The organism is Mameliella sp. AT18, assembly GCF_028807275.1.
GTDB lineage: Bacteria > Pseudomonadota > Alphaproteobacteria > Rhodobacterales > Rhodobacteraceae > Antarctobacter > Antarctobacter albus.
This window is the reverse complement of record NZ_JARAMO010000017.1, coordinates 1-55,910: the sequence shown is the minus strand read 5'-3', so window position 1 is coordinate 55,910 and position 55,910 is coordinate 1. Positions and strand designations below refer to the sequence as shown.

Genomic DNA, 55,910 nt, shown 5'->3' with positions numbered 1-55,910 from the left:
CTGACCGATCAGCCCCATGCCGCCACCCGTGCGTGAAACTCGGCCTCCGTCATGTGGTACTTGGGCGCGATGAACTCCTCGGCGCGCTTGATCCAGCCACCTTTGCCGCCGGCGCGGGTCCGCGCGTACTTGCGCGACGCCGGGCGATTGTCGGCGATGCGGAAGTAATAGTTGCGCCGCGCGATCCCGTAGGCGTCCGCCATGTGATGTGGCGCCTTTGCATAGGCGCGCGCCGCGGCGGCAATGGTCTGCGGGCCGATGGCGCCATCCACAGACACCTGTTCGCCCATCTGGTTCAGCAGGCGCTGCAGGATCTTCACCGCGTTGCCACCCGCATTAACATACATGTCAAAGACCGTGGCGTGCAGCGGCTCTGGCAATTCGGCGATGCGCGGTTTCAGGAAGTAATGTGTCAGGAAGATCGTTACCGCCTGTTCGCGGGTGATCTGGCGCACATCGGCGGCATCGACGCGCCCGTTGCCATCCAGGTCCAGCCCAAGACGGCGCATTGTATGTATCGTGACACCATATTTCGTGGCACCGCCCGGATCGTCCGGATCGTTGACATATCCGCCCTCGCGGGCAACGATTTCCTCGGCCATCCTGCGGACGCGGGGGGTCAGAGTCGACATCCAGTCTCTCCTGCTCGGTTCACTCTCGATGGCCTGAGGGTGCGCCGCAGCTCTTAACCAATCCTCACGGGACCGTACGTTGCATGACCGCTGACGAGATCATCGCCCTTCTGGGCCTGTCACCACACCCCGAAGGCGGGCATTACAAGCAGACATGGGAGGCCGACACCGGCAGCGGCGAGCGCGCGCCGGGAACCTCCATCTATTTCCTGCTGAAAGGGGAAGAGCGCAGCCATTGGCACCGCGTCGATGCCGGCGAGATCTGGCACTACTACGCCGGCAGCCCGCTGCGCCTGATGCGGTCCGCAACCGACAATGGCCCACGCAACGACATGGTTCTGGGACCGGACCTGGCCCGGGGTCAGCGCCCGCAGGGCATCGTCGAAGCCGGTCACTGGCAGGCCGCGCAGTCCCTTGGCGACTGGACCCTTGTGGGCTGCACCGTCTCACCTGGCTTCCGCTTCGAAGGTTTCGAACTCGCCGCGCCGGGGTTCGACATTCCCGGATGACGCGCACGAAAACGCCCGGGGCACTGGGCCCCGGGCGCAATTGCTTTGCCCTTGCAGCGAGTTACTCCACCCGTTCCATTTCGGACAGCTGATCGCTGGTGAACGGCGTGACGACGGCGTAATCGGCCTCGCTCACCATGATCATCTTGGTTTCATCCATCGGCAGCATGACGAACTTGTCACCCACCCCCAGGAAACCGCCGACCTCGGCCACGAGGCCCATGATCTCGCCGTTCTCGTCGACGATGAAATCGTCGATCGAGCCGATGCGCGTCCATTCGTCGGCCACGGTGTCATAGCTCACGTTCACGTCCCAATCGACGCTTTCCGAGGCGGACAGGGTGTAGATCGGCGCACCGACGATCACCGAGGCCTTGACCGGCGCGGTCAGCCCGGTGTCCGCCCTTGCCGTATCCGTGGCATCCGCTTTTGGTGCGGCCGGATCGTCGCTCTCGGCCATGTCCTTGTCGGTCACCTCCGGATCATCGGATTTGGCGACGTCCGGGTCAGCGGCCATCGGATCCGCGGTGTCGGCCTGCTCCATCGGCATCGGCATCGGGTCAGCGGCCGGGTCCATCGCATCACCGGTTTCGTGGCTTTCCGCCAGAGCGACAGCGGGGATGAGAGCGGTTGCAGCGACGGTCATCATGAATCGTTTCATGTTGAACTCCTTCCGTTTTTTCCGTTCGATCTGCCTGAAGAACGTGCCTCTTTTCGCTCCTGTTCCCCACTATATTTTTTATGCCTGCCGGAACTTCAGCCGCGTCCGTGCGTATGCACGAACTTCAAAAGCTGGGCGGTCGACGCGTCCTTTCCCTCGACCGGCGCAGCCCCCGTCACCATCGGCCCAAGGGCGGTCGCAAGCTCCTTGCCCAGCTCCACCCCCCATTGGTCGAAGGAGTTGATGCCCAGAATCACCCCCTCGACAAAAACCCGGTGTTCATAAAGCGCGATGATCTTGCCCAGGGTCTCGGGATCGAGCTGCGGATAGATCAACGTGGTCGATGGACGGTTGCCCGGGAACACCCGGTGCCGCGCCTGCCGTTCCAACTCGTCGCCTTCGAACTTGTCCGCCACCTTGCCGCGCGCCTCGTTCAGCGACCGGCCGCGCATCAGTGCCTCGGACTGGGCAAGGCAGTTGGCCACCAGCAGGTCGTGGTGATGTTTCAGATCAGCTTCATGGCCTTTTGCCGCGACAAGAAATTCCGCCGGGATCACCCGCGTGCCCTGGTGAATCAGTTGGTAAAAGGCGTGCTGACCGTTCGTGCCCGGCTCTCCCCAGACCACCGGACCGGAGTGATAGGGCAGATCGGCGCCGTCCATGCTGACGCCCTTGCCATTCGATTCCATTTCCAGCTGTTGCAGGTAGGCGGGCAGGCGCAGCAATCGGTTGTCATAGGGCAGCACCGCGCGCGTGGCATGGCCCAGCACCTGGTTGTGCCAGATGCCCACCAGCGCCAGCAGCACCGGCAGGTTCTCGGCCAGCGGCGCCGCCTGGAAATGGCAGTCCATCTTCATGCCGCCGGTCAGGAAGGCGCGAAACCCCTCCGGCCCCACTGCCAGCATCAGCGACAGACCGATCGGCCCCCAGACCGAGTAGCGCCCACCGACCCAGTCCTCGAAGCCGAACACGCGGTCCGCCGGGATGCCGAATTCCGCTGCCTTTTCCTGGTTCGACGACAAGGCGATGAAACGCCCTTCGTCCGAGACGCCCTTATCGGCCAGCCAGGCCTTGGCCGTGCGCGCATTGGTCATCGTCTCGATGGTGGTGAAGGTCTTGGAAGCGACGATGAACATCGTCGTGTCCGGGTCACACACGGCGAGCTTGTCCGCGATGTCCGCGCCATCGACATTCGACACGAAATGCGTACGCGGCCCGTCGTGATAAGGCGCCAGCGCCAGCGTCGCCATGACCGGGCCAAGGTCTGAGCCGCCGATGCCGATATTGACCACATCGGTTATGCCGGAGGCCCGCACCTCGCGCGCCAGGGACTCCATCCGGCCCAGCGTCTCCAGCACCGGCGGCATCACGTCCACGCCATCCACCCGCACTTCGGCCCCGTCCAGGTTGCGCAGCGCTGTGTGCAGCACCGCGCGCCCCTCGGTCTCGTTGATCTTTTCCCCGGCGAACATCGCGTCCCGACGGGCCGCCACACCGCGCGCCTTGGCCAGGGCCAGCAGGCCTGTGCGCACCTCGGCGTCGATCTGCGTCTTGGAATAGTCGAAGAGCATACCCTCCGCCAACAAAGAGAACGCCCCTGCCCGGCCCTCATCCGCGAACAGCGTTTCGATCCGGCGCTCGCCGATGCCTGTGGCCAGTGTTTTCAGTTCTTCGAACATTCCATCCCCCTCGCCGCCCGTGATGCGACCCTTTGAACATGTGCCCACCCCATAACAGGCGGAAAATGACAGATTTGCGACCCCGGCGCGCAGCTTACGGCGCCCAGTGCACCCGCGCCTCGGACAGGACCGCGTTGATCGGCGCCTCTGCGACCGGTTTGCCGCGCGCGCTTTCCAGCGCGGCACGCTTGTCCTCGCCAAAGATCAGGACGTGTTTGGACAGCGCCCCGTTCAGCACCGGGGCGCTCAACGTGATGCGCGGCTCGGGCGCGCCCGGCGCCCGCATCGGCAGCAGGACGGGCGCCTTGGCGGACAGGGCTTCTTCCAGCCGGTCTGCCCCCGGAAAGATCGAAGCCGTGTGCAGATCGGCCCCCATGCCCAGAAGAACCACCGCTAAAGGCAGTTCCTCGGCAATTGGCGCCTGCAGCGCCTCTAGCGCCCCTTCCGGCTGTTCCGCCGGGGCATAGAGCGGCAGGTACCGCGCCGCTTGCGCCCGATTGATCAGCAGCCGCTCACGCAGAAGGCCGGTATTCGACCGCGGGTTGTCCTCTGGCACCCAGCGTTCATCGGTCAGCAGCACGTCGACACGCGACCAGTCAAGGTCGACGGTGTTCAGATCGTCGAAGACCGGCCCGGGCGAGGTCCCGCCCGGCACCGCGAAACCGACCCGGTCGCGTTGGGACAGGGCCTGCCGCAAATCGCCGGCCAGTTGGTTGGCCAGATCGATGACCAGCATCTCCCGGTCCTGGTACTCGATGAATTCGTAACTCATGCTCCCGGCCTCCCTTGCCTTGCCAGGCTCATACGCGGATGTCGCGCCAGCGGCGCCCGTCGCGATGCATCAGCATCAACGCATCATCCGGCCCGGCCGAGCCCGGGTCATAGGGTTTCGGCACCTCGCCCCGGCTCTGCCATCCGGCGATGATCGGATCGGTCCAGGCCCAGGCGGCCTCGACCTCGTCACCGCGCATGAACAGGGTCTGATTGCCCCGGATCACGTCCATGATCAACCGCTCGTAGGCATCGGGGACCTCTTCCGCTTCCGGCCCCAGTGCCTCGGCAAAGCTCATGTCCAGCGGCACATCCACCAGCCGCATGCCGCCCGGCCCCGGTTCCTTGATGGTCACGCCCAGTGTCATGCCCTCATTGGGCTGCAACCGGATCGACAACACGTTGCGATGCGTGCCTGCCTCGGGGCCAAAGATCGAATGCGGTGCATCCTTGAAGACCACGGCGATCTCGCTGGCCCGGGCCCGCAGCTTCTTGCCCGTGCGCAGGTAGAAGGGCGTTCCGGCCCAACGCCAGTTCGAGATATGACATTTCATCGCGACGAAACTCTCGGTGGTCGACCGCGGGTTCTCCACATGGGCGCGATAACCGGGTTGGTCTTCATCCGCGTCGTATTGGCCGCGCACGATATGATGATAGTCCACCGGGTCCAGCGCCCGGATCACCTTGAGCTTTTCGTCCCGCACCGAATCCGGCTCGAACCGCGCGGGCGGTTCCATCGCGATCAGGCACAGCAACTGCATCAGGTGGTTCTGCACCATGTCCCGCATGGCACCGGACTTGTCGTAATAGCCACCACGCCCGCCCACGTCGACGGTCTCGGCGACAGTGATCTGGATGTGATCGACGTATTGCGCGTTCCACAGCGGTTCGAACAGCATGTTGCCGAACCGTACCGCCATCAGGTTCTGGACCGTTTCCTTGCCCAGGTAATGGTCGATCCGATAGATCTGATCCTCGTGAAAGTGCTGGCGCAGGGTCGCGTTCAGCGCCTTGGCGCTGTCGAGGTCATGTCCAAAGGGTTTCTCGACCACCACGCGGCTTTCGTCATCCGCCAGCCCGAAATGCCGCAGCCGTTCCGCCAGCGCACCGAACAGCGCCGGCCCAACCGAGAAATAAAACGCCCGCACCGTCCCCGGCCGCAGATGTGTCTTCAGCGCCTCCCAGCCACCTTCCCCCATCGCGTCGACCGCCTCGTAGTCGATACGTTCGAGGAATTGTTCCAGCGTGCCATCCTCGCAATGACGGCCACCGCCGAACTCGCGCGTGGCCTCGGCCACCATGCGCCGAAACCCTTCGGTGTCCATGTCGCTGCGAGCGGCACCGATGATCCGTGCGTCCTCGGGCATCTGGCCGCTGCAAAAGCGCCTGAACAGCCCAGGCAGGATCTTGCGCCGGGCCAGATCGCCCGTCGCCCCGAAAATCACCAGATCGAAAGGGTCGACCGGAATTACGCGTGAAACCATGAGTCCCTGCCTTTCCTGTTGGGCGGCGCGGGCCGCCTCTTGCCTTCGGCAATGTTCCGTTAGCGCTAACGCATCCTGTTCGCGCTTCGAATACCCCATGTTCATTTCAAAGTCTAACACCCAATTGATGCATCACAATGGCGTCAGGCGGAATCTTGTGACTGGCACAGGCTTTGCCTACTGCGTACGCCTTGGGTGACGAATTGAAGGACTGGAAATGAAAGACGCTTCCACCGCCAATATCGACAAGTTCAAGGACCCGGCCCACACCGCCAAGGGTGAGCCGCGCGCGCATGTGGCCCTGTCCGATCCCCAGACGCTGTGGTTCAACACCGGCACGCTCTGCAATATCGAATGCCTGAACTGCTACATCGAAAGCTCGCCCGATAACGACAGGCTGGTCTATATCACCGCGGACGAAGTCACCGAGTATCTCGACCAGCTTGAGGCGCGAAACTGGGGTGTGGCTGAGATCGGATTCACCGGGGGCGAGCCCTTCATGAATCCCCAGATGATCGAAATGACTCGCCGCAGTCTCGCCCGGGGGTACCAGGTCCTGATTCTGACCAATGCCATGCGGCCGATGATGCGCCCCATCGTGCGCGAAGGACTGCAGGCACTACAGGCGGAATATGGCGACCGGCTCACGCTGCGCATCTCGCTTGATCACTGGTCGGCGCGCCAACACGATGCCGAACGTGGCGCGGGCACATTCGAGAAAACACTCGAAGGGATGCGCTGGCTGCGCGATACCGGCATCCGCATGGCGGTCGCCGGCCGCACCATGTGGGACGAGACCGAAGCGCAGTCGCGCGATGGCTTCGCCCGCCTGTTCCGGACCGAGGGGTTCGACATCGACGCACATGATCCGGGCATGACCGTCCTCTTCCCGGAAATGGATCTCAGCGTCGAGGTGCCAGAGATCACCACCGCCTGCTGGGGCATTCTCGACAAGCATCCGACACAGGTGATGTGTTCCTCCTCGCGCATGGTGGTCAAGCGCAAGGGCGCCGCACGCCCCTCTGTCGTGGCCTGCACCCTCCTGCCCTACGAGCCGGAATTCGACCTGGGCGAAACCCTTGAGGCGGCAGAACGCGACGTCTCGCTGAACCATCCCCATTGCGCCAAGTTCTGCGTCCTTGGCGGGGCCAGCTGTTCCGCCTAGCGGCTGGACACGACGTCCCGGCAAGCCCCCGCCGAACCGCCGATCCAGCTTGCGCCGCCCCCTGCCCCGTGTCACTCCTCCGGCACCGAGCAGGAGAGACAGATGGCAGCGCGCAAGATCATCATCGACACCGACCCCGGCCAGGACGACGCCGTGGCCATCCTCCTGGCCCTTGCATCACCCGCCGAGCTCGAGGTCCTGGGAATCACCGCCGTCGCCGGCAACGTGCCGTTGGAACTCACCGCGCGGAACGCCCGCATGGTCTGCGCGTTGGCGGGCAAGCCCGAGACCCCTGTCTTTGCCGGATGCGACAGGCCCCTTGCGCATGACCTCGTCACCGCCGAACATGTCCACGGCAAGACTGGCCTCGACGGCCCCGACCTGCCCGAGCCGACCATGCCGCTGCAGGACGGCGATGCCGTCGACTTCATCATCGACACCCTGCGCGCCCAGCCGGAAAAGACTGTCACGCTCTGCCCCCTGGGTCCGCTGACCAACATCGCCGCGGCCCTGCAACGCGCGCCCGACATCGCGACGCGCATCCAGGAAATCGTCCTGATGGGCGGCGCCTACTTCGAGGTGGGCAACATCACGCCCGCTGCCGAGTTCAACATCTACGTCGACCCGGAAGCCGCTGAAATCGTGTTCAAATGCGGCGCACCGATCACCGTCATGCCGCTGGACGTGACGCACAAGGCGCTGGTCACATCCGCCCGGAACGAGGCCTTTCGCGCCCTTGAAACCCCGGTCGGCATCGCCGTCGCCCAGATGACCGATTTCTTCGAACGCTTCGACAAGGAAAAGTACGGATCGGACGGTGCCCCGCTGCACGACCCCTGTGTCACCGCCTACCTGCTGCAACCCGATCTCTTTTCAGGACGGTTCATCAACGTCGAGATCGAGACCCGCTCCGACCTGACGCGCGGCATGACGGTGGCTGACTGGTGGGGCGTCACCGACCGCGCACCCAACGCCATGTTCATGGGCGATGTCGATGCAGACGGCTTTTTCGCCCTGCTGACCGAAAGGCTGGCGCGGCTATGAAATCCCTCCACCTCGCTGGCGAAGCGGATGCCGACAAGCTGCTGCCGCTCGTCGCAGCCTTCCATACCGAAATGGGCTATGGCACCGACGACGAGCATCGCGCCGCCGCCATCTCGCCGTTGCTGCAGGGCTCGCCCCACGGCGCCGCCTGGCTGATCGGCCCGCGCCGCGCACCGGTAGGCTATATCGTGCTGACCTTCGGATGGTCGGTCGAGTTCGGTGGGCTGGATGCCATCGTTGATGAGCTATACGTCCGCCCCGCCGTGCGCGGGCGTGGCATGGGGATCGAGGCGCTGGACGGCATCGCCAAGGCCATGCGCGAGGCGGGCGTGCGTGCCCTCCACCTGGAAGTTGACCGCGAAGACGAACGCGCGCAGCGCTTCTATGGCCGCGCGCGTTTCAAGCCCCGTGATCGCTACATCTTCATGAGCCGGGTGCTCTGAGCCCGGCTTACATCGCGCTCACGACGATCACCATGAGGATCGAGTAGAGCATGATGCCCCCGCCGATCAGCCAGATCGGATAGTTGCGCCCGACGCTTGCCTTGGCCAGCTCCTTGGCCTGGTAGATCAGGTCGGGCCATGTGTAGCTGACAAAATCGCCCTGGGTGAAGACCGCCTTGATGCGCTCGTGCTCGTCCACCACCGGCAGGCGGCGGAAGCGCTCGTTCGACATGATGCGCAGCCAGTCGATGACCTCGTCGGTTTCCCGCGCCACGCGTGGATCGCGGGTCATGATCTCCTCCAGCGTCAGGCTGGCAGCGTCGGCATTCCGGGCCACGACCTTGCGAAGGATGTCCCGTTCCGTTGCCACACCCAACACGCGGTTGTCCGGATCCACCACGACAACCGAACCGAAATTGCGTTCGTTCATCGCCTGCGCGGCGGTCGTGACCAGCGTGTCCGGCGAAAACGTCAGCGGCTGCGGCTTCGAGGCAAACTCGGGCCGGTCCATCAGACGCATCGCGTAGGCATTGTCCGTCTGCATCGTCTTGCTCCTGTTTGTTGCGTCCCCGACAACCCTAGCCCTCGGACAGCCAGGGCAAGACTGCTGGCGCAACCGTGATCGGGCCCCTATATCTCGGGCATGACCTTGCAGATCCCCTTCGACAATTCCTATGCCCGCCTGCCCGAGGGCTTCTTTGCGCGTCTCGGCCCCACCCCGGTCAAGGCGCCGCAAACCGTGGCCTTCAACCACGACCTGGCCGAACTCCTTGGCATTACCGGCGCCGAGGACCCCGCGCTGGCAGCCCAATTCGGCGGCAACGCCGTGCCGGAAGGGGCCGAGCCGCTGGCCCAGCTTTATGCCGGCCACCAGTTCGGGCAGTTCAACCCCCAGCTGGGCGACGGACGCGCCCTGCTGCTGGGCGAGGTCGTCGGCACCGATGGTATCCGCCGGGACATCCAGCTCAAGGGCTCCGGCCCGACCCCCTTCTCTCGCCGTGGCGATGGCCGGGCCTGGCTGGGACCGGTCCTGCGTGAATACGTCGTCTCCGAGGCGATGCACGCGCTTGGCGTCCCGACAACCCGCGCGCTGGCCGCGATCCGCACGGGCGAGGAGGTCATCCGCGAACGTCCCCTTCCCGGCGCCGTCCTGACCCGCGTGGCGCAAAGCCATATCCGGGTGGGCACCTTCCAGGTCTTTGCCGCGCGCCAGGACAACAACCGCCTGCAGACGCTCTATGACTACACGGTCGAGCGCCACTACCCGGATGCACGCGACCCGCTGGACCTGCTGAACGGCGTGATCGAACGGCAGGCGCAGCTGGTGACGCACTGGATGGGCGTCGGTTTCATCCACGGGGTGATGAACACCGACAACTGTGCGCTCTCGGGCGAAACTATCGACTACGGGCCTTGCGCCTTCATGGATGCCTATGACCCGGACACGGTGTTTTCCTCGATCGATCGGTTCGGCCGCTACGGCTATGCCGCGCAGGCCGATATCATCGTCTGGAACATGGCGCAGCTGGCCACGGCCATGGTCCCGCTGATGCCCGACACCGACAAGGCCGTCGAGGATTTCACCAAGGCCGTGCACGCCATGCCCGACCGTCTGCGCGCGCTTTGGCTGGAGCGGTTCGGGGCCAAGATCGGCCTGTCCACCCCGACGCAGGAGGACCTGTCGCTGATCGGCGACCTGTTGACCCTGATGCATGAGGGCAGCGCCGATTTCACCAATACCTTCCGCGCCCTGGCGGATGGCGATGCTCGCGACCAGTTCACCGACCGTGCGGCCTTTGACGCATGGGAGGCACGCTGGCAGGCGAGACTGGAACAGGAGGAGACCCCGCAGGCGCTGATGCGCGCGGTGAACCCGGTTCTTATCCCCCGCAACCATCGAGTCGAACAGATGATCGAGGCCGCAGTGGCGGGCGACGATGCGCCATTCCACCGCCTGAACGCCGCGCTTTCGGCGCCATTCGACCTGAACGAAAGCTATGCCGACCTGCGCCGCCCGCCGTCGAGCGGCGAAAAGGTCCGTGCGACCTTTTGCGGGACATGACCCACCGGACGTGACCCCGCCCCGGGCCTGACCCGGGGCCTCTGCCCAAGCCTAGCCTTCTTTGCGCAGAGTCTCCTGCCCGGGACCGGGCGGGACCTCTGCCCGCGTCTTGCGGCGCCGGTTGATCAGCACGATCCCCACGGCCGTCAGCGCCAATGCGCCCAGGAAATCCGGCCCCACCGGCTCGTCGAAGACCAGCCAGCCGAAGACCACGGCCAAGACCGGGGACAGAAAACTGAAAGAGGCAATGTCCGACGCCGGATAGATCCCCATCAACCGTAACCAGAACAGGAAGCCGAGCGAAGCCACCAAAGTCCCGTAAACCAGCCCGAAAAGGCTCAACAGGTCGGTCTCTCGCCACAGCGGTCCAAAGAGCGGCGCCACCACGCAGAGCACCACCGCCGAGACCGCAAGCTGCCAGAACAGCTGTCCCTCGGCATTCAGCTCCGAGGTGCGAGTCAAACGTACGTTCAGTGCAATTCCCGCCCAGGCCCATGAGGCCAGCAGCGCCAGCAGGTCGCCGCGGATGTCCCCCGCCCCCCGGCTCTGCGGATCCGCCAGCGCCCAGCCCACCCCGGCCATCGCCAGAACCAGCCCCAGCAGACGCCGCGAAGACAGCCGCTCACCCGGCAGGGTGAAATGCGCCACCAGGGCCAGCCAGACAGGCATGGCGTAAAAGGTGATCGAGGCGCGCGAGACGCTGGTCAGGTCCAGCGAGGTGAACAACAGGATGAACTCGACACTGAACAGACCACCCAGAAACAGCCCCGACCACAGCGTGCGCCGCAAGCCTGTGATCCGCCGACCGCTGACCAGCAGCCAGATCCCCAGCACCGCCAGCGCCAGGGCCGAGCGCAGCCCCGCCGCAAAGACCGGGCCGATCCCGGCATTGGTCAGCTTGATCGCCACCTGGTTGAAAGCCAGGACATTGGCAAAAACCACCATCCCCACCGCACCGGCGAGGTCCATCTGTTGCTTGCGTTCCATGCCCTCTTGGACACCCGGACGCCGGCAAGGTCAATCCGCTGCCGACGCTCCCCCTGTGCGCGGCGGCAAACATCTGTCACAGTCTTCCAAGGGAGATCATCGGCTGAGAGGAGAAAGCACATGGGTCTGATGGGAACACTGGCAAAACTCGCCATCGGTTACGCCGCCGCACGCGGGGTCGATCGACTGTCCGGCGGCCAGGGGCTTGGCAGTCTCCTGGGCGGCGGCGCGCAGGTTCCGGCGAAAACGCCGACTGCGACGCTGCAGGCACAGATGGGCAAACTGATGGGCGGCCAGGCACCCCAGGGCGGCGGCTGGCAGGAGATGATGGAAGCGGCGCAGAAAAGCGGCTTTCCCGGCATGCCCGGCGCCGGTGGCGCAGGGGCCAATCCCTTGGCCGACATGATGAAGAACATGCAGACCGGTGGCATGGACCTGTCCGCCTTCACGGGCCAGGCCGGTAGCGGAAAGAGTGGCGGGCTGCTGTCGCAACTGGGCGAAGGTGGCTCCGGCATGGCCGGAATGCTTGCGGCCTTCGCGGGGTCGGCGGCCCAGGCCCAGGGCAAGGGCGCCGCCGGGTTGATGGACGCCATGAACGCCCAGTCCACCGCGCCAGAGGCCGAAGCAGCCGCCGCCCTGATGCTGCGTGCGATGATCCAGGCCGCCAAGAGCGACGGCGGCATCGACAAGGCCGAACAGGCCAAGATCCTCGAAACGCTGGGCGAGGATGCCGATCCCGAGGACCGCGCCTTCATCCAGGCGCAGCTGAAGGCCCCGGTCGATCCCGAGGCCTTGGCCTCGGAAGTCCCCGAAGCGCAGCGCATGCAGGTCTATTCCGCCTCGCTGATGACGATCCGCGTCGACACCCAGGCCGAGGCCGAATACCTCGACACACTCGCAAAGGCCATGCAGCTCGACGAGGCGGTGGTGAACATGCTGCACATGCAGATGGGCCTGCAACCGCTCTACGGTTAAAGCATCCATGACCCGCACCCCGGCCTTCGGCCTCGGCCTCGCGCTGGCCGGGGCGCTGATCCTGACACCCGACGCGCTGCTGATGCGCCTGTCGGGCATGTCGGGCTTTCAGATGCTGGGCTGGCGCGGGATCTGCATGGCACTCATCTTCCTCGCCGCCTGGGCCCTGACCAGCCGGACCCACCGCGCCGACCTGACCGGGGTTGCCGCGCCGACCGCGCTCATGGTGATTGCCTGCCACGCGCTGAACGCGATGCTGTTCCCGATCGGCATCGCTGTTTCACCGGTGGCGCCGGTGCTTCTCGGCGTGGCCAGCGTGCCGGTCTGGGCGGCGCTTCTGGCCCGCCTCCTGCACGGCGAGACAACCTCGCGCGCCACCTGGATCGCCATTCTACTGGTGCTGGCCGGACTGACGCTCGCCGTGACGGACAAGGGCGCGGCTGCACTGGTTGCAGCCGCACTGACGGGCGCCGCCTGCGGTCTTGGCGTGGCTTTCGCTCTGGCGCTCAACTTCGTCACCCTGCGTCATAATCCGGACATGCCCCTGCTGCTGGCAATCGGCCTGGGCGCTCTGATCGCCGGGACGACAGGCTGGGCCGTCACTGGCCCCGCGCAGATGACACAGGGCACGCTCTGGGCCATCCTCGTGGCCAGCATCCTGGTCCTGCCGCTGTCCTTTTTTGCCCTCAGCCAGGCGTCCCGCCACACCGCCGCCGCCAATGTCAGCCTTCTGTTGCTGCTCGAAACCGTGCTCGCCCCGATCTGGGTCTGGCTCGGCACCGGCGAGGCTCCGTCGCGCCGGATGATCCTGGGGGGCGCCGTGGTCATCGTCACCCTGGCCGTCTACGTCGCACGCGCCCGCCGCGTTCGAGGCTTGGCCTCGCCCGCCGCTTTGCCTAAAACGGGCGCCAGACCAACGACTCCGGGCCCATGACCGATAGCATCTCAGACCGCTGCACCGCCAAGGGCCTGCGCATGACCGACCAGCGCCGGACCATCGCCGAGGTGCTGGAACGCGCGACCGATCACCCGGACGTCGAGGATCTCTATGCCCGTGCCTCTGCACGCGATCCCAATATCTCGATCGCCACGGTCTATCGCACCGTCAAGCTCTTCGAAGAGGCCGGCATTCTCGAAAGGGTCGATTTCGGAGACGGCCGCGCCCGCTACGAGGACGCGGAACGCGAACACCACGATCACCTGATCGATCTCAACAGCGGCGAGGTGATCGAATTCGTCGATCCCGAGATCGAGGCACTGCAGGAAAAGATCGCGGAAAAATTGGGCTACCGGCTCAAGGGCCACCGCATGGAGCTCTACGGCGTCCCGCTCAAGAAACGCTGACAGGGCCCACTCCGACTGCCGATCTTAGTTCTGGTGAGGCCAGAAGCTGCACTGCACCGAGCCACCCTCACCCACGCGGGGCAAAACCGTCATCTGGCGAGATGCGGATAAGAGCGCGCGGAAGCGCCCATTGCTTCAACCGCCCCGTCCCCGCCAGCCGATCACGCCAGCACGATGGACACGCGCCGGTTCTGCTTGCCCTTGTTCTCGATCTTGCCCAGCTTCAGGGCGCCGATTTCCCCGGTGCGCGCGACATGGGTGCCGCCGCAGGGCTGCAGGTCCACCTGCTCGCTGCCAGAGCCGATCCGGACCAGCCGGATCTGCCCCGCGCCGCGTGGCGGCTGAACGGACATCGTCTTGACCAGTTCCGGACGTGCATCCAGTTCCGCCTCGGTGATCCAGCCTTCCGTCACTTCCAGGTCACGGTCGACCAGCCGGTTCAGGGCCTCTTCCACCGCATCACGGTCCTGTGGCGGTTCGGGCATCTTGAAATCAAGACGCCCTGTCCCGGCCCCGATCTGCCCGCCTGTCACAGGCAAGGGGATCACCACGCTCAGGAGGTGCAGCGCGGTGTGAATGCGCATGTGCTTGTGTCGCCGTTCCCAATCCAGCATCTGGACCAGTTTCGTCCCGACCGCCGGCAGCTGTGCCGGTTCCGCCGGCACGAGGACACAAGCGCCCCCATCGCCCTTGACCGCGGTCGCGATCTCCAGCGTCCGACCATCCCATTCCAGCCAGCCGCTGTCACCCGGCTGGCCGCCACCGGTCGGATAGAAGAGGGACTGCGACAACACGATGCCGCCCTCGTCGGTCAGGGCCACGACCTCGGCAGGCGCATCGCGCAGGTAGGGATCGTCGCGGTAGAGCAGGGTCTGGTTCATCCGTCCTCGCCATCCTCTGCGACGCGCTCATCCCCCATGATGGCATTGGACTTGCGCGCCACCGGGCGGGACTGCCCCGATTGGGCATCGCGTTCCTGCGATGCGCTCCAGCGGCTTTCCACCGCATCGGCCAGCACCTCCGGATTGCGCAACCACAGATCACGCTGCGCAAAGGGAATCTCGATACCCTCGCGGGCGAACTCCTCGACGATCTGGTGACGCATCTCGGTCTTGACCGCCAGGCCCTGTCCCACGTCAAGCAGGATCGCCCGGATACGGAAATCCAGCGAGTCCGCTCCAAAACCCATGAAATCCACCGCCGGCGCCGGGTTCATCAGAACCATGTCGTGCTGGCGCGCAATGTTCAGAAGAATGCGCTCGGCCTTGCGCGTGTCGGTGCCGTAAGCCACCCCAACGTCGATGATGATCCGTCCCAGCGAATTGCCGCGGGTGTAGTTCGACACCGTCCCCGACACGAGGTCGGCGTTGGGAATGATCATGTCGTAGCGGTCGAAGGTTTCAAGCCGGGTCGAGCGGACAGAGATGTCCTTGACGATCCCGTGGGTGCCGTTGACCTCGATCCAGTCGCCTTCGCCGATGGGTCGTTCGATCAGCAGGATGATCCCCGAGACAAAGTTCGACACGATGTTCTGCAGGCCGAAACCGATACCGACAGACAACGCACCCGCAACGATCGCCAGCGACGAGAGGTCCAGCCCCCCGGCCGTGACCGCGATAATGACCGCCAGGAAAACCCCGACATAGCCCACGCCGGACACGATGGCGTTTTGTGCGCCCTGGTCCATCTTGGTCTTGGGCAGGACCGACGTCCGCAGGGCCCCCTGCATCAGCCGGGTCAGCATGTACCCGGCGGCAAAGACCAGCACCACCACGATGATCGAGGTCGGCGAGATGCGTGTGTCTCCCAGGGAAATCCCCTCCTGCGCACGGGCCCAGATCTCTGTCAGGTCGGCGACGCGCGCGCCCCAGATCAACGCCAGCAGGGGCAGCGCGGCCAAGGACAGGATAAACCCTGCCAGCACCGGAAGCAGGCTCTCGGAATGGTCCGGCTGACGGCCCAGGATCAACTCGTGCAGGTTGTTGATGAAACGCTGCAGCACCATGACAAGGCCGACAAGCGCCAGCGTCGCGATGGTCGGATAGACCAGTGCCTCGCCCACCTTGAAATAGCCGATGGCAGCCATGATCGGGCCGATGATGCCGACGATCTGGGTGATCCGGCCCAACAGCTTGGCAAAGCGCAGCCGGAAATCCCCGGCGCCTTCCTCGCGCGCGGCGTCGGATCCGACCATTGCCGCGTCGTTGCGCAAACGGCCAAGGCGGAACAGCAAAAAGGCCGACAGCACCAGTACAGGGAATTGCACCACGGCCGCCGTCTGGGGCGAATACCCGTCCAGTTCGATCAGCGTGGCGACCAGGGATTCCATCACGTAGAGCACAGCCAGCAGGTTCGACAGGCGGCGCGCCTTTGGGCGTTCCTCTGCCGGCAGCGGCAGGGCCGCCACCTCATCGTCCTTGTTGAAGGCCTGGTCCGCCAGCCAGCGGATTCCGAACAGCATCGCAGCCCAGAGCGGCAGCTTGTTCAGCAGCACGTCCCATTCGTCGATGGCGAACCCGGTCGCTGCCACCGCCTGCAGCAGGGCAACGATCCCCAGGTAGGGCAACAGGATATGGCCAAGAGAGACCAGGAACCGGAAAACACCCGTGCCGCGCCGCGTGCCTGCGCGCAGTTTCTCGACACCGGCGCGCGCCCAGTACTGGCCCCGCGCGATCAGCATTATGCCGATCACCAGGTACAACAGCACGCTGGGCGCGTTCCGCACGGCCGCCCGGCGGTTGGCAGGCGTGCTGACGTTCTGCACGATCTCCTGCCAGAGCGTGACAAAGGTGGTCTGGACGTTCTGAAGGGCGCCCGGCCAATGCACCGGGTTCAACGGTGACGGCCCGAATTCCAGCAGCGCATCGGCCTGCCGTTCCCGAATGATCCGGTCGATCCCGCCGATGATCGCATCGGCGCGGGAATAGGCGGCTTCAGCCCTCAGAACCGGAGCCCGCTGTTGGGCCAGTTGCTGGTTCAAGACCGCCCGCTGCTCCGAGATCTCCGCGGTCTCGGTGCCATCTTCCGGCTCCGGACCAAGCGCATTGATCTGCGCCTGCAGGGTCTGGATACGAGAGGCATTGGCGTTCTGTGCTGCCAGGAATTGTTCACGCCAGTCCGCCACCTGCGTGCGCAGGGTCTCCAGCCGGTCGTCAGAGGCGCGCTCGGCGTCGATCATCGCCTCGGCCCGCGTGGCGATCGTGTCCCAAGCGGAATAGTCGGGCGTCGTGGCCTGCTGGGCCAGGGCCGCCGCGGTCCACAGAAAAAGCGACAAGGCAAGCGCCGTCAGCGCCCGCAGAAAGAAACGGGAAGTGGAGGTCATGCGTCCTCGAATACACCGGGAATGCTGGACGGTCCGCGCGTCATCCAGGGCGGGGTCGGCAAGCCCTTGTCACGCAGGAAGTCCGGGTTGAACAGCTTGGACTGATAGCGGGTGCCATAGTCACAGAGCACGGTGACGATCGTGTGACCCGGCCCCATCTCGCGCGCCATGTGGATGGCGCCTGCGACGTTGATGCCTGTCGATCCGCCCATGCAGAGCCCTTCATCGGCCAGCAGGTCGAACACGATGGGCAGCGCCTCTTCGTCGCTGGCCTGGGTCAGGAAGTCCGGCTTGAACCCCTCGAGGTTGGCGGTGATCCGCCCCTGCCCGATCCCCTCGGAGATCGAGCTACCCTCGGGTTTGGCCTCACCGTCCTTGTAGAGACTGTAGATACCGGACCCCATCGGATCGACGATCCCGCATTTCACGCCCTTTGGCTGCAGCGCCATGCCGACACCCGCCGCCGTCCCGCCGGAGCCAACCGCGCAGATGAAGCCATCGACCTTGCCACCGGTTTGTTCCCAGATTTCCGGGCCGGTGGTCTCGATATGGGCCTGGCGGTTGGCGACGTTGTCGAACTGGTTGGCCCAGATCGCGCCGTTGGGCTCGCTTGCGGCCAGTTTCTCGGCCAGCCGGCCCGAATAGCGGACATAGTTGTTGGGGTTCTTGTAGGGCGCAGCCGGCACCAGCACCAACTCGGCCCCCGCAAGACGCAGCATATCCTTCTTTTCCTGGCTCTGCGTCTCGGGCATGACGATGACGGTCTTGAACCCCATCGAGGCACCGACCAGCGCCAGGCCGATCCCGGTGTTGCCGGCAGTGCCTTCGACGATGGTGCCGCCCGGCGCCAGCTGGCCCTTCGCGATGGCGTCCTTGATGATGTAGAGCGCCGCGCGATCCTTGACCGACTGGCCCGGGTTCATGAATTCCGCCTTGCCCCAGATCTCGCACCCTGTAAGCTCCGATGCCTTGCGAAGCCTGATCAGCGGCGTCTGTCCGACAGCCTGTGCGAGGTCCTGCGATTTGCGCATGACGTGTCCTTTCCGAAACTTGTTCCCATTGGTGTAGGGCCGAGGTCGGGGGAACTCAAGACGCAGCGGCGCGCCGTTCACGGCCGCGCCAGTCCGGCCCGCGCCATCGGCGTCCCGGGCGCGCCGCGATCAATGCACAGCGCAAGGCAGCCAACCGAGCGCGAACGCCCGCCGACCCATCCTGTAACCCGTTGAATCTGGGTCACTCCCTTGTGTCCTTACGATTGCCCGACCTGCCCCGCGCGCAAGTCCGCCCGCCGCGCCGCCACCCAGTTTATCAGCATTGCCAGCGGCAAGGCGTTGATCTCTCCCGTCTCGATCAACTCCATCGCATGATCGAAAGTGACGACATGGCTGCGAATGTCCTCGTGCTCTTCGTCCAGCCCGCCGATCCTCTTGTCTCGACCGGACAGATCGCAAAGCCCCACGAAGGCATGATAGAATTCCGTGGTGTACCCCGGTGAGGCATAGCCCTTGCAGGCGGGCAGCAGGGCGTGCACCTCAAGCCCGGCCTCTTCGACCGTTTCGCGCCGGGCCGCCTCTTCGGGGCTTTCGCCGGCGTCGATGACACCGGCCACCGCCTCAAGCACCCAGGGGGCCGGATCGCCCCGATGGATCGGGCCAAAGCGCATCTGTTCGATCAGCAGAACCTTGTCCAGCACCGGGTCGTAGGGCAGCACAAGTGCCACGTCGAAAGCGATGAAACACTCCCGTTCCAGCGGCGCGCTCCATTCCCCGTCAAAGCGACGGTAGCGCAGGCGGAACGGGTCGATCCGGAAGAATCCGCGGTAGGGCCGACCGCGCAACCCCTGGTAATCCACGTCCTCGATCCCGCTGGCGCGGCGCAGGGTCTGCGGCGCGCCCTCTGCGGCGATGTCCTGCGCCCAGGCCCGCGCGCGGAAAAACGGCAGCATCCCCGCCACATCGCGCGCCGCATAGGCGCCGCGCCGGTCCATGACCTCCTGCGCCGCGCGCATCGTCACCCCGCCCCAACGGTCCAGCCAATCGTCCAGCGACCAGGGCGCCCCCGGTTTCCAGCGCTCCTCTGACACGGAGAAAAAGACCTCTGCCGCGCAAGACCCTGCCCCGGTCTCGACCGTCACGGGGCGCAATTCGTAGGCAAAACCGCCCTCGTAGTAATCCAGCGCCGCGCGATCCGCCTCGCTGAGCCCCCGCACGAGCAGCCCTTCGGCCCGCGCCCCGCGTTGCGCCACGATCATCGGAAAGGCCTGGCCCGCCGCCCAGAGCACCGCGTGATCGGCCAATTGCGCCGGCTCGACCTCGGGCGCATGGCCCAGCACCAGTTCCAGCAGCGGCAGATGCCGCAGCGTTCCGTAGAAAAACAAGTCTGACAAGGTTAACTCCAGCGTCTGCCCAAGGCCTCGGCCACAAGCGCGGCGACGATCCCACCGCCCAGCAGCGTCAGGATCACCTGCATGTCGAGAAGGATCATCCCGTAGTCCAGGCTGATCTCGAAGATGGCGGCAATCGCCTCGAACGGTGTGTCGTAACGGCGGGCAAAGGACAGGCGGACCATCTCGTTCACGCCCTGCGACAACAGGCCGAGGATGACCATGACAATGGCGGAGGTTATTCCGTTGTTGATGGCCGAGGTGATCCCCTGCCCCACTCTTGGCCCCAGAAAGAGCCAGCCGACCAGCACGCCTATCGCCGCGTTGACGTAGTTGAACCAGCCGAAATCGACGCTGAAGGGCACCAGGGCCCTGATCATGTCCGAGACGATCCATCCCAGCGCCGCGAGACCGAGGGCAGCAATCAGTTTCGCGGCGTTGGGCATCAGTCAGGCGGGCTTTGCGATGGTGATCTGGGTCACGTCACAGTTACCGCTGTGAAAGGTCGCCGCGCAAGAGGCCAGGTAGAAATTCCACATCCGGCGGAACCGCGCGTCGAATCCAAGGGCGGAAACTTCGTCCCAGCGGTCGTTGAAGGTCTCGTGCCAGCGGCGCAGGGTTTGGGAATAGCTCTCGCCGAATTCCAGGCTGCGGACCACCTGAAGGCCGGCACGCTCGACCTCGGCGCGCAGCACCTCGGGAGAAGGCAGCATCCCGCCCGGGAAGATGTACTTCTGGATAAAGTCCACACCCCGGCGATAGATCTCCCACCGCTTGTGCTGCACCGTGATGATCTGCAACGTGGCGTGTCCGCCGGGTTTCAGGCGCGCCTGCACGGTCTCGAAATAGGTGGGCCAGTATTTTTCGCCCACGGCCTCGAACATCTCGATCGAGGCGATCCCGTCATAGCTGCCGCGTTCGTCGCGATAGTCCTGCAGCTTCAGGTCCACCCGGTCGGTCAACCCGGCCTTTGCGATCCGGTCCTGTGCATAGGCGAATTGTTCCTGGCTGATGGTCAGCCCGGTCACGCGCAATCCGCGCTCCCTGGCGGCATATTCGGCAAAACCGCCCCAGCCACAGCCGATTTCAAGCACATGATCGCCCGGCCTCGCCCCCATCTGGTCGATCATCGAGGCGTATTTCAGCTCTTGCGCCTTTTCCAGGCTCTCCTGCCCGGTGCGGAACAGGGCCGAGGAATAGGTCATCGTGTCGTCCAGCCACAGGCCGTAGAAATCGTTACCCAGGTCGTAGTGATGGGCGATGTTCTTTTTCGCCTGCTTCCTGGAGTTCGATTGCAACCAGAACCGGAACCGCTCCCACATGCGCACCAGCCCACCGCCGGGGTAGCCGTCGAACATCTCCTCGTTGGCATGCACAAGGTCAAGGAAGGCCATCAGGTCCGGGGTGGACCACCAGCCGTCAAGATAGGCCTCGCAGAACCCAAGGTCGCCTTCGCGGATCAGCCGGGCAAAGATGTCGTCGTGATGCAGGTGCAGCTCTGCCACCGGGCCAGGCACACGACCCTCGGCACGAAACACGCGTCCGTCGCGCAGCACGAAATCAAGCCGGCCGCAGCCCATCCCACGGGCCATTTCGAAGACCCGCGCGAAGTACCGGGGCAGCCGTTCCTGCCCCTGGGTGTCTGTCAATAGCATAAGTTTCTTTCGAGAAGCCGATATTTTATCGAAGTTTATGGCCCAAACCACCTGTGGCAAGGATTTGTGCTTTGGATTTTCGTCAACATGGTGTTTTCTGGTATCAGTCCGGAGCGATACGTTCCCTCACAACGGGAGATGACAGATGAAGAAGCAATTGGTAGCGGTGTGCCTCATGGCTCTTGCAACCTCTGGATGTGGCAAGGTGATGAGTTTCGTTGGCGTCGAGAAGGGCGAGACCAAGGCTCCGCAGGCGCGACCGGCCATGACCCTGTCCGAACCCGTCCGCGAGGTGCAGCCCAAACCGGTTTCCGGCGGATCCTGGGAACGCAACGTGGCGCGCGACATCCCCTACTTCAACATGTCCGCCCTGCCCATCGCGGTCTATAGCGACGTCGAGTTCACGCAGAAGGTCGGCACCCTCGCACCCGGCGAAGGCGGCTACGTCGAGACCTGTTCCGACGCCAAGCCGGTCTGCAAGATCGCCTATGCCGGCAATTCCAGCGGCTGGGTCAAAATGGACCGCATGGGCGGCGTGACCAACTGAGCCGTCCGGCACGGGATCAGAACCCGCGATTTTCATAGGCCGCAAGGGCGCGCTTGCGCCCTTCGTCTGCGGCGACGACCGGGTCGGGATAACCGTCACCGGCGGACAGCCCCCAGCTGACCGGGACCGCATCGAAATAGCTCAGCGCCTCTTCGGACGGGTGCCTGCGGTCTTCCGCGATCCAGCGGTCGATGTATTTTCTCTTGGGATCGAACTTGTCGCGCTGGGTGACGGGGTTGAAGACCCGGAAGTAGGGCGTCGCATCCGGACCGGAGCCGGCCGACCACTGCCAGCCCATCGCGTTCGAGGCCGGGTCCCAGTCGATCAGGCAATCCTCGAACCAGCGCATCCCGATCTTCCAGTGCGTCAGCAGATGCTTGGTCAGGTATGAGGCCACGATCATACGGGTGCGATTGTGCATCCGCCCGGTGACATACATCTCGCGCTGGCCGGCATCGACAAAGGGAATGCCCGTGCGCCCCTGTTTCCAGGCGATGACCTCCGGGCGGGTCTCGTCCTCGTTCCAGGGGAAGGCCTCCCATTCCTCGCGCCAGTTGCTGTCCAGCAGGTGCGGCGTGTGCCACATCAGGTGATAGGCAAACTCGCGCCAGGCCAGTTCCTTGAGAAAGGTCTCGGCCCCTTTCTTGCCGTCCTCCATCGCGCGCCGCCCGGCGTGCCAGCATTGGCGCGGAGTGATTTCCCCCAGTGCCAGGTTCTCGCTCAGGCAGGAGGTGCCATCGGTCCAGGGCAGATCACGGGTGTCGCCATAGGCGGCCACCTTTTCAGCCATGAAAGCCCCCAGCCTGCCCTGCGCCGCCTCCTCGCCCAGCTGCACCCAGGGCCGCACCACATCCGCGCCGCGCCGCATCGCGGCCGCCAACGCCCAATCCTCCAGTGACTCGCTGCTCGGCCAGGCATCCGGCGCCGGAATCCGGCCCGGCCTCGGCAACGGCGTGGCCACGTCCAGCCCCCGCACGGCCTTCCAGAACGGGGTAAAGACCTTGTAGAATCCGCCCTGCTTCGTCTCGACGCGCCAGGGTTCGAACATCAGGTGCCCGGCAAAGCTGGTCGCTTCGACGCCAGCCTCTTTCAGCGCGGATTTCACGGCCGTGTCCCGCTCTACGCTGGCCGGGTCATAGGCCCGCATCCAGTAGACGGCCCCTGCCCCGGTTTCCTCCACCAGCGCCAACAGCACCTCGACCGGGTCGCCCGACCGCAGTACCAGCCGCGATCCCTTTGCCTCCAGCCGCTCTGCCAGGTGCCCGATGCCCAGCCCCATCCGCCATTTCGGCGCGGCGCCCAGCCCGTCCATCACCGCATCGCGGATCACGACCGGGATCACCGGGCGTCCGGCCTTGCAGGCGGCATCCAGCGCCGGATGATCGGACAGACGCAGGTCGCGCCGGACCCAGAGGATAACGGGGGATGTGTCGGACAAGGCGCGCTCCTTCTTTGGCTTGCCGGATGCGACATAGCGCAAACCTGCAAAGGACAAGCCCCGGATCAGAGAACCGCGTCGAGCGCCTCGATCAGCTTGGCCACCTCTTCCTCGCTGGTGTAGTGCACGAAGGACAGGCGCAACACGCCGCGCGCCGGGTCGATCCCCATCGCCTGCAAGGGACGCACAGCGTAGAAATCGCTTCCCCCGGCCATGATACCACGCGTCGCCAGCTCTGCCGCCGCGGCTTCGGCCGAGCTTGGCAAGGCCAGCGCCACGGTCGGCGCACGATTGGCCGCGTCACGTGGCCCCAGCAGGCGAACGCCATTGCGTCCCGAAACCGCGTCCAGAAGGGGCTGCAACAGCCGTGTTTCATGCGCGCGCATCAGGTCGTGCAACTCATGCGCCTCACAGCCATGATGTGCGGCCAGCCCATCGACGTAATCCGCCATGCCGGCACAGGCGGCCACCTGGGCGTGGTCCGGCCCGGCAGGCGTGAACTTCTTGGTCAGCACATCACCGTTGAAATAATGCGCCTGGTTCGGCAACACCTCGGCCAATGCCCGGCGGATCACCATGATGCCCTGATGGGGGCCATAGGTCTTGTAGCTGGAAAACAGGTAGATATCCGGCCCCAGGTCGCCCACGTCCGGAAAACCGTGCGGCGCATAGCTGACCCCGTCGACGCAGACAAAGGCCCCCGCCGCATGGGCGTGGGCGGTGATTTCCGTCACCGGGTTGATCTCTCCAACGACGTTGGAGCAGTGCGGAAAGCAGACCAGCCGCACTTTTTCGTCCAGCAGCGGTTCCAGCGCCTCGGGGTCGAGGTGCCCGGTGTCCGGGTCGATCTTCCATTCGCGGATCTCGATGCCCTCGGCCTCCAGCCGCCGCCAGGGGCCGGAATTGGCCTCGTGATCCTGGTTCGTGACGACAATCGCCTCTCCGGGCTGCATGAACTGCCGAAAGGCGCGCGCAAGGACATAGGTGTTCTGCGTCGTCGAGGGGCCAAAGCTCAGCTCGTCGCTGTCCACGCCAAGCAGCGCCGCCAGGCGGCTGCGCGCCTCGTCCATTTCCGCCCCCGCTGCCGCGCTGGCGGCAAAGGGGCCGTAGGGCTGCACCTTGCGTTGGGTGTAAAAGCGCGTCAGCCGGTCGATCACCGGCTGACAGGCATAGGACCCGCCGGCGTTTTCAAAGAAGGCCTGCCCCTGAAGAGAGGGTTCGGAAAAGGCGGGGAACTGCGCCCGCACGAAATCGATATCCAGCATGTCACCCCAATCGCTCTTGCGTGTCGGTGACAATGCGCCTGTGACGCCGCGCGTCAACCCATGCCGCCAGGACCAAACTGAAAAGGCCCCGGCGTCACCGCCGGGGCCTTTCCTGTCATGTATCGCGATGACCGCTTACAGCGCCTTCCGCTCGGCCATCAGGCCCTTCCAGATGGCAAAGCACATCACCAACAGGACCACCGTGAACGGCAGGCCGGTGGAGATCACCATCGACTGCAGCGACGACAGGCCACCCGCCGAGAGCAGCAGCACGATGGCCACGGCACCCTCGAAGATGCACCAGAACACCCGCTGCGGCACCGGCGCGTCGACCTTGCCGCCCGCCGTGATCGTGTCGATCACCAGCGAACCGGAGTCCGAGGAGGTGACGAAGAACACGATAACAAGGATGATCCCGATGAAGGAGGTGATGGCCGCCAGCGGCAACTCATCCAGCATCTTGAACAGCTTGAGTTCCAGCGTGGCGCTCTGCGCGGCTGTATAGCCGTCAGCCACCACCTGGTGCACCGCGGTGCCGCCAAAGACGCTCATCCACAGGACGCAGACCAGCGAGGGGATCAGCAGCACGCAAATGATGAACTCGCGCACGGTACGGCCACGGCTGACGCGCGCGATGAACATGCCGACGAAGGGCGACCAGGAGATCCACCAGGCCCAGTAGAACGAGGTCCAGCCCTGGCTGAAGTTGACATCGCCCCGGCCCGCTTCGCCCGCGATCGTCTGGGTCATGGGGTTCGACAGTGCCGGCAGGTACTCGATGTAGGCAACCAGGTAGTCGACGAAGCCCGTAAGCAGCAGGATCGTCGGCCCGGTCAGCAGAACGAAGACCAGCAGCAGGAAGGCGAGGCCCATGTTGATCTCGGACAGGACCTTGACCCCGCCGTCGAGGCCACGCACCACCGAAACCAGCGCAACGGCGGTGATCGCGGTAATCAGGACCACTTCCGTGGCCGACCCGACGGGGATGCCGAACAGCTCGTTCAGACCCGCGTTGGCCTGCGTCGCACCAAAGCCCAGCGAGGTGGCCAGACCGAACAGCGTGGCAAAGACCGCCAGCGTGTCGATGATGTGACCCCACCAGCCCCAGACGCGATCCCCGAGCAGCGGGTAGAAGGCAGAGCGCAGCGTCAGCGGCAGACCCTTGTTGTAGGAGAAGAGCGCAAGCGCCAGGGCCACGATGGCGTAGATCGCCCAGGGGTGCAGCCCCCAGTGGAAGATCGTCGCGGCAAAGGCAAGCCGCACGGCCTCCTGCTCGTCCGCTGCGGCGCCGCCCAGCGGTGCCCAGTCCGCACGGTTCGGCGACACGGTGAAGGCATCGCGCTGATCGGCGGGAACCGCGTCATCCAGCGCAGCGGCCAGCGCCGCCGGATCGGGGTTGGTCAGTCCGACCGCCGCGTCAAAGGCCTCGCGGCTTTCGAACCCGGCTGGCGCCCCTTCCTCCGGCACTTCGCCGGAGAAGCTCACGTTGTGATAGGCCCCACCGGAGGACGACGAGAAGTGGCTCATCGGTTCCGACACGCCGTAGAACATCAGGCCGATGCCCATACCGGCGGCAAACAACATCGCGAACCAGCCGACATAGCCGTAATCCGGCGTCGCATCTTGACCGCCCAGCCGCACGCTGCCGACCGGCAGGACGATCAGCAGCAGGCAGAACAGAACGAAGATGTTCGCCGCACCGAGGAAGAACCAGTCAAAGCCCTTGGTCACGGCACCGAAGAGCCAGCTGAAGATCTCGCCCGCCTGTTCCGGCAGAGCGAGCGTGTAAAAGACAAAAGCGATGATCGACAAACCGGAAATCAGGAAAACCGGGTTGTGAATGTCCAGACCGAAGGGACCGATCTGTGTTTCGATGTTGTCCTGCCCGATTTCGTAATCGGTGTCGATCAGGTCCGAGACGCCCTCCGGCTCCGGAATGCCCTGATCGTCTGAGGTGTCAGCCATGTGAGGCCTCCCTGTACTTGCGTTTCCTTGGATGATCGGCGTCTGTGCGCCAATTGTTCGCCGTCAGCGCACCACCATGACCGAGACCTTGGCATGGCCCGCCACCGTGCCCCCGTTCGAGGGCCAGATGTAATCGGTGATGTTGGGAATATGGCTGGCCATGATGACCAGGTCCGCGCCGGTCTCGTCCACCGCCTTCAACAGCGTCGGGTCCAGGTCGATCGACGGGTCGTGGCTGGTGACCGCGTGGGGTTCGGTCGACACCCCGTGCGCCCCGGCCTGCGCCTCGGCGAATTCCTTGAGTTTCTCGGCGAATTCCGCCGGCGTATGGGCGATCGAACTGGGCGTCGCCGCCGCGACGCCCACGTAGACCACCGTGGCCTCGTAGTGTCGTGCCAGATCGGCCGCACATCCGAGCGCCTTTTCAAGGCGATCTATGTGCTTGAGGTCGACCGGCACCATGATCCGTTTGAACACGTCCCACTCCCTTTGATTTTTTTGCCGGAAGCGCGCGTCCTGGGCGGAACGGCCATCCGGCACTTGCATGTCCGTGACGTCCTGCTCGGCGTCGCGACCTTCAAAGCCTAACCCGGAAACGAGGGTGAGGACAAATCATCAAGACACTCGATCAACCAAAAGCGACATCCCAGGTCGCGAAAATGTTGCCAAAACAACAAAATAGCCCCGCAGCCGAAAACCGGCAGCGGGGCTGTCATTGGCACCGCGCGCCCTGGCGGGCGCGGCCTAAGGCACGCGGTTCAGTCCAGATCCTTGCGCAGTTTCCCGGCGATTTCGGCGATCTGCGCCATGTCCCCCGGCTTCCCTGGCGGACGCAGCGAGACACCTTCCCAACGCGGCAGGACGTGGAAATGCAGGTGAAAAACCTCCTGCCCGCCCGGCGCCTCGTTGAACTGCTGCACGGTGACCCCGTCCGCGCCCAGCGCCGCCATCGCGGCATTGGCCACCTTCTGCGTGGTCGCCATGACGCTGGCCAGCTGGTCGGCCGAGGCGTCCAGCAGGTTGCGGCAGGGTGTCTTGGGGATCACCAGGCAATGACCGTCGGCCCGCGGGAAGATGTCCATGAAGCACAGCGTGTCCGCGTCCTCGTAGACCCGGGTCGAGGGGATCTCGTCGCGCAGGATCTTGGCAAAGATGTTCTGATCGTCATAGCTCATGCGTTCACGTCCACCACCACGCGGCCCTTGACCTGGCCCTTGAGGATATCCTTGCCAAGTTGCGGCAAGTCGGACAGCGTCGCGGGCTGGACCATCGTTTCCAGCTTGTCCATCGGCAGATCGCGCGCGATCCGCTGCCAGGCCCTTACGCGGTTGTCATAGGGCTGCATCACGCTGTCGATACCCAGCAGGTTGACGCCGCGCAGGATGAAAGGCGTGATCAGCGCGCCTTCGATCGCGGCGCCGCCGGCCAGGCCGATGGCCGCGACGGATGTGCCGTATTTCATCTGTTTCAGCACCCGCCCCAACATGGCCCCCGCCACCGCGTCGACACAGCCAGTCCACAGCTCGCTTTCCAGCGGCTTGCGGGTGACTTCGGCAAACTCCTCGCGCGGGACGATCTGCGTCGCGCCCAGCGCGCGCAGATAGTCTTCCTGTTCGGGCCGCCCGGTGACAGCGGCCACCTCGTGACCCAGCCGGGCCAGGATCGCCGTGGCGACCGAGCCGACGCCGCCCGCCGCCCCCGTCACCAGGACCGGCCCGTGACCGGGTTGCAGCCCGTGATCTTCCAGCGCCATGACCGCCAGCATGGCGGTCAGCCCGGCAGTGCCCACGGCCATCGCCGCGCGCGTGTCCAGCCCCTCGGGCAGCGGCACCAGCCAGTCGGCCTTGACCCGCGCCTTTTGCGCATAGCCGCCCCAATGTGCCTCTCCGACGCGCCAGCCGGTCAGCACGACCTTGTCACCGGGTTTGTATCGGTCGTCCGAGGACTCCTCGACCGTTCCGGCAAAGTCGATACCCGGCACATGCGGGTACTTGCGAACCAGCCCACCCCCCGGCCCGATGCACAACCCGTCCTTGTAGTTGACGGTCGAATATTCCACCGCCACCGTCACCTCGGCGTGGGGCAGGTCATCCGGACCGATCTCCCGTACCGCAGCAGAGGTCTTGCCGCTCTCTTCGTCCTTGTCGACAACCAGTGCCTTGAACATGGGTCACTCCCTTCCCTGTTGTTCGTTTCACACGGCCCCTGCGGGGCGGCGGGCGGGGCGTCTTTCGCCGTCAGGCGAAACAGCGTCCGTCCGGCCCGCCCGTCACAGCCAGGGGCCTTCTTCCGGCATGAAGGCCAGGTCGCTGACCGGGGCCGCGACACCGGCGGCGGTCAGCATGGCATGCACCTGGCCGCGATGGTGGGTCTGGTGGTTGAACATGTGCGTCACACATAGAGCCATCGGCTTCGACACGTTGCGCCCCACCGCCCCCGAATACCATGACAATTCCCCCGCAAGATCCACAGCCCGCAGCCTTTCCGCCCAAAGCAGGATCTCGGCATCCGTGCGGAAGCGCGCGATTTCCCATTCCCCGCGCGACGCGGTCAGCGTCGGGCTTTCCGTGATCCCGCCCTCGGGGCGTGCGGTGCCGGCAAAGCGCGACATCCAGATCATGTCGCCCCAGAGCAGGTGGTTTGCTGTCCCCAGGATCGACCCGAAAAAGGCCTTGCGATCCTTTCCAAGCTGCGCCTCGTCCAGGGCTTCGAAGGCATGTTTCATCTGCCGGTTCTGCCAGGCGTTGTAGCGCGCCATGACCAGGCAATAATCGGGTGAGATCATCATCCGCCAGGTTCCTTTCCCTCGGCCGCCGCGACCCGCTCCGACAGCCCAAAGCCGGGGCGCTTGCCCGGCGCATCGCCGACCGCCCCGCGGCAGAGGTTTGCAGAGCCCGCAGGCAAGGGCAATCCGATAAAGCCCCCGAACTGTCCCGCTGCGCCGACCGGACCACATCGACGGCACTTCTGAACCCTGACACGGCGTCCATCCCCCGCCCGTTCACCATTGCACGCAACTGTGACAGTCTGGCCCTAGAGAGAGGAACCGACAAAGCCCAGCCAACCCCACGGAGAAAAATGAGCAAGACCGAACCGACAACCCTGCTGTTCCACAGCGATCTGCGCGCGACGCTGGCCGGGGACCACCGCGTTTCGCCCCTTGGCCATGAAACACGCACGCAAGCCAAGCTGGTCGACACGTTCGACACGGAACTGGCTCATGCCGGGATGCTTATTGTCGCGGCGGAGGAAACCCTGACACTGCTGGACGCTAGCGGAGCGGAAACCCGGCAGGACAGCGCCCGGGCCGGGTTCATCGACGAGATGCCGGAAGGCCCCGTGACCGACATCCTTGCAAAACGCCTGTCGCCGCTGCGACGGCTCCTTGATCTGGTGGCAGCAGAGATGTGTGCACAGGACGTTGCCCTCCGCGACGCCAAGGACAGGCTCTTGTGCCACGGCCACCTTCGCCTCCTGACGACGAAAGACGGGCATCAGGTCAGCCTGCTCGGGCTGCGCCCCTTGTCCGGCCGGAAAGGTGATTTCAAGCGGCTGGTGAAACACCTGCGGTCCGACCCTTCCCTCTGCCCCCCGCGCCAGGCGCTGGAGGCGCTTGCCCCCGGCGTGACCGCCTACCAGCCCAAGCCGGATGTACCGCTTTTGCCGGACATGCCGGCCTTTGACGCGGCCTCGGCAATCATCGCCGCGCACCTGCCCGTCGCGCGCGCCAACGAACCGGGCATCATCGCCGATCACGACAGCGAGTTCCTGCACGACTACCGTGTCGCCCTGCGCAAGATCCGCTCTGTCCTGTCCCTGTTCAAGGGGGTCTACAACCCCGAACAGGTCGCAGACCTCAAGGCGCGGTTGTCGGCGCTCATGTCCGTCACGGGCCTCCTGCGTGACCTCGACGTCTACCTGATCGAACGCCCTCGCTACGTTCAGATGGTTCCCGACAGCCTGCGCCCCGGCGTCGGCCTTCTGTTCGACCATTTCGCCAGGGAACGGCACGGCGCCCATGACGCGCTCTGCCGCCACCTGCAGAGCGAGACCTACGCCGCCGAGATCACGGCCCTGCAGGATCTTTTTGCAAATCCCCAAGAGCGCCTGTGTAGGGGGGAAGAGGCCGATCACCCGGCCCGCGACTACGCCCGGCAGCTGATCCGGAAACGCTATCGCAAGGTCCACAAGATCGCCCGCGCCATCGACGCGGACACGGCGGACGCGGAGATCCACCAGCTGCGCATCCAGTGCAAGAAACTGCGCTACCTGATGGAGTTCTTTGCCCCGCTCTTTGGCAAGGCAGAGATGAAACGCCTCATCAAGGCGCTGAAAAAGCTCCAGGACAACCTGGGCGATTTCAATGACAGCGTCGTCCAGCAAGTGGCCCTGTCCTCTGTCACCGGCAGGCTGACGGACACCGATCATGACGGGCAGCTGGAAATCGCCCGCAGCATCGGGGCGCTCACCACCGTTCTGCATCAGCGCCAGGATGCCGAACGCGCCCGGATCATGCAGACCTTTGCCGCTTTCGACGCGCCGAAGACACGCGCCGGGTTCAAGGCGTTGCTGGAGCCGCAGATCGGCTCTGACTGACGCCGGGCCGCGGGATTCGGCCGCGCAGCTGTCCCATCGTCCGGCAGGGCGTATCCGGACGACCGAACGGGTTCAGAAGGTCAAGAACCCGCCGCAACCATTTGTCTCGAAATGGTATTCCAAAATACGCATATTTCTTGATCTGCCTCAAGGTGGCCTGTCCCCGATTGGAGGAGGCTGAAAACACAGGCACCCGAATACCAGTGCAGTATCAGTATCAGACGGTTTCCTTGACGGGTGTCCAACGCATCGCCGTGGGGGAGACGACATGCACAAGACCCGAAAACGACTTTCCATCCTGTTTGCCGTCGCGGTCGGAGCCCTTTCTCCGGCCCATGCGCAAACCAATACCGAAACCCTGCAACTGGACAGCTCGCGGGCGGACAGCGTCACCGCGATCATCAAGTCGCTGGCGCCGATGGCCGGTCAGCCCGCCACGCCGCCGACCGGATCGCCGCCCGTGGTCACGCACCCCCTGCCGGATGTGTTCCTGCCGCCGGTGATCCTGGGGCGGCCCACGACCATCATCATCGACCGGCGGCCCATCGTCCTGAACTATGGCTACAGCCTGGACGTGACGGTGTATTTCGCCCATGACAGCGCCTTTCTGACGCCGCCCGCCCGTCGGGACCTGGACCTGATCGGCCAGGCCCTGCGGTCGGCGCAGTTGATGAACAACCGCTACCTGATTGCCGGACACACCGATGCGCGCGGTCCCGAGGACTACAACGTCGACCTGTCCTATCGCCGGGCCTGGGCGGTCAAGCGCTACCTGATGCGCTATCACTCGATCCCCTCGTGGCGGCTGGAAGTGGTCGGCTGGGGCGAGCGCTATCCGCGCAACCCCGCCGATCCCTATGCTGCCGAGAACCGGCGGGTCGAGATCACGCTGATCGACACGGTACAGCCGGTGGTCCCACAGCCCCTGCCCGTGCCGCAACCGGCGCCGCAGACCAGCGACCTCGACAAGCAGCCGGCGCCGCAACCCATGCTGCCGCCGCAGACCGGCGCGCAGTACGTTCCGCCGCTGCCGCCCTGCCCCGCCGGTGTCGTCAGCCCGGACGGCAAGGCGCTGGACCTCGACGATTTCTCGCCCGAGCCGGGCATCGACTGCGACCCGGCCCTACCGGCCTCGGGCCGGGTGATCGTCCAGCCCGACGGCCGCATCATCGTTCTTCACTAAGCCATTGGCGCCGCGCCCGCCCGGGCGCTGCGCGGAAATCCGGACCACATTGGAGGAGTCCCACATGAAAACCCTGACCAAGACCCTGATGGGCGCCTTCGCGAGCCTGGCGCTCGTGCTGGCCCTCTCGCTTGCCCCGGCACCAGGCTACGCAGGCGACCAGCCCAACATCCTGCCGGTGCCCGAGGACGCAGACCTCGACACGGTGCCCGGCAACTCGCGCGTGTTCGAACGCGTGCTGCGCGCCGTCATTACCGAGATGCAGACGATGGGCTTTCGCGTCTACGACCAGACCGGCGTCATCATGAGCTTTACCGATCCCAACCGCGTGCGCCGGTCGGATGCAGAGTTGATCGCCTTGGCCCAGCGCGTGCCCAACGTGCCGATCGACGTGATCCTGCCGATCCAGATCTACGCCTCGGCCAACCAGAACCCCTATATCCCCGACGTGCTGGACCTGCGCATCCGGGTGACGGGCCGCATGCTGCACGCACAGACCATGCAGAGCCTCGGCAATTTCGAGGTCGCCTTCGGCCCCGGCGCAGGCGAGATCCCCGTCGCCTCGCTGCCGCGTGTCTGCAACCGCGACTGTGTGCTGGAACATGTCGGCAACGAGGCCAAGACCATCGGCGCCGAAGTCGGTCGCGTCCTGGCCACGAAACTCGACGTGCTCTCGCCTGCCAGCCCCCAGCCCATGCCGCAACAGCCGGTTGTCGTGACACCCCCCGTCGCCCAGCAGCCGGTCGTCCCGGCACCCGCGGGCTGCACCGGCCTGACCACCGCCTACACGCTGGCCTTCACCGGGTTCCAGCCCCAGGAAATGACCCTGATTGAAGGTTACCTGGCGGGCTTCAAGGGCTATGACCACCACCGCCCTGTCCGCGTGACCATGACCAGCGCCGATTACTGGTACGAGACCTGTTCGGACGTGGCGCGGCTGAACCGCAACCTGCGCCTGATGGTCGAATCGATGGGCGTCCAGGCCCGGATCGCAATGGCGGGCAACCGCTTCGAGATCCAGAAGATCGGGTTGATGGGCAACCGTTGAGCCCAATCGAAGACCGGGATGCGCCGCGCCTCGGCGCATCCCAAGGCCCCCGCAGATCGAAAGACCCACAGGATGTTCCGTCTCGCCTTCGCCCTCGCCCTGTCGCTGGCCTCGGCCCCGGCACTGGCCCAGGTCGCGACCTTCTCTGCCGATGACTATGGCAAGACCGACCTCGTCTTCCTGGAAAGCACCGGCAATGCCAGCGCCTATATCGCGGCCCAGGACGGTGCGTTCGAGCCGATCCGCGAACTGCCCGCCGACGATCCCATCCGCCGCCTTGCCGCGGCCATCGGTCGGGTAGACCTGCTGGAACAGAACGACCGGGGCGGGCGTGACCTGGTGACCTGCACCGGCGCGATCCTGCCCGGTGGCTGGGTCCTGACCAACCACCACTGCATTCCCGAGAACGCTTCGCACAGGCTGCTCGCCGCCTCGATCCTGACCGGCTACCTGGTGCAGGGCGACAAGGACACACGACGCTACACGCTGTCGATTGATCCTGCCGACTGGCATTCGGTACTGGATTTCAGCCTCGTGCGCATGACCGACGTGCCGCAGGATGTCCTGCCCCTGCTGATCGAGGATGTCGCCGTCGACCCGGGCGATCCGCTGATGGTGATCCATCATCCGCTGGGCCGGCCGCAGGTCATGACGCGGTTCCGCTGTTTCGCCCTGCGCGAGCAGGACGGCGGGCCGATCCTGCGCCACCGATGCGACACCCAACCCGGCAGTTCCGGCTCGATCCTCTTTGACCGCGAACTGCGCCCCGTGGCGCTGCACCATTCCGGCGGCATGACCCCCAACGACGACCGCAGCTTCAACAAGAGCACCCGGTTGAGCGCGATCCTGCAAGACTCCGGCCTGCTGCGCGAAATCACCGGCGCCGCCGCTTCGGCAACACCCGCCACGCCGCCCACGACCCCCGCAACCGACGTGCCGCTGGAAAGCCGCCGCGCGCCCTCGGGGGCCGGCCTGAGCTCTGGCGGCGTCACCGACCTGCTGCGCGGAAACTGACCCCGCGCCGCCGTACCCAAGGGAGAAGAGACATGACAATCACCGCCCCCAAGTGGCTCACCGGACTGAGCCTTGCCCTTGCCGCCGCCCTGCCCGTGCAAGCCGACCAGGCCGAAGACATCCAGAAGATCATCACCTCGCTGGCCCCGGTCCAGCAGGAAAGCACCGCCCCCGCGCAAGAGGCCGCACGCGGCGTGCAGATCGGCGGGCGCACGGTCTGGGTGGTGCCGCAGCACAGCATCGACCTGCAGGTCTTCTTTGCGCTCGACAGTTACGAACTGACCTGGCGCGCGCGTGAGGACCTGGCCGCGCTGGGTCATGCGCTGGCCTCCTCGGCTTTGCGCCCGCACCGCTACCTGATCGCGGGCCATACGGACACCACGGGCGATGATGCCTACAATCTCTGGCTGTCGGAACGCCGCGCCGAAAGCGTCGCGCGCTTTCTGGTTGAGAACTTTCCGATCGACCCGCAACGCCTGGTGGCCGTGGGCTTTGGCGAGACGCGTCTCAAGACGCCCGGCAATCCGACCGCCGCGATCAACCGCCGGGTCGAGGTCACGCTGCTGCTGCCCGCAAGGCCAGAGGCGAACGCCCCCGCAGCCGCACCGACGGCTCCGCCGCCCGTCGAAAGCGTCGAGCCAGTTGCCCCGCCCGAACAGCCCCTGCCCGGCACGCTGCAAAAGGACAAGGACGGCAACATCACCATCACCTGGTAAGACATACAGGATGGCCTCCACCATGCGACGCAACCCGCCCCTGCCCCGGTTCGCCCTCGCGATTGCCCTGGCCGTGCTTTGCCCAACCGGCCCGTTCTGGGCCGAAGAGCCGGCCTCGACCGTGCTGACCGGCCACCAGGGCGCCATCGACGCCGCTACATTCAGCCCCGACGGGCGGCATGTCCTGACGGGCAGCGCCGACTACACGGCCGAACTCTGGGAGGTCTCGACCCAGCGCGGGCTGGCCATCCTCGAAGGCCACGAACATCGCGTCAGCGGTGTCGCCTTCAGCCCCGACGGCACCCGCGCCCTGACCGCCAGTGCCGATGGCACCGCGCGGGTCTGGGACCTGTCCACCGGCAAGGAAGTCCTCAAGCTGACGCAGGACGGCGGGCGCTTTACCTCTGCCGCCTACAGCCCCAACGGGCGGCAGGCCGTCACCGGCGGCAATGACGGCATCGCCCGGCTCTGGGATCTGCGCAGCGGAGCCGAGCTGCGCAGCTTTGCCGGCCACGCGGAAACCATCACCTCGCTTGCCATCAGCCCGGACGGCACCCGCCTCTTGACCGGCAGCACCGACCGCACCGCCCGGCTCTGGGACATGGCCAGCGGCGAGGAGATCCGCCGCCTCGACGGGCACGAGGCGCTGATCCTCTCTGTGGCCTTTGGCCCCGAAGGCAAGCAAGCGATCACCGGCAGCTGGGACAAAAGCGCGATCCTCTGGGAAGTGGAGACCGGCAAGATCCTGCGCCGCTTTCCCGGCCATGAGGCTGCGATCCGCGCCGTCGATTTCAGCCCGGACGGCGCGCTGGCCCTGACCGGCGAATGGAACCGCAAGGCCTATCTCTGGAACGTCGAAACGGGCGAGGAATTGCAGGTCTTCGACGGTCACGGCGCTTCGATCGACGCGGTGGATTTCGCGCCCGACGGGCGCAGCCTGCTGACCGCCAGCTGGGACGGCACGGTTCGGCTGTGGTCGCTGCCAGAGGTGCTCTGGCCCGATCTGCCCGAACGCCAACCGCTGATCGCGGCACCTCAGCCCGCCCTCAAGGCGCCTGTCACCGTGGCCGTCGCCCGACCCGAAACGCTGGTCCTGATCATCGGCAACCGCAGCTATGCCGAGGCGCCGCCCGTCGCCTATGCCCACAACGACGCCGAGGCTTTTGCCCGTTATTTCCGCGAGACCCTGCAGGTCCCTCAGGAAAACATCATCGTCGAAAGGGACCTGAATTCGATCGGCATGGCGCGCTGGTTCGGCACCGACGAGGTGCCGGACGGGCGGCTGGCCCGCCGGGCGCGCTTTGTCGACGAGATCGTGGTGATCTACTCCGGCCACGGTGTCCCGGTCTTTCACGAAGAGGGCCTGCCCAGCGGCTACCTTCTGCCCGTGGACGTGCCCGCCGCCGAGCCCGGCTTTGGCGCATACCCGCTGGACATGCTGATCCGCCAGCTGGAAACCCTGCCGGTGAAATCCGTCACCGTCCTGTTGGACGCCTGTTTTTCCGGCCTGTCGACGCAGGGCAGTCTGGTGCCCGGCGTCTCGGGCGCCTTCGGCGTCGCGGTGGCCCCACCGCAGGAAAAGGCCCGGGTGTCCGTCCTGACGGCCACCGATTTCCGCACGCCTCAATTCGCGCATTGGCTGGACGACAAGAAACAGGGCGCCTTCAGCTATTACACTTTGGAGGGGTTGCGCGGCGCAGCGGATGCCGATGGCGACGGGCGCATCCGCCTGTCCGAACTGCGCGATCACATCGACGAAAGACTGGCCCAGCAGGACCTGCGCCAGTCGCCCAGCCTGTTGCCCGGCAGCGAGGACAACGTGCTGGCGGAATACGTCACGGAAGACTGACCCATGTTGCGCCTTGCCCTCTTGTCTGCCCTTGTCTCGCTGGCGCTTGCCCTGCCCCGCCCCGCCCTAGCGCAGGCCGAAACCGTGCTGGGCGCGGAACTCTGCCGCATGGCAGAGGGGCAGATACCGGCGGGCAGCACCATCGCCCTGGCGGCACCGCTTGCGGCGGAAACGCCGCTGCCGGTGGCCCAGATCGAGGCGATCATGAGCCGCGCCGCCCAGGAAATGTGCGCAGATTGGCCCTCCAAGCCGCGGATCCTGGCCGGAAGTGCCGAATTGCGCGCCTCGCTGGCCCTGGTGCTGAACCGGCAGGGCACCGCCGCCTGGCAGGAGACCGTGCAATCCACCCTCCGGCAAGAGGCGGATTTCGTGCTGGTCGGGGAAACCGGCATCGCGAGCGGCGACGTGACCCTGCGGCTGACGCTGGTCGATCTCAGTGACGGGCGCGTGATCGTCAAGACCACGGACAGGCCACTGACCGGGCTGACAGGCCAGGCCGGGGGCGATCCGCGTGCCGCCATCGGCGCCGCCATCCGCCAATTCCTTGACATGCTGCCCGAGGCGCGGGCCGAGATCACAATCGGCGCCTTCGTGAACGAGACCTCGGGGCTGGAAACGCTCGTCGGTCGGGCGTTGGCGGACATGGCGGTCGAGGCCTGGCTGGACGCGGCCAATTCCGTCACGGCGCTCTTGCGTGATGCGCCCCCCGCGCGTGTGCGGCGCGGCCCGCCGCCCGCGAGCGGCTATTACCTGGGCGGAAGTGTCCGCCTGATCGACCGCAACCGCTTTCAACTGGTGCTGCGCCTGTCGCAGGACGGTGCCCTGCGGGCCTCGCGCACGCTGGACCTGTCCTCGCTGCGGATGCCTGCGCATCTGCGGGCGCTGCTGGATCCGGCCAACATGGCGCAGGGCACCGGGCTGGACGGGATCGCGGGCGCGCTGGCGGCGATGGGCAAGGGGCAATTGACCCTGACACCCTCCGGCGGGCGGGCCGGGATCTACCCCGTTTGCCGCGCCACGGACGCGGCCCGCGTCCCCAGTGATTGCGCCGACAGCCTGATGCGGCTGAGAGTGGGAGCCGACCGCGCCGGGGCGCTGGTCTGCCTGTCGCTGGATGAACATGGGCAGTTCTACATCGTCCTGCCCGCCGATTATGCGCCTGACGTGCGGGTCCTTGCAGGTCAGACGCTCACCCTGCCCGACGACCTGCCACCGCAGCCCGGCGGGAACCATGTCTATTGGCCCGCGATGGGGCCACCGGCGGAGACGCTGCTGGGGTGCCTGTTGTACCCCGCGTTGCCGCCCGGCCTGATGCAGGCGCTGCGGGGACTGGACGGCGCACGGCTTGCCCCCGCCGACCGGCTGGCGCTGCTGGCGATCCTGCGCGATGCGGGGCCACTTGCAGGCGCCGCCACCCGCGTCCGCATCATCGACAGCACCCGCGTGAAATGATCGCCAACGAAATCGGGCGGACCCGGGGATGCCCCCGGACCCGCCCGCCCCTGCCTGGCCAGAGGGAATGGCTCAGAACGTCTTGGTCAGGCTGACCTTGAAGGTCCGGCCAGGCGCCTTGCGCGTGGGCGAGGACAGGTGCCCGACATAATCGGCGTCAAAGGCATTCTCGATCCCGAACCGCACCTCGGTGCCCGTCATCCACACCTGGTCCGGCCGCCAGGTGGCCCGCAGGTTGTGCAGGGTGACATTGTCCAGATCGGCGCCCAGCGCATCGCGGCGGTCGGCGGAATGCACGACCTCCCAGCTCAGATCCAGCCCGTCCTCCCATTTCTTGCCCAGCGTTAGTTGCACCCGGTCGGCAGCGGTGTTGCGCCATGTGATGCCGCCCGCGCCCGGGGCGAACTCCTCACCCGAACCGACGTGGCCCGCGAAATCGACATAGGCCCCGCTGGCATGCCCGTAAGAGGCCTCCAACTCCAGCCCCCGTGTCTCGACCCGGTCGAGGTTGGTCGAGGTGGACCCTGCGGCGGTGTAGCTGGTGATGTCCCACATGGTCGTGGCATAGAGGTTGCCCCGAATGGTGAATGTATCGCCCGTGCCAAAGACATCCGAGCCGGTGTATTCCGCCCCGAACTCGAAGGTATGCGATTTTTCGGTGGTATCCATGCGGGCAAGCGCCGTGGCGCTGGCGCCCAGGTCGTCGATGATCGGCAGGCCCTCGGTATAAGCGGCACTGCCAAAGACCGACACCCCGTTGCCAATGTCATAAGACAGCGCCAGACCGCCCATCAGCGCGTCATTGGTGAACTTGCCATAGGAGGTGGCGCTTTTGACGGTCGAGGTCTCGTAGCGCAGCGCAGGCGTGACGGTGAAGGCGCCCATCGTGATCTCGTCCACCAGGAACAGGGCAAAGCGCCGGTCCGACCCGCCCGGGGCGCCGGCGGCATCGTTGTCCTTGCGATCCCGGTGGATGAACTCGGCACCCGCAAGCAGGTCATGCCCGACAGCGTCCGAGCCGAACAGGGCCCGGTTCGACAGGGTCAGCTTGGTCGTCTGATAGCGCTGGTCCGCGTTGACCGTGCTGACAAGAAAGGGAAAGGTCGGCGTCCCTTCCAGCGGCGAAGAGCCGGGCACATAGTCATACTCGATCATCTGGTCCGCGAAGGACAGGTTCACCCGCATATCCACCAGGTCGCTGACCGGGTTGAACCGGTAGTCGATCACCGCCTGCCGCGTGTCGGTCAGCCGGTCGACATTGCCGAATGTGCCTCCGGTGGTGGCGAACTGGTCATAGGGCACGTCCTTGTCATCGGCCACGGTCTGCGAATAGCTGAAGGTCAGCTCATGCGCGTCATCCTGGCCAAAGGTGAACTTGGCCTTGGCCAGCCCCGAAGGCGTGCGGAAGGCGCTGTTGCCGATGGTCCGCCCGTCGCCCGAGGTCAGGTCGTCCTGATCCCGGAGCGTGTAGTTGAGCAGGAACTCCGCGCGATCGGCAGGCTGCCAGGCCAGGGTCGTCGAACTGACCTTCCCCGCCCCGTTCGAACTGAATTCAAAGGTCTGGGCCCCGGCAAAGCCCGGAACGCCGCCGGTGAAATCCGAAGCATCCTTGCTTTCCAGCTTGACCACCCCGCCGACAATCCCCGACCCGTAGGCAAAGCTGCCGATGGTGCCGCGCAGGACCTCGGCGTTCTTGTATAGCAGCGGATCGGTGAAGAGTTGCGTGCCGATGCGGTACAGTTCCTCTGACCCGACGGCGGCGCCATCCACCAGCACCGCGATCTTCTGGTCCGAGCCATAGGTGGTGTTCGCGCCGAACCCGCGAATGTTGATCCCGGACCCCTGCGGCGTGGTCCCGTTGACCAGGGTCACGCCGGGCACGGAATCAATAAGCTGCGCCACCGTGCTGGCCTGGCGGTCCTGGATCTCTTCCTCGTCGATGACGGTGCGCGACAGCGCCGTGCCATAGGTGAGGTCCCGTTTGCCGCCGGTCAGAACCAGCGTCCCAAGGAACCCAGGGGCGTCCTGTGCAGCCGCTGGCAATGCCAGCGACATGCAGACAAGCGCGGTGGTTCCGCGCAGGAGATGAGTGAGCATATGCGCCTTCCTTCGTGTCCATGTAGGTGCCGTGGCTTGCGAAGGCTGGCGCGGGCGAATTGTTGCCTGGGCGATAAAACTTATCGTGACGGGTTGCAGCCTTACGATAATCATACTAAAACAGTCAAGTAATTAGCGTAAGCCACGCGGGGCAGCAGTCCGGCGAAGCCAGCAGACTTTCCCTGACCCGAGGACGTCATGACCGAGCAGCTTACGCCGTCACCACAACAGATCCGTGCCGCCGAGGCGCACAACCCCAGGATGCGCGCGCGCGATCTTGCCACGCAGCTGGGCATCACCGAGGCCCAGCTTGTCGCCGCCCGTGTCGGTGACGGCACAACCCGCATCGACGCCCACCCCGACCGGATCATGTCGGGCGCAGAGCGCCTGGGCGAGGTCATGGCCCTGACCCGGGTCGAGGGCTGCGTGCACGAAAAGGTCGGGACCTATGCCAACTATCATCCCGGAGAACATGCCGCGATGGTGCTGGCCGAGGACATCGACCTGCGCATCTTCCCCTCGCACTGGGTGCATGCCTACGCGGTCGAAACGCCTGGCCAGGACGGCGCCGCCCCGCGCCGGTCGTTGCAGGTCTTCGATGCGGCGGGCGACGCGATCCACAAGATCCACCTGCGCGAGACCTCGAACCATGACGCATGGGCCGGTCTGGTCTCCGAATTGGCGCTGCCCGATCAGGCTCCGGGCCAGGCGGTGGCGCCCCGCACACCCGTCGAGGCGGCGAAATCGCGTCCCGACAAGCTGGAGATCCTGCGCGAGGAATGGGCGCGGCTGACCGACACGCACCAGTTCCTGCGCCTGTGTTCCAAGCTCAAGATGAACCGTCTTGGCGCCTACCGGATCGCGGGCGCGCCCTTTGTGCGCGCGCTGGCGCCAGAGGCGGTCAACGCCATGCTGGAGGCGGTGCGCGACGCCGGGGTCGAAGTGATGATCTTTGTCGGCAACCGGGGCTGCATCCAGATCCATTCCGGCCCGGTGAACCGCCTGCAGCCGATGGGCCCCTGGCAAAACGTCATGGACCCCGGGTTCAACCTGCACCTGCGGCTGGACAAGGTGGCCGAGGTCTGGGCCGTGGAAAAACCCACACAGCGCGGACCCGCCGTCTCTGTCGAGGCTTTCGACGCCGATGGCGCGCTGATCTTCCAGGTCTTCGGCGTCGGCAAGGAAGGCCGTGACTCGCGGCCCGACTGGGGCCGGATCGTCGCGTCACTGCCCGCACGCGAAGAGGTGCCGGCATGAGATTCGGAAAATCCTCTAATGGCCTGGCCATATTCACCAGCCTTGCGACCGCCATGTTCGGCGGGCTTGTGGCGCTGACCGTTTCCGCCCAGCAACCTGCCCCCGCCCACCCGCAGGCCGATGTCCTGTCAATCGGCGGATCTGTCACCGAAATCGTGGTGGCCCTGGGTCAGCAGCACCGCTTGCTGGCCCGCGACACCACCTCGACCTACCCCCCGGCAGTGACCAACCTGCCGGACGTGGGGTACATGCGCGCGCTGTCTCCCGAGGGCGTGCTCTCGGTCGGCCCGAGCCTGATCCTGTCAGAGGAAGGCGCCGGACCGCCCGAGGCCCTCAACGTGATCCGCGCCGCCGACGTGGCCTATGTCGAGGTGCCCGATGCATTGGACGCCACCGGCATCTTGAACAAGATCGAGATCATCGGCAGCGCTCTGGGCGTGCCGGACCGGGCCACGGAACTGGCCGCAGAGGTCGGCGCGGCACTGGACGCGGCACAGGCCCGCGCGGACGTGCCCGCCGAGGATCGCAAGCGCGTGCTCTTTGTCCTGTCCACAGATGGCGGCAAGGTCAACGCCTCGGGCACCGGAACAGCGGCAGATGCGATCATCCGCATGGCCGGCGGCGTGAACGCCGTCGACGATTTCACCGGCTACAAGCACCTGACCGACGAGGCCGTGGGCATCTCGGCCCCCGACGTGATCCTGATGATGGACCGCAGCGGCGACCATGCGGCGGCGGACGACAAACTCTTCGACATGCCCGCCATCCGCCTGACCCCGGCGGCAGAGACCCGGTCCGTGGTGCGCATGGACGGGTTGTTGATGCTGGGTTTCGGCCCGCGCACGGCAGAGGCGGTCGAGGCGCTGAACGCGGCGCTTTACGGAACGCCGGGCTGATCCGATGACCGCGATCACCGACCCTCTTGTCCTGCCGCGCGACCGGCTGGCCCGCGCCCGCGTGCTGCACTGGATGCTGGCCGCATTCCTGCTGCTCTGCGCGCTGGCCAGCCTGCAGGTGGGCGCCGCCGATGTGACCCTGACCGCCCTGCTGGGCAAACTGGTCAGCGGCGAGGCCCTGAGCCAGATGGAACGGGTTGTCCTCTTGGACATCCGCTTGCCACGCCTGACGATGGGTATCCTTGTGGGTGCCGCGCTGGCCGTGTCCGGCGCGGCCATGCAGGGGCTGTTCCGCAACCCTCTGGCCGATCCGGGCATTGTCGGCGTGGGCGCAGGCGCCGGGCTGGGCGCAATCCTGTCCATCGTCCTGGGCGCCTTGCTGCCCGCGTGGATGCAGGAGCTGACCGGCAACCATCTGACGCCCTTCGCCGCTTTCCTTGGTGGCTGGGGGTCGACCCTGCTGCTTTATCGCGTGTCCACCCGGCACGGGCGCACCTCTGTCGCGACAATGCTGCTGGCCGGCATCGCGCTGGGGGCATTGGCCGGGGCGCTCTCGGGCATCCTGGTCTATATTGCCGACGACCGGCAATTGCGCGACCTGACATTCTGGGGGCTGGGGTCGCTCGCCGGGGCAAGCTGGGCCAAGGTGGTCGCGGCAGGGCCTTTGATCCTGCTGTCCATCGGCGCGGCCCTGATGCTGGGGCGCGGGCTGAACGCGCTGGCTCTGGGAGAGGCGACCGCCGCCCATATCGGCATCAACGTCCAGCGCATGAAGAACATCGCCATCCTTGCCGTGGCGGGCGCCGCCGGGGCCGCGGTTGCCGTTTCGGGCGGCATCGGCTTTATCGGGATCGTCGTGCCGCATCTGCTGCGGCTGGGCTCCGGCCCGGACCACCGCCCGCTCTTGCTGAACGCGGCGCTTCTGGGGGCCAGCCTGCTGATCCTGGCGGATGTGATCGCCCGCGTCATCATCGCCCCCGCCGAACTGCCCATCGGGATCGTCACCGCCGTTCTGGGCGCGCCGGTCTTTCTGTGGATCCTGCTGAAACGACGGGGGATGGTCGAAACATGACACTGGAGGCACAGGAAATCCGGGTCCGCTATGGCCGCCGCGAGGCGCTGCGCGGCGTCAGCCTGACCGCAGAGCCGGGCGAGGTCACGGCCATCGTCGGCCCCAACGGGTCGGGCAAATCCACCCTGCTGGGTGCGATCGACGGCACCCTGCCGCACCGGGGCCACGTGCGCCTGAACGGACAGGAAGTCTCGGGGCAGCCCGCCTGGAAACTGGCCGCCACCCGCGCCGTCCTGCCTCAGGCCTCGCGGCTGGCCTTTCCCTTCACCGTGATCGAGGTCGTGCGCATCGGGCTACAGGCAGGCACCGCGGGCGACCGGCCAGAGGTGCCGATGCAGGCACTGGCCCGCGTCGGGCTGGCGCATTACGCCGACCGGCTGTTCCAGGATCTCTCGGGCGGAGAGGCACAGCGCGTCATGCTGGCGCGAGTGCTGGCACAGGTCTGGGCGCCGGTCGAGGACGGCGCGCCCCGGTGGCTCCTGCTGGACGAACCGGTCTCCAGCCTCGACATCGCGCACCAGTTGCAGGTGATGGAGATCGCGCGGGATTTTGCGCGCGGCGGTGGCGGGGTCCTGGCCGTCATGCATGACCTGAACCTGACCGCGCTATTCGCCGACCGGATCGCCGTCCTCGCCGAGGGGCGGCGCGTGGCCTTCGGCCCCCCTGCCGACGTCCTGACCGACGACACCCTGTCGCGCGCCTACGGTTGTGCGCTGCGCGTCTCTGCCCCGCCGCCGGCGGACATTCCCTTTATCCTGCCGCACGCAGCATCCGCCTGAAAGGTCACCCATGCGCCTTGCCGCCCTCATATTCTGCCTTGCCACGCCCGCGCTCGCCGATCCCGATATCGTCATCCTCGGAGAGGTCCACGACAATCCCGACGCGCACATCGGGCAGGCGCGAGCACTGGAAACCTTGCAGCCCACCGCCGTGGTCTTTGAGATACTGACACCCGACGACGCACGCCGCGCCGATCAGGACCGCGACCAGATCCCCGCGATCTGGGGCAATTCTGGCTGGCCGGACTACGCGCTGTACGCCCCGATCTTCGACGCCCTGGGCGCGGCGCGCATCGTCGGCGCTGCAGCACCGCGCGAGAACGTGCGTGCGGTCTATGGCGATGGCGCCGCCGCGCTCTTTGGCAGCGATGCGCCAAGGTTCGGCCTGGATGCCCCCTTGCCCGAGGCACAGCAGACCCAACGCGAAGAGATGCAGTTCGAGGCCCATTGCCGGGCCATGCCGCGCGAGATGATGGCGGGCATGGTCGAGGTCCAGCGCTACCGTGACGCCGTCTTCGCCCACGCCGCGCTGGAGGCGCTGGACCGCTACGGCCCTCCCGTCGCAGTGATCGCGGGCAATGGTCATGCCCGCACAGACTGGGGCATTCCCGCCATGATCGCCCGAGCCGCGCCAGAGGTGACGACCCATGCAACGGGCTTTGTCGAAGGCACGGCCGACATGCCTTTCGACACGGTCACCATCATACCCCCGGCAGAGCGTGACGATCCCTGCGCCAGCCTGAGAACCAACTGAGGAGAGACCGCCATGTACCTGGCAATGAACCGTTTTACCGTCCCGCTCGAAAACGCGGCCGAGTTCGAGGATCTCTGGCTGTCGCGCGAAAGCCACCTGCGCGACATGGCGGGATTTGTCGCCTTCGACATGCTGCGCGGCCCCGAGGAAGACGGCAGGATCCTCTATGCCTCGCACACCGTCTGGGAAACCGAGGTTCATTTCCGCGCCTGGACCGGCAGCGAGGAATTCCGCGCCGCCCACGCCCGTGCCAGCCAGCCCCGCAAGCTGCACGAAGGTGCGCCCCGGTTCGAGGGCTTCACCTCGATCCAGAGCATCGAGGCCCGGGCGGCATGAGCGCCCCCTGCCAGGATCAGGACGACCGTTTCCGCACGGTCTGCTGGCGCGAGATGCTGCAATCCGGCACGGATCCGTCTGACAGCACGGGTCTGGCGCTGGAGCAGCTGATCGACCTGCAGCGAGCTACGGGACCGGCGCCCGATCCGCGCCGCCCTCAATAGCCAATTCTTTCTATCAGGTATTGCCTGACAGGACCCCGCCTGCTAGGCACATGATTAACCAGCCCGGGTGTCCAGCCCCAGCCAGACACGAAAACCCACCGATGGGGGCCGGTTTGATGAACCTTCCGTCCTTTGACATTCCGGCGCTCTGCGCCCTTGCCATCACCCTTGCGGCACCCGCGCAGGCAGAAACCGTGCAGGGTGCGCATGTCTCGCTGGAACTCAACGCTCTGGAGCCGGTCGACGGCGCCTGTCGCATCAGCTTCCTGATCCAGAACGGCCACACCAACGACATCGCGCAGGCCGTCTACGAGGCGGTTCTGTTCGACACCGAGGGCCGCGTGGACCGCATGACCCTTTTCGATTTCGGGGACCTTCCCGCCGCCCGCCCGCGCGTGCGCCAGTTCCTTGTTGCCGACCTGGCCTGTTCCGACCTTGGCCGCCTGCTGATCAATGGCGCCGAGACCTGCGAGGCCGACAGTGCCGACGCCTGCACGCAGGATCTGGACCTGCGCAGCCGCACGGACGTGGAGATCATCGGATGATCGGGACATTGCAGGACGCCGTGCAACGGATCTTTGATCTTGGCGGCCCGGTCGTCATCCTGCTGGGCGCGCTGTCGATCGTCGTCTCGGCGGTCGTGCTTTACAAGCTCTGGCAGTTCACGGCGGCGGGGGTCGGGCGTCACCGCGCCCTGCGCGAGGCGATCGAGGCCTGGGACATGGGCAACCGTCTGGCCGCGCGCCGCCACCTGGACCTGTCGCGCAGCTATTTGCGCCCGGTGGTGACGATGGCGCTGGACGGTCAGGGCGATGCCGACCGGCTGGAAGCCGAGGCGGAAGCGCGATTTGCGCGGCTGGAATCCGGGCTTCGCCTGCTGGATTCCATCGCGCAACTGGCGCCGCTTCTGGGGCTTTTCGGCACGGTTCTGGGCATGATCTCGGCCTTCCAGGCCTTGCAAGAGGCCGGGGCGCAGGTCGATCCCTCGATCCTCGCGGGCGGCATCTGGGTCGCTCTGCTGACCACCGCCGTGGGGCTGGCCGTCGCCATGCCCACCGCGCTGGTGCTGAGCTGGTTCGAAGGCCGCATGGATGCCGAACGAGTGCTGGCGCAAAAGGCCCTGCGCACGATCCTGGCCCCCGCCGGCCAGGCCCAGACCTTTGCCCCTGCAGCGACCGCAGCGCCGGCCCATGCGTAGGCGTCACCGGCGGCGAAAGCTGTCGATGACCTCGCTCATCGACGTGATCTTTCTTCTGCTGCTGTTCTTCATGCTTTCCTCGACCTTTTCGCGCTTTGCCGAGGTCGAACTGGCTGCGGGCGGCGCCGGGACTGGCGCCGCCTCCAACCTGCGCCCGGTGTTCCTGCGGCTGGCGCCGGACGGGCTGAGCCTCAACGGCACCCCGCATGAGTTCACGGCTTTGCCCAAAGCGCTGCGCCAGCATCAAACCGACACGGAAACCGACCTGCCCGTCATCGTCGCCCTGCAGGGCGAGGTCACAGCCCAGCGCCTGACCGACCTGCTGGTGGCAATCCGCGCCCTGCCCGGCCTCAAACTCACGGTACTGGAGGCCTCATGAGAGCGCGCCGCCAGAAAACCGAACGTGAACCGACCATCGCGTTGATCAACATCGTCTTCCTGATGCTGATCTTCTTCCTGGTGGCAGGCACGCTGGCGCGTCCGCTGGACAAGGACCTGACCCTGGTCCGGACGGCAGAGCTGGACACGACCGCGCCCGCCGATGCGCTGGTGATCCACGCGGACGGGCGCATGACATGGCGCGGCGCCCCGCAGGACAGTGCCGCCAGCTTCATGACCCAGCTGCCTGTGGAGGCGCGCGCCCGGCTGCGCGTGATCCCCGACCGGGATCTGGATGCCGCCGATCTGGTCCGGATCGGTCGGGCGCTGCGCGGGGCTGGCGCCGAAAAAATTGTCATTGTCACCGAGAAGGCCCTCGAATGATCTCCTCGTCCCGACTTGCCAAATCTTCTGCCGTTTCGCTGGCGCTGCTGGCGCACGGCGCCGTTGCCCTGACCCTTGCCAGCCCCGAAGACCCCCGGATCGAAGGCGCCTCGGGCGGGGCCGAGGTGCGGCTTGGGTCGTCTTTCGCCGACATGGCCGCTGGCCGGGTGCAACCCGAGCCGGCAAAGACCCCGGCAGAAGACGCCGAACCGGAGCAACTGACACCCGAGCGGGCCAAAGCCCCTTCCGAGCAGGCAAAGCCGGACCAGATCTCGCCGGAACGCCCCAGGGATGCCGCCGAAATGGCACAAAAGCCGCGCTCTGCCGTCCAGGCGCCGGAACCGGTGGCCCGCCGTCTGGCTGCGGTCGCCCCGGCAGAGGCCGACAGCGGTCCGCGCGTGGATTCGCTGAAACCCGATACACCCGAAACCCAGGAACCTGCCGCCTTGGCCCCCGCGCCAGAACGGGTCACACCGGAACGGGCAGCCCCCGCGCCCGCGATCAAACCCGTCGCACCGGACAACGCCCCCGCGGAACGGGTGACCGGCGAGGCACCGAAAAGCGCGGCGGTCTCTCGTTCGCTGCGGCCAAAGATGCGCACACCGGAGTTCGAAGCCGCGAACAAGCCGGTGGCCAAGCCCAAAGCCAAGCCACGGGCAAAACCCGCACCGCAGGGTGGGGGCGCCGCGCGCAACGCCCGCGCCGGCAACCCCACCGGCAACGACGCGGCCAAGGCGCGTAACTCGGGCAACAACGGTCGCAAGGCCGCGCCCGGCAACGCGGCGGCCAGCAATTATCCCGGGCTTGTCATGCGCAAGCTGTCCCGCGCCGGACGGCCCCGCGTGAATGCACGCGGCATCGCCGTCGTCGCCTTTTCGATTTCCTCGGGCGGCGGCCTCGCCTCGCTGTCGCTGGCGCGCAGTTCCGGGTCTTCGGCGCTGGATCGCGCGGCCCTCGGCGTGGTGCGCAACGCGGCCCCCTTCCCGCAACCACCCAGCGGCGCAAGGCGCAACTTCTCGATCCAGATCCAGGGACGCTGAACCGTTACAGGATCTGGCTGAGGAATTCCTTGGTGCGCGGATCCTTTGCCTCGGCAAAGAAGGTGGCGGGCGGCCCGTGTTCCACGATCACGCCCCGGTCGGTGAAATAGATGTGGTCCGCCACCTCGCGGGCAAAGCCCATCTCATGCGTGACAAGGATGCAGGTCATGCCCTCTGCGGCGAGGTCCTTGATTGTGACCAGCACTTCCTTGACCGTCTCGGGGTCCAGCGCGGCCGTCACCTCGTCGAACAGCATCACGTCGGGCCGCATCGCGAGGCTGCGGGCGATGGCCACGCGCTGCTGCTGGCCGCCTGACAGCTCTCCGGGGTAATTGTCCTCTTTCCCCTCCAGCCGCACCTTCTTGATCAACGAGCGCGCCCGGTCCTCGACCGTCTTGGGATCTTCCTTGAGCACCTTCAACGGCGCCATCATGACGTTTTCCAGCGCCGTCTTGTGCGGGAACAGGTTGTACTGCTGGAACACCATGCCGACCTTCTTGCGCAGCGCCAGCTTGTCCAGTTTCGGGTCGCTGACCTCCTGCCCCTCGACGGTGATCGACCCGCCCTGGATGTCGTTCAGGGCATTGATGCAGCGGATCAGGGTGGATTTGCCCGATCCCGAAGGCCCGATGATGCAGATCACCTCGCCCTTCATCACGTCCAGGCTGACGCCCTTCAGCACCTCGAAGTCGCCAAAGCTCTTGTGCACGTCCTTGAGGGACACGATGGGCAAATCGGGGGTCCAGCTCATGCCTGTCTCTCCTAGTAGAGGCGGTTCTTGGCGTCGTCGGCAATGATCTGCGCCATCTCGTCGACGTCCGCGACCAGCTTTTTCTCGACCAGCTTGCCGTGGGCGACCATCGCCTCGGCAAGGCTGGGAACGTCCGAGGTGTCCGGCCAGTGGTCGGGCTGCCACATCCGCGAGCGGATCATGCATTTCGCGCAATGCAGATAGGCCTCTTCGACCGTCAGAAGCAGGACGAATTGCGCGGGGCGTCCGTTGACGGCCAGCCGTTCACACAGGTCGGGGTCACGGGTCAGCCGCGCCTTGCCCGCAACCCGAAGCGTGTCGTTGTGGCCGGGGATCAGGAAGATCAGCGCGGCCTCGGAGCTGTGCAGCACGTTCTCGAAACTGTCGAAACGCTTGTTCCCCAGCCGGTCCGGCAGCGCCAGCGTCTTGTCGTCCAGCACGGCCACGAACCCCGCCGGGTCGCCCTTTGGGGAAAGATCCAGCAGCCCGTCCGCCCCCCGGGTCGCCAGCACGACAAAGGGCGATGCCGCGATAAACCGTGCGCAAAGCGGGTCGATATGGTCGATGGCCTTGCCGGCGGGCCGCTCGCCCGCATCGCCGGTGATGGCGCGCAGGTCTTCGCGGGTGGCAATGGCGTGGGGATCGGACATGGCAGCCTCAGAGTTTCACGGAATAGCGCCGTTCCAGCGCGATGGTCAGTCGGGCGATCGGGTAGCAATAGGCAAAGAACAGCACGAGCGCGTAGCCATAGAAGGGCATCAGCAGCTCGGGGTGGTTGTTCTCGGCCTCCATCGCCTGGCGGGAAAAGGTGATGATCTCGCCCACGCCCAGGAGGGAACAAAGCGGCGTCGCCATTGTCAGGATCGCGTACCAGTTCATCCAGGGCGGGATCATCCGCTTGAAACACTGCGGCAGGATGATCTGCCACAGGGTCTGCGTGCGGGTGAAGGACAGGCTTTCCGCGGCCTCCCACTGGGCCGAAGGCACGGAGTTGACCGCACCGCGCACGATCTCGGAGATATTGGCCATGACCGGCAGGCTCAGCCCGATCACCGCCTTGACCCAGGCCGGGATCGGGATGGTCAGGCCAAGGATGGTAATTTCGAACGGAAAGGCCAGCAGCACCACGAAGAGCAGCACTAGCCAGGGTGAATTGCGGAACAGCTGGGTGATCGCCCAGGAAATCCCGCGCGTCACCTTGTTGCGCGACACCTGCGCCAGGCCCAGCGCCGCGCCCAGAGTCGTGCCGATCAACATGGCAAACAGCGAGATCAACACGTTGAACAGGAACCCCTGGAAGGTCAGGAAGGGGATCCAGCGCCAGAGCGCAGCAAAGGCATCCGCCGTGCCGAAACTGGCCGATTGCGCAAAGGCCGCCGCAGGCCAGAGCGCCAGCAGGACGAGAAAGCTCCACGGCGGCAAACTGCCCAGCCAGCGCACCAGGAACATCTCGTCGTATTGGTGTCCACGCAGGACATAGGGTTTCATGACCGGCAGGTCGCTCTGCCCGTGCAGCCTACTGTCCATAACCGGGGATCCTCATCTTGCGTTCCCAACGGTTCATGCCCATCACGAGGATGCCGACCAGCAGGATATAGGTCACGAATAGCAGCAGCATCGTGGGGTTCTGCGCCGAGGGGAAATCGTTCCAGACCGATACGCTTTCATACAGCAGTTCCGGCACGGCGATGGCATAGGCCTGCGTCGTCGTCTTGACCAGGTTCACCAGATTGTTGTTCAGCGACGGGATCGACACCCTCAGTGCCAGCGGAAAGACCACCTCGCGGTACGTCTGCGTGCGCGTCATGCCCAGGCTCTCCGCCGCCTCGACGGTGGACTCCGGTACTGCCTCGATGCCTGCGCGGAAGATTTCCACGTTGAAGGCGCCCGCGAAGAAGGACAGCGAGATGATCGCCCAGCCGACATTGGAGATGATCGGCACCTCCAGCCAGCCGTCCGGGCTGTAGGACGGCGTGAACTGGCCCAGCGCAAAGTAGAAAAACAGCAATTGCACCAGTGGCGGCGTGTTGCGGAAGAACTGGATATAGCCCTGCACCACGCCGCGCAGCACGCGGTTCTGGGCGCCCTGCGCCCAGGCACCGAAAACGCCAATGATGACCGAGAGCAGCACGCAGGCAATGCTTAGCTGAATGGTCATCCACAGGCCGGACAGAATCCGCCCGGCCTGTTTCTCGTCATAGAGCCAGATGAAGTTCCACCGCGCATGCTCGGCGGCGAGTTCGCGAAAGAACTCCTCGAATCCGTTCATGTTATTCCGGCATCGGCGTCGTCTGCTGGATCAGCTCCTGCTGCTTGGCCAGGAAGGCGGTGGGCTTGATACCCCACTTTTCTTCCAGCGCTACCAGCGTTCCGTCGAGGTGCCATTGGTATTGCATGCCTTTCATGAAGGCCCCGAAGACGCAGTTTTCCTCGGACTTGGGCACGGCCAGCGCCCAGGGGCTGTCATCCTCAGAGGGCAGCGGCATTTCGAAATCGTCCCAGTTTCCGCTGGCGATGTCCGACCCAATCGAGCTGTCGTCGTAGACGAAGGCCACGCACTTCTTGTCGCGCAGCGCCTGCTTGGCCTCGGCAGTGCCGGAGAAGGCCACGACCTCGACGTCGTAGCGGTCCTCGACGATCTGGTTGTAGAAGGCGCCCTGGATGCCGCAGACCGGTTTGCCGGTCAGGTCGCTCCACTCGGTAAAGCCCAGCTGCTTGGGCGCCATGACGTTAGTGCCCGAGGTGTAGTAGTTGGGGCCGACGATGCCCACCAGTTCGCGCCGGTCGGGGCGGTCGGTCATGGTGGCGATCATCAGGTCGATCTGCCCCTGTTCAAGAAACTGCATCCGGTTCGAGCTGACAACGGCCACCAGTTCAAGATCGACGCCCATCGTGTCGGCGATCATCTGGGCCATGTCCGGCTCCATGCCGATGATGGACCCGTCGGTGCCGCGATAGCCCCAGGGTTTGTAATCGGCCTTGACCCCCACGGTGAGCGTGCCGCTCTCCATGACCTTTTTCCATGTGTCGTTGGTGCATTCCTGTGCCGCCAGGCTCAGCGGGGCCAGCGCGGTCGACGTCACAAGTGCCGTTGTGATAAATCGTTTCATGAGTTTCTCCCTTGTTGTCGAACAGTTTTTTTTGACGATCGTTCACTGCCGACACTTTGGCACAGCCTACGGGAGAGTCAAAAAGGTTCGGGCCAGAGACTTTGGTTTTCCGAAAAGTGGCAAGGTTCGCCCAACTCTGCGGCACAGTCCGATGAGCGCGTTTCGCCTCCGCGCCCTATCTGCAAACTGCGCTTGTCATCCCGCCGCGGCCATCGGGACACGTCCCGGTCGCGCCTTGATTTTATGCAATTCCGCTGTTTGCGCCCATCTATGCGGCACCGCAGCATTCCCCCTGCGGCGCCCCTCCTGCGCGATAACCGGACTGAACCCGCAGCACCCGGTTGCTGAACGGCGCAATCCACGCCTGCGCCTCGACCGGAGAGGGGCCAGCCTGACACGGACGGTCCGCCCCCTGTCCGAGGTCCGCAGTCCCTTGCAAAACATGCGAATATTGCGATCAGGACAGCCGGGATGCATCCCCGGCCAAAGCCGGCGAGGCTGCCGAGGCACTGTCACCCGGACGCCGCTTTACCTCGACATCTGTGGGGCCACCCCCGCCAATCGTTGCCATTTTGGCAACGCAAACCTCTAATTTCACCGCTTTTACTGCATCAAAAACCGCGACAACTGTCAGGTGAATCACTCGAACACCTGACGGAGACGGCGCAAATGAAGCTCAAATCGAACTGGTGGTGGGACCTCTCCACCAAGGATTTTTCCGAACTGGACATGAGCAAGGTCGTCGCCGTTTTGCCCACGGCCGCGGTGGAACAGCACGGCCCCCACCTGCCCGTCCGCGTCGACAGCGCCATCAATGCCGGCATCATGGACCGCGTCGCCCAGCGCATCCCGGACGACCTGCACGCCCTGATCCTGCCGATGCAGGCGGTGGGCAAATCGGTCGAACACCTGGAATTTCCCGGCACCCTGACCCACAGCTACGAGACCCTCGCCCGGGTCTGGTTCGAGATCGGTGAAAGCGTCGCGCGCACCGGCTGCCGCAAGCTGGTCTTTGCCAACTGGCACGGCGGCCAACCCCAGGTGATGGAAATCGTCTGCCGCGAGTTGCGGGTCAAGCTGGGCATGTTCGCGGTCAGCGCCAATGCCTCGGCGGACCTCGATGTCTCGGACCTCTTCGACGGACAAGAGATGAAGCACGGCATTCACGGCGGCGAATTCGAAACCTCGCTGCTGCTGGAACTTCACCCCGAGCTGGTGGACATGGACCTGGCCGAGGATTTCGAACCGCTCTCTGTCGAGATGGAAAAGGCCGGCGGCATCCTCACTCCCGAAGGCCGCATCGGTTACGGCTGGCAGACGCAGGACCTGCACCCTTCCGGTGCATGCGGCAATGCAGCCGCCGCCGATGCGAAACGCGGCCGGATCGCGCTGGACCGCGCCGCCGACCGGTTCGTCGCGCTGTTGAAGGAGGTCCGGGATTTCCCGATCGAACGCGTGACGCAGAAAACCATGTTCAACGATGCGTGACATGGTGGACAGCCCACGACGATCCCTCCTGCCGGTGCAGGCCCCTGTCCGGCAGGAGCTGCGCCTGAAGGACGGAACCCGGCTGGTCGCCGACACCTGGCGGCCGGACACGCAGGACACTCTGCCGGTCCTGCTGATGCGCCAGCCCTATGGCCGCGCCATCGCCTCGACCGTGACGCTGGCCCATCCCGCATGGTACGCGGCGCGCGGCTATATCGTCGCCGTCCAGGACGTGCGCGGCACCGGCGACTCCGAAGGCGATTTCGATGCCCTGGTCAACGAGGCGGCGGACGGCGCCGAGACCCTCGACTGGGCGCGCGACCTGCCGGGGTCGAACGGCAAGGTCGGTACATACGGGTTCTCCTACCAAGGCACCACGCAGTTCCAGATGCTGGCCGGCGGCGCGCGGCCCGACGCAATGGCCGTCTCAATGGCATCGTGGTCGCCCTTGACCGACTGGCTCTCCGAGGGCGGATTGTTCCGCTGCCGGATGTCGGCCTCCTGGGCGGCGCAGATGGCCCGGTTGAAGGCCCGCCGGATGGGCGATTTAGCGGCGCTGACGGCCTTGGCGCCAGAGCGGGGCTGGCAGGCGCATTTCGACTTTCTCATGTCACGCCCGGACCTGTCGCATCTTTCCCGCTGGGCCAAGGGCCAGCCGGGGGCAGACCCCGCTGCCGACCTCGCCCCGCCCCCTGCCGTGCCCCTGATCCAGACCGCCGGGACCGCCGATTTCTTCCTTCGGGGCACGCTGGCCGCCGACAGGGCCTTTCGCGCGGTTTCCTCTGACACAACACATCTTGTCCTTGGTCCCTGGGGGCACATCGGCTGGAACCGGTCCGCCGGCGCGGCACGCCTGGCCCCGGGGGCAGAGGTTTCCGTCGACCGGGCGCAGCTCGCCTTTTTCGATCACTACCTCAAGGACCACGGCCCACGGCCCGCTGCCGTCACCGCCTATGATGCGGGCAGGGATAGCTGGCATGACACCGACACGCTCGAAGGGTCCGGCGCAAAGGTCTATCACCTTGCGTCAGACGGCCTTGCCGCGCAGATGGTGACGGATGGCCGCCTGATGACCGACCCCGCGGCGCCGGGGACCGACATGCTGGTTCTGGACCCCACCCGGCAGGCGCCGCTCTGTGGGGGCGCCTTCACCGGTCCGGTCGATGTTGGCCCGCTGCACGACCGGTCCGACGTGGCCTGCTACACCACCGCCCCCATGACCTCATGCGTGCAGTTGCGCGACCGGGTCGAGGCCGAGATCCCGCTGGACGTCGATGGCCCCCATCCCGGGCTGGCGGCCACGCTGGCGGTCGTCGACCGGCAAGGCACCGCCACGGCACTGGCCACGACCGTCGTGCGCCTGAAAGGCGGGACGCTGCGCCTGGTGTTCGAAGGCCTCTTTCACAGCCTGCACCCCGGACAGTCCCTGCGCCTGTCCCTGCAGGCCGCCCCCCTGCCCGACTTCCAGCCCTATCCGGCCACCACGCTGGCCGATCCAGGCGTGCGTGCCACGACCATCGCCATCCACCACGACGCCAGCCGGCTACTCGTCTTTACCGCAGATCAGGAAACACCCCATGCGTGACCGCAACTATCTCATTCTTGACGCGATTACCGCCATGTACGGAGACACTGTCGCGGTCGACCAGCTGACGCTGGAAATCGCACGCGGCGAGCTTTTGTCCCTGCTTGGCCCCTCGGGCTGCGGAAAGACCACGACGCTGCGCATGATCGCCGGTTTCATCCAGCCCTCCTCCGGGCACATCATGGTGAACGGGCAGGACATCACGCGCCTGCCCCCGCACAAGCGCAACATCGGCGTGGTCTTCCAGGCCTATGCGCTGTTCCCGCACCTCTCGGCACTGGAAAACGTTGGCTTCGGCCTGCGGATGCGCAACATCCCCAAGGCCCGGCGACAGGAACGCGCCCGTGCGGCGCTGGACACCGTGGGCCTCGGTGCCTTTGCCGACCGCCTGCCCGGAAATCTCTCCGGCGGCCAGCAACAGCGCGTCGCCCT

Annotated in this window: 57 protein-coding genes; 31 read left to right on the top strand and 26 right to left on the bottom strand. The window is 65.8% G+C overall.

Annotated features, from left to right (window positions below):
* Positions 1-8: 8 nt before the first annotated feature.
* Positions 9-632, bottom strand: coding sequence for a holin-associated N-acetylmuramidase (locus PVW46_RS02135; protein ID WP_274574372.1), 624 nt, complete (start codon positions 630-632; stop codon positions 9-11).
* 83 nt (positions 633-715) lie between these two features.
* On the opposite strand from PVW46_RS02135, the gene PVW46_RS02130 reads away from it, so the two are divergent.
* On the top strand, positions 716-1,141 hold the full coding sequence (locus PVW46_RS02130; RefSeq protein ID WP_069209862.1) for a cupin domain-containing protein: 426 nt from the start codon (positions 716-718) through the stop codon (positions 1,139-1,141).
* 61 nt (positions 1,142-1,202) lie between these two features.
* Here PVW46_RS02130 and PVW46_RS02125 read toward each other — a convergent pair whose 3' ends face one another.
* From PVW46_RS02125 to zwf, 4 genes are all read right to left on the bottom strand, one after another.
* The gene (locus PVW46_RS02125; RefSeq protein WP_069209863.1) at positions 1,203-1,802 is read right to left on the bottom strand and encodes a PRC-barrel domain-containing protein; all 600 of its coding nucleotides are present in this window, start codon (positions 1,800-1,802) and stop codon (positions 1,203-1,205) included.
* A gap of 95 nt (positions 1,803-1,897) precedes the next feature.
* Positions 1,898-3,481 (bottom strand): glucose-6-phosphate isomerase, encoded by a 1,584-nt coding sequence (gene pgi / locus PVW46_RS02120; protein ID WP_069209864.1) that lies wholly within the window; start codon positions 3,479-3,481, stop codon positions 1,898-1,900.
* A 94-nt stretch (positions 3,482-3,575) separates the two neighbouring features.
* Positions 3,576-4,253, bottom strand: a complete 678-nt coding sequence (pgl, locus tag PVW46_RS02115; RefSeq protein ID WP_069209865.1) for a 6-phosphogluconolactonase — start codon at positions 4,251-4,253, stop codon at positions 3,576-3,578.
* 28 nt (positions 4,254-4,281) lie between these two features.
* Positions 4,282-5,736: a glucose-6-phosphate dehydrogenase gene (gene zwf / locus PVW46_RS02110; protein ID WP_069209866.1), complete on the bottom strand. Its 1,455-nt coding sequence runs from the start codon at positions 5,734-5,736 to the stop codon at positions 4,282-4,284.
* 217 nt (positions 5,737-5,953) lie between these two features.
* Here zwf and PVW46_RS02105 point away from each other — a divergent pair, with 217 nt between their 5' ends.
* The 3 genes from PVW46_RS02105 to PVW46_RS02095 all read left to right on the top strand — a co-directional run bounded on the left by PVW46_RS02105 (position 5,954) and on the right by PVW46_RS02095 (position 8,388).
* Complete coding sequence (locus PVW46_RS02105; RefSeq protein WP_069209867.1) at positions 5,954-6,901, top strand: radical SAM protein; 948 nt, start codon at positions 5,954-5,956, stop codon at positions 6,899-6,901.
* Positions 6,902-7,003: 102 nt separating this feature from the next.
* Positions 7,004-7,945, top strand: a complete 942-nt coding sequence (locus tag PVW46_RS02100; protein ID WP_069209868.1) for a nucleoside hydrolase — start codon at positions 7,004-7,006, stop codon at positions 7,943-7,945.
* Positions 7,942-8,388: a GNAT family N-acetyltransferase gene (locus PVW46_RS02095; RefSeq protein ID WP_069209869.1), complete on the top strand. Its 447-nt coding sequence runs from the start codon at positions 7,942-7,944 to the stop codon at positions 8,386-8,388. The genes PVW46_RS02100 and PVW46_RS02095 overlap by 4 nt, the downstream gene beginning before the upstream one ends.
* Positions 8,389-8,395: 7 nt before the next feature.
* Here the strand turns inward: PVW46_RS02095 and PVW46_RS02090 are convergent, their stop codons facing one another.
* Positions 8,396-8,932 (bottom strand): CBS domain-containing protein, encoded by a 537-nt coding sequence (locus PVW46_RS02090; RefSeq protein WP_043139872.1) that lies wholly within the window; start codon positions 8,930-8,932, stop codon positions 8,396-8,398.
* A 99-nt stretch (positions 8,933-9,031) separates the two neighbouring features.
* Here PVW46_RS02090 and PVW46_RS02085 point away from each other — a divergent pair, with 99 nt between their 5' ends.
* Complete coding sequence (locus PVW46_RS02085; protein WP_069209870.1) at positions 9,032-10,450, top strand: protein adenylyltransferase SelO; 1,419 nt, start codon at positions 9,032-9,034, stop codon at positions 10,448-10,450.
* A 51-nt stretch (positions 10,451-10,501) separates the two neighbouring features.
* Here the strand turns inward: PVW46_RS02085 and PVW46_RS02080 are convergent, their stop codons facing one another.
* Entirely contained in the window at positions 10,502-11,437 is a 936-nt protein-coding gene (locus PVW46_RS02080) for a DMT family transporter (RefSeq protein WP_052244389.1), read from the bottom strand.
* Between the two features lie 120 nt (positions 11,438-11,557).
* Here PVW46_RS02080 and PVW46_RS02075 point away from each other — a divergent pair, with 120 nt between their 5' ends.
* From PVW46_RS02075 to PVW46_RS02065, 3 genes are read left to right on the top strand one after another with little or no spacing between them, the layout of a single operon-like run.
* A complete protein-coding gene (locus PVW46_RS02075; protein WP_069209825.1) occupies positions 11,558-12,412 on the top strand; it encodes a tellurite resistance TerB family protein in 855 nt (284 codons plus the stop codon).
* 7 nt (positions 12,413-12,419) lie between these two features.
* On the top strand, positions 12,420-13,346 hold the full coding sequence (locus tag PVW46_RS02070) for a DMT family transporter (protein ID WP_069209824.1): 927 nt from the start codon (positions 12,420-12,422) through the stop codon (positions 13,344-13,346).
* Entirely contained in the window at positions 13,343-13,756 is a 414-nt protein-coding gene (locus PVW46_RS02065) for a Fur family transcriptional regulator (protein WP_043139880.1), read from the top strand. Before PVW46_RS02070 ends, PVW46_RS02065 begins: the two co-directional genes overlap by 4 nt.
* 161 nt (positions 13,757-13,917) lie before the next feature.
* Here PVW46_RS02065 and PVW46_RS02060 read toward each other — a convergent pair whose 3' ends face one another.
* From PVW46_RS02060 to PVW46_RS02035, 6 genes are all read right to left on the bottom strand, one after another.
* On the bottom strand, positions 13,918-14,637 hold the full coding sequence (locus PVW46_RS02060; RefSeq protein ID WP_043139882.1) for an alanyl-tRNA editing protein: 720 nt from the start codon (positions 14,635-14,637) through the stop codon (positions 13,918-13,920).
* Complete coding sequence (locus PVW46_RS02055; protein ID WP_069209823.1) at positions 14,634-17,078, bottom strand: DUF3772 domain-containing protein; 2,445 nt, start codon at positions 17,076-17,078, stop codon at positions 14,634-14,636. Before PVW46_RS02055 ends, PVW46_RS02060 begins: the two co-directional genes overlap by 4 nt.
* A complete protein-coding gene (locus PVW46_RS02050) occupies positions 17,075-18,109 on the bottom strand; it encodes a cysteine synthase A (protein WP_069209822.1) in 1,035 nt (344 codons plus the stop codon). Before PVW46_RS02050 ends, PVW46_RS02055 begins: the two co-directional genes overlap by 4 nt.
* Positions 18,110-18,327: 218 nt before the next feature.
* Positions 18,328-19,464, bottom strand: a complete 1,137-nt coding sequence (locus PVW46_RS02045) for an NUDIX domain-containing protein (protein WP_069209821.1) — start codon at positions 19,462-19,464, stop codon at positions 18,328-18,330.
* A 2-nt stretch (positions 19,465-19,466) separates the two neighbouring features.
* Complete coding sequence (locus PVW46_RS02040) at positions 19,467-19,907, bottom strand: TrgA family protein (protein WP_069209820.1); 441 nt, start codon at positions 19,905-19,907, stop codon at positions 19,467-19,469.
* A 3-nt stretch (positions 19,908-19,910) separates the two neighbouring features.
* Positions 19,911-21,116 carry an SAM-dependent methyltransferase gene (locus PVW46_RS02035; protein WP_069209819.1) on the bottom strand — a complete coding sequence of 402 codons (1,206 nt, stop codon included), beginning with the start codon at positions 21,114-21,116 and terminating at the stop codon, positions 19,911-19,913.
* A 145-nt stretch (positions 21,117-21,261) separates the two neighbouring features.
* Between PVW46_RS02035 and PVW46_RS02030 the strand changes: the two genes are divergently transcribed.
* On the top strand, positions 21,262-21,663 hold the full coding sequence (locus PVW46_RS02030) for a hypothetical protein (protein WP_133065633.1): 402 nt from the start codon (positions 21,262-21,264) through the stop codon (positions 21,661-21,663).
* A 16-nt stretch (positions 21,664-21,679) separates the two neighbouring features.
* On the opposite strand, the gene PVW46_RS02025 is transcribed toward PVW46_RS02030, so the two are convergent.
* From PVW46_RS02025 to PVW46_RS01995, 7 genes are all read right to left on the bottom strand, one after another.
* Entirely contained in the window at positions 21,680-23,101 is a 1,422-nt protein-coding gene (locus PVW46_RS02025; RefSeq protein WP_069209817.1) for a cryptochrome/photolyase family protein, read from the bottom strand.
* A 65-nt stretch (positions 23,102-23,166) separates the two neighbouring features.
* Complete coding sequence (locus PVW46_RS02020; RefSeq protein ID WP_069209816.1) at positions 23,167-24,366, bottom strand: aminotransferase class V-fold PLP-dependent enzyme; 1,200 nt, start codon at positions 24,364-24,366, stop codon at positions 23,167-23,169.
* A 135-nt stretch (positions 24,367-24,501) separates the two neighbouring features.
* Positions 24,502-26,331 carry a BCCT family transporter gene (locus tag PVW46_RS02015; protein WP_139132323.1) on the bottom strand — a complete coding sequence of 610 codons (1,830 nt, stop codon included), beginning with the start codon at positions 26,329-26,331 and terminating at the stop codon, positions 24,502-24,504.
* Between the two features lie 63 nt (positions 26,332-26,394).
* Positions 26,395-26,808 (bottom strand): universal stress protein, encoded by a 414-nt coding sequence (locus tag PVW46_RS02010; RefSeq protein WP_043140094.1) that lies wholly within the window; start codon positions 26,806-26,808, stop codon positions 26,395-26,397.
* Positions 26,809-27,089: 281 nt separating this feature from the next.
* Positions 27,090-27,506 (bottom strand): HIT family protein, encoded by a 417-nt coding sequence (locus PVW46_RS02005; RefSeq protein WP_069209815.1) that lies wholly within the window; start codon positions 27,504-27,506, stop codon positions 27,090-27,092.
* Positions 27,503-28,498, bottom strand: coding sequence for an acryloyl-CoA reductase (acuI, locus tag PVW46_RS02000; protein ID WP_069209814.1), 996 nt, complete (start codon positions 28,496-28,498; stop codon positions 27,503-27,505). The genes PVW46_RS02005 and acuI overlap by 4 nt, the downstream gene beginning before the upstream one ends.
* Before the next feature lie 102 nt (positions 28,499-28,600).
* Positions 28,601-29,119: a DinB family protein gene (locus PVW46_RS01995; RefSeq protein WP_043139909.1), complete on the bottom strand. Its 519-nt coding sequence runs from the start codon at positions 29,117-29,119 to the stop codon at positions 28,601-28,603.
* Positions 29,120-29,409: 290 nt separating this feature from the next.
* Here PVW46_RS01995 and PVW46_RS01990 point away from each other — a divergent pair, with 290 nt between their 5' ends.
* The 7 genes from PVW46_RS01990 (at position 29,410) to PVW46_RS01960 (ending at position 38,189) form a co-directional block, all read left to right on the top strand.
* Entirely contained in the window at positions 29,410-30,927 is a 1,518-nt protein-coding gene (locus PVW46_RS01990) for a CHAD domain-containing protein (RefSeq protein WP_069209813.1), read from the top strand.
* A 268-nt stretch (positions 30,928-31,195) separates the two neighbouring features.
* Complete coding sequence (locus tag PVW46_RS01985) at positions 31,196-32,110, top strand: OmpA family protein (protein ID WP_069209812.1); 915 nt, start codon at positions 31,196-31,198, stop codon at positions 32,108-32,110.
* Positions 32,111-32,174: 64 nt separating this feature from the next.
* Positions 32,175-33,158 carry a hypothetical protein gene (locus PVW46_RS01980; RefSeq protein ID WP_052244393.1) on the top strand — a complete coding sequence of 328 codons (984 nt, stop codon included), beginning with the start codon at positions 32,175-32,177 and terminating at the stop codon, positions 33,156-33,158.
* A 72-nt stretch (positions 33,159-33,230) separates the two neighbouring features.
* Positions 33,231-34,172, top strand: a complete 942-nt coding sequence (locus tag PVW46_RS01975) for a trypsin-like serine peptidase (RefSeq protein WP_069209811.1) — start codon at positions 33,231-33,233, stop codon at positions 34,170-34,172.
* A gap of 32 nt (positions 34,173-34,204) precedes the next feature.
* A complete protein-coding gene (locus PVW46_RS01970; RefSeq protein WP_069209810.1) occupies positions 34,205-34,888 on the top strand; it encodes an OmpA family protein in 684 nt (227 codons plus the stop codon).
* A gap of 22 nt (positions 34,889-34,910) precedes the next feature.
* Positions 34,911-36,737 (top strand): caspase family protein, encoded by a 1,827-nt coding sequence (locus PVW46_RS01965; RefSeq protein WP_069209809.1) that lies wholly within the window; start codon positions 34,911-34,913, stop codon positions 36,735-36,737.
* Between the two features lie 3 nt (positions 36,738-36,740).
* Positions 36,741-38,189 carry a hypothetical protein gene (locus tag PVW46_RS01960; RefSeq protein ID WP_069209808.1) on the top strand — a complete coding sequence of 483 codons (1,449 nt, stop codon included), beginning with the start codon at positions 36,741-36,743 and terminating at the stop codon, positions 38,187-38,189.
* A gap of 72 nt (positions 38,190-38,261) precedes the next feature.
* On the opposite strand, the gene PVW46_RS01955 is transcribed toward PVW46_RS01960, so the two are convergent.
* Positions 38,262-40,286, bottom strand: coding sequence for a TonB-dependent receptor domain-containing protein (locus tag PVW46_RS01955; protein WP_069209807.1), 2,025 nt, complete (start codon positions 40,284-40,286; stop codon positions 38,262-38,264).
* Between the two features lie 198 nt (positions 40,287-40,484).
* Between PVW46_RS01955 and PVW46_RS01950 the strand changes: the two genes are divergently transcribed.
* From PVW46_RS01950 to PVW46_RS01895, 12 genes are all read left to right on the top strand, one after another.
* Positions 40,485-41,543: a hemin-degrading factor gene (locus PVW46_RS01950; RefSeq protein WP_069209806.1), complete on the top strand. Its 1,059-nt coding sequence runs from the start codon at positions 40,485-40,487 to the stop codon at positions 41,541-41,543.
* Positions 41,540-42,439, top strand: a complete 900-nt coding sequence (locus PVW46_RS01945) for a heme/hemin ABC transporter substrate-binding protein (protein WP_069209805.1) — start codon at positions 41,540-41,542, stop codon at positions 42,437-42,439. The genes PVW46_RS01950 and PVW46_RS01945 overlap by 4 nt, the downstream gene beginning before the upstream one ends.
* Positions 42,440-42,443: 4 nt before the next feature.
* Complete coding sequence (locus PVW46_RS01940) at positions 42,444-43,511, top strand: FecCD family ABC transporter permease (protein ID WP_069209804.1); 1,068 nt, start codon at positions 42,444-42,446, stop codon at positions 43,509-43,511.
* The gene (locus PVW46_RS01935) at positions 43,508-44,290 is read left to right on the top strand and encodes a heme ABC transporter ATP-binding protein (RefSeq protein ID WP_069209803.1); all 783 of its coding nucleotides are present in this window, start codon (positions 43,508-43,510) and stop codon (positions 44,288-44,290) included. The genes PVW46_RS01940 and PVW46_RS01935 overlap by 4 nt, the downstream gene beginning before the upstream one ends.
* A gap of 10 nt (positions 44,291-44,300) precedes the next feature.
* Positions 44,301-45,044 carry a ChaN family lipoprotein gene (locus PVW46_RS01930; protein ID WP_069209802.1) on the top strand — a complete coding sequence of 248 codons (744 nt, stop codon included), beginning with the start codon at positions 44,301-44,303 and terminating at the stop codon, positions 45,042-45,044.
* 12 nt (positions 45,045-45,056) lie between these two features.
* On the top strand, positions 45,057-45,380 hold the full coding sequence (gene hmuQ, locus PVW46_RS01925) for a heme-degrading protein HmuQ (RefSeq protein ID WP_069209801.1): 324 nt from the start codon (positions 45,057-45,059) through the stop codon (positions 45,378-45,380).
* A complete protein-coding gene (locus PVW46_RS01920; RefSeq protein ID WP_274574313.1) occupies positions 45,377-45,544 on the top strand; it encodes a hypothetical protein in 168 nt (55 codons plus the stop codon). Before hmuQ ends, PVW46_RS01920 begins: the two co-directional genes overlap by 4 nt.
* A 116-nt stretch (positions 45,545-45,660) precedes the next feature.
* Positions 45,661-46,089 (top strand): hypothetical protein, encoded by a 429-nt coding sequence (locus PVW46_RS01915; RefSeq protein WP_069209829.1) that lies wholly within the window; start codon positions 45,661-45,663, stop codon positions 46,087-46,089.
* Positions 46,086-46,742, top strand: a complete 657-nt coding sequence (locus tag PVW46_RS01910) for a MotA/TolQ/ExbB proton channel family protein (protein ID WP_069209800.1) — start codon at positions 46,086-46,088, stop codon at positions 46,740-46,742. The genes PVW46_RS01915 and PVW46_RS01910 overlap by 4 nt, the downstream gene beginning before the upstream one ends.
* The gene (locus tag PVW46_RS01905) at positions 46,735-47,121 is read left to right on the top strand and encodes a biopolymer transporter ExbD (protein WP_074620296.1); all 387 of its coding nucleotides are present in this window, start codon (positions 46,735-46,737) and stop codon (positions 47,119-47,121) included. The genes PVW46_RS01910 and PVW46_RS01905 overlap by 8 nt, the downstream gene beginning before the upstream one ends.
* Positions 47,118-47,504 carry an ExbD/TolR family protein gene (locus tag PVW46_RS01900; RefSeq protein WP_069209798.1) on the top strand — a complete coding sequence of 129 codons (387 nt, stop codon included), beginning with the start codon at positions 47,118-47,120 and terminating at the stop codon, positions 47,502-47,504. Before PVW46_RS01905 ends, PVW46_RS01900 begins: the two co-directional genes overlap by 4 nt.
* Entirely contained in the window at positions 47,501-48,544 is a 1,044-nt protein-coding gene (locus tag PVW46_RS01895; protein ID WP_069209797.1) for a TonB family protein, read from the top strand. The genes PVW46_RS01900 and PVW46_RS01895 overlap by 4 nt, the downstream gene beginning before the upstream one ends.
* 4 nt (positions 48,545-48,548) lie before the next feature.
* Here PVW46_RS01895 and PVW46_RS01890 read toward each other — a convergent pair whose 3' ends face one another.
* Genes PVW46_RS01890 through PVW46_RS01870 form a run of 5 tightly spaced genes read right to left on the bottom strand, consistent with a single transcriptional unit; the run spans position 48,549 to position 52,405 of the window.
* Entirely contained in the window at positions 48,549-49,295 is a 747-nt protein-coding gene (locus tag PVW46_RS01890) for an amino acid ABC transporter ATP-binding protein (protein ID WP_043139939.1), read from the bottom strand.
* 11 nt (positions 49,296-49,306) lie between these two features.
* Entirely contained in the window at positions 49,307-49,945 is a 639-nt protein-coding gene (locus PVW46_RS01885) for an MSMEG_1061 family FMN-dependent PPOX-type flavoprotein (RefSeq protein WP_043139942.1), read from the bottom strand.
* Positions 49,946-49,952: 7 nt separating this feature from the next.
* Positions 49,953-50,822, bottom strand: coding sequence for an amino acid ABC transporter permease (locus PVW46_RS01880; protein WP_069209796.1), 870 nt, complete (start codon positions 50,820-50,822; stop codon positions 49,953-49,955).
* Positions 50,812-51,564, bottom strand: a complete 753-nt coding sequence (locus tag PVW46_RS01875; protein WP_069209795.1) for an amino acid ABC transporter permease — start codon at positions 51,562-51,564, stop codon at positions 50,812-50,814. Before PVW46_RS01875 ends, PVW46_RS01880 begins: the two co-directional genes overlap by 11 nt.
* 1 nt (position 51,565) lies before the next feature.
* On the bottom strand, positions 51,566-52,405 hold the full coding sequence (locus tag PVW46_RS01870; protein WP_043139949.1) for a transporter substrate-binding domain-containing protein: 840 nt from the start codon (positions 52,403-52,405) through the stop codon (positions 51,566-51,568).
* 669 nt (positions 52,406-53,074) lie between these two features.
* Here PVW46_RS01870 and PVW46_RS01865 point away from each other — a divergent pair.
* The 3 genes from PVW46_RS01865 to PVW46_RS01855 form a co-directional block, all read left to right on the top strand.
* Positions 53,075-53,893, top strand: coding sequence for a creatininase family protein (locus PVW46_RS01865; protein ID WP_043139952.1), 819 nt, complete (start codon positions 53,075-53,077; stop codon positions 53,891-53,893).
* The gene (locus PVW46_RS01860; protein ID WP_083242326.1) at positions 53,886-55,478 is read left to right on the top strand and encodes a CocE/NonD family hydrolase; all 1,593 of its coding nucleotides are present in this window, start codon (positions 53,886-53,888) and stop codon (positions 55,476-55,478) included. The genes PVW46_RS01865 and PVW46_RS01860 overlap by 8 nt, the downstream gene beginning before the upstream one ends.
* The coding region (locus tag PVW46_RS01855) for an ABC transporter ATP-binding protein (protein ID WP_274574294.1) at positions 55,471-55,910 on the top strand (440 nt) is incomplete at its 3' end. The genes PVW46_RS01860 and PVW46_RS01855, both read left to right, overlap by 8 nt.

Coding starts and splice junctions, on each gene's coding strand:
- pgl (WP_069209865.1), bottom strand. CDS start 4,253: ATGAGTTACGAATTCATCGAGTACCAGGACCGGGAGATGCTGGTCATC.
- PVW46_RS01900 (WP_069209798.1), top strand. CDS start 47,118: ATGAGAGCGCGCCGCCAGAAAACCGAACGTGAACCGACCATCGCGTTG.
- PVW46_RS02035 (WP_069209819.1), bottom strand. CDS start 21,116: ATGCTATTGACAGACACCCAGGGGCAGGAACGGCTGCCCCGGTACTTC.
- PVW46_RS02040 (WP_069209820.1), bottom strand. CDS start 19,907: ATGCCCAACGCCGCGAAACTGATTGCTGCCCTCGGTCTCGCGGCGCTG.
- PVW46_RS01980 (WP_052244393.1), top strand. CDS start 32,175: ATGAAAACCCTGACCAAGACCCTGATGGGCGCCTTCGCGAGCCTGGCG.
- PVW46_RS02030 (WP_133065633.1), top strand. CDS start 21,262: ATGAAGAAGCAATTGGTAGCGGTGTGCCTCATGGCTCTTGCAACCTCT.
- PVW46_RS02050 (WP_069209822.1), bottom strand. CDS start 18,109: ATGCGCAAATCGCAGGACCTCGCACAGGCTGTCGGACAGACGCCGCTG.
- pgi (WP_069209864.1), bottom strand. CDS start 3,481: ATGTTCGAAGAACTGAAAACACTGGCCACAGGCATCGGCGAGCGCCGG.
- PVW46_RS02100 (WP_069209868.1), top strand. CDS start 7,004: ATGGCAGCGCGCAAGATCATCATCGACACCGACCCCGGCCAGGACGAC.
- PVW46_RS01960 (WP_069209808.1), top strand. CDS start 36,741: ATGTTGCGCCTTGCCCTCTTGTCTGCCCTTGTCTCGCTGGCGCTTGCC.
- PVW46_RS01860 (WP_083242326.1), top strand. CDS start 53,886: ATGCGTGACATGGTGGACAGCCCACGACGATCCCTCCTGCCGGTGCAG.
- PVW46_RS01885 (WP_043139942.1), bottom strand. CDS start 49,945: ATGTCCGATCCCCACGCCATTGCCACCCGCGAAGACCTGCGCGCCATC.
- PVW46_RS01870 (WP_043139949.1), bottom strand. CDS start 52,405: ATGAAACGATTTATCACAACGGCACTTGTGACGTCGACCGCGCTGGCC.
- PVW46_RS01865 (WP_043139952.1), top strand. CDS start 53,075: ATGAAGCTCAAATCGAACTGGTGGTGGGACCTCTCCACCAAGGATTTT.
- PVW46_RS02055 (WP_069209823.1), bottom strand. CDS start 17,078: ATGACCTCCACTTCCCGTTTCTTTCTGCGGGCGCTGACGGCGCTTGCC.
- PVW46_RS01940 (WP_069209804.1), top strand. CDS start 42,444: ATGACCGCGATCACCGACCCTCTTGTCCTGCCGCGCGACCGGCTGGCC.
- PVW46_RS01895 (WP_069209797.1), top strand. CDS start 47,501: ATGATCTCCTCGTCCCGACTTGCCAAATCTTCTGCCGTTTCGCTGGCG.
- PVW46_RS02020 (WP_069209816.1), bottom strand. CDS start 24,366: ATGCTGGATATCGATTTCGTGCGGGCGCAGTTCCCCGCCTTTTCCGAA.
- PVW46_RS01890 (WP_043139939.1), bottom strand. CDS start 49,295: ATGAGCTGGACCCCCGATTTGCCCATCGTGTCCCTCAAGGACGTGCAC.
- PVW46_RS01965 (WP_069209809.1), top strand. CDS start 34,911: ATGCGACGCAACCCGCCCCTGCCCCGGTTCGCCCTCGCGATTGCCCTG.
- PVW46_RS01935 (WP_069209803.1), top strand. CDS start 43,508: ATGACACTGGAGGCACAGGAAATCCGGGTCCGCTATGGCCGCCGCGAG.
- PVW46_RS02070 (WP_069209824.1), top strand. CDS start 12,420: ATGACCCGCACCCCGGCCTTCGGCCTCGGCCTCGCGCTGGCCGGGGCG.
- PVW46_RS01950 (WP_069209806.1), top strand. CDS start 40,485: ATGACCGAGCAGCTTACGCCGTCACCACAACAGATCCGTGCCGCCGAG.
- acuI (WP_069209814.1), bottom strand. CDS start 28,498: ATGTTCAAGGCACTGGTTGTCGACAAGGACGAAGAGAGCGGCAAGACC.
- PVW46_RS01990 (WP_069209813.1), top strand. CDS start 29,410: ATGAGCAAGACCGAACCGACAACCCTGCTGTTCCACAGCGATCTGCGC.
- PVW46_RS02085 (WP_069209870.1), top strand. CDS start 9,032: ATGACCTTGCAGATCCCCTTCGACAATTCCTATGCCCGCCTGCCCGAG.
- PVW46_RS02125 (WP_069209863.1), bottom strand. CDS start 1,802: ATGAAACGATTCATGATGACCGTCGCTGCAACCGCTCTCATCCCCGCT.
- PVW46_RS01930 (WP_069209802.1), top strand. CDS start 44,301: ATGCGCCTTGCCGCCCTCATATTCTGCCTTGCCACGCCCGCGCTCGCC.
- PVW46_RS02005 (WP_069209815.1), bottom strand. CDS start 27,506: ATGAGCTATGACGATCAGAACATCTTTGCCAAGATCCTGCGCGACGAG.
- PVW46_RS01995 (WP_043139909.1), bottom strand. CDS start 29,119: ATGATGATCTCACCCGATTATTGCCTGGTCATGGCGCGCTACAACGCC.
- PVW46_RS02060 (WP_043139882.1), bottom strand. CDS start 14,637: ATGAACCAGACCCTGCTCTACCGCGACGATCCCTACCTGCGCGATGCG.
- PVW46_RS01970 (WP_069209810.1), top strand. CDS start 34,205: ATGACAATCACCGCCCCCAAGTGGCTCACCGGACTGAGCCTTGCCCTT.
- PVW46_RS01975 (WP_069209811.1), top strand. CDS start 33,231: ATGTTCCGTCTCGCCTTCGCCCTCGCCCTGTCGCTGGCCTCGGCCCCG.
- PVW46_RS01905 (WP_074620296.1), top strand. CDS start 46,735: ATGCGTAGGCGTCACCGGCGGCGAAAGCTGTCGATGACCTCGCTCATC.
- PVW46_RS02130 (WP_069209862.1), top strand. CDS start 716: ATGACCGCTGACGAGATCATCGCCCTTCTGGGCCTGTCACCACACCCC.
- PVW46_RS01880 (WP_069209796.1), bottom strand. CDS start 50,822: ATGGACAGTAGGCTGCACGGGCAGAGCGACCTGCCGGTCATGAAACCC.
- PVW46_RS01920 (WP_274574313.1), top strand. CDS start 45,377: ATGAGCGCCCCCTGCCAGGATCAGGACGACCGTTTCCGCACGGTCTGC.
- PVW46_RS02080 (WP_052244389.1), bottom strand. CDS start 11,437: ATGGAACGCAAGCAACAGATGGACCTCGCCGGTGCGGTGGGGATGGTG.
- PVW46_RS02065 (WP_043139880.1), top strand. CDS start 13,343: ATGACCGATAGCATCTCAGACCGCTGCACCGCCAAGGGCCTGCGCATG.
- hmuQ (WP_069209801.1), top strand. CDS start 45,057: ATGTACCTGGCAATGAACCGTTTTACCGTCCCGCTCGAAAACGCGGCC.
- PVW46_RS02105 (WP_069209867.1), top strand. CDS start 5,954: ATGAAAGACGCTTCCACCGCCAATATCGACAAGTTCAAGGACCCGGCC.
- PVW46_RS02095 (WP_069209869.1), top strand. CDS start 7,942: ATGAAATCCCTCCACCTCGCTGGCGAAGCGGATGCCGACAAGCTGCTG.
- PVW46_RS01875 (WP_069209795.1), bottom strand. CDS start 51,564: ATGAACGGATTCGAGGAGTTCTTTCGCGAACTCGCCGCCGAGCATGCG.
- PVW46_RS01945 (WP_069209805.1), top strand. CDS start 41,540: ATGAGATTCGGAAAATCCTCTAATGGCCTGGCCATATTCACCAGCCTT.
- PVW46_RS02090 (WP_043139872.1), bottom strand. CDS start 8,932: ATGCAGACGGACAATGCCTACGCGATGCGTCTGATGGACCGGCCCGAG.
- PVW46_RS02015 (WP_139132323.1), bottom strand. CDS start 26,331: ATGGCTGACACCTCAGACGATCAGGGCATTCCGGAGCCGGAGGGCGTC.
- PVW46_RS01985 (WP_069209812.1), top strand. CDS start 31,196: ATGCACAAGACCCGAAAACGACTTTCCATCCTGTTTGCCGTCGCGGTC.
- PVW46_RS01955 (WP_069209807.1), bottom strand. CDS start 40,286: ATGCTCACTCATCTCCTGCGCGGAACCACCGCGCTTGTCTGCATGTCG.
- zwf (WP_069209866.1), bottom strand. CDS start 5,736: ATGGTTTCACGCGTAATTCCGGTCGACCCTTTCGATCTGGTGATTTTC.
- PVW46_RS01915 (WP_069209829.1), top strand. CDS start 45,661: ATGAACCTTCCGTCCTTTGACATTCCGGCGCTCTGCGCCCTTGCCATC.
- PVW46_RS02075 (WP_069209825.1), top strand. CDS start 11,558: ATGGGTCTGATGGGAACACTGGCAAAACTCGCCATCGGTTACGCCGCC.
- PVW46_RS01910 (WP_069209800.1), top strand. CDS start 46,086: ATGATCGGGACATTGCAGGACGCCGTGCAACGGATCTTTGATCTTGGC.
- PVW46_RS02135 (WP_274574372.1), bottom strand. CDS start 632: ATGTCGACTCTGACCCCCCGCGTCCGCAGGATGGCCGAGGAAATCGTT.